The following is a 50,035-nucleotide window of genomic DNA, read 5'->3' as shown; positions in this document are numbered from 1 at the left end:
GGACCGGTGGGCGCCGCTGTGGCATCTGGCCACTGCGACCGGGATGCGTCGCGGCGAGCTGATGGGGCTGCGGTGGTGCGACGTCGACCTCGAGGCGGGCATCGTCTCGGTCGAGCGGTCCTCGACGCAGGTGGACCGTCGGCGGGTCACCACGACCCCGAAGAACCACGAACGACGCAAGATCGGCGTCGACGAGCAGACCGTCGCCATGCTTCGCGGCTGGCGTACGACGCAGGCGGCTGAGCGGCTCGCGATCGGGCCGGCCTACCTCGACGAGGAGGGCCTGGTGTTCACGTGGCCGGACGGCGCACCGGTGCTGCCGGACTTCGTCACCAAGGTTTGGGTCAAGGTGCAGCGGACGATCGGCGAGCGGCTGGCGGCCGTCGAGCTGGCGCCGCTGCCGCGGTTGACGGTTCACGAGTTGCGACACAGCCACGCGACGATCTTGCTGCGGGCCGGCGTGCCGGTGCACATTGTGGCCAAGCGGCTCGGGCACAAGGACCCGTCGGTGACGCTGAACGTGTACGCCGACGTGATCCCCGACGACGACACGTCCGCGGTTGACGTCTTCTCGAGGGCGGTGTGGGGCGCATGAGCGATGTGGATGCAGTGACCCTCAAGGCGGTCGAGGACCTGGCCGGGGGAAAGATCGCCGACTCCGCAACAGCGATCGAGCGGATGACGCAGCTGATGCGGATCGCCCCACCGCAGGTCGTGTTGATGAGCCTCACCAGCCACGCGGCGTCGTTGCTCAAGATGCTGGCTGCGCGGGAGGGCCGCACCGTTGACGAGGCAGCCAAGCGGTACCGAGAGAACGACACGCTCGCCCGCTTCGAGGTGGACCTCCAGGAGGGTGACGACGATGACCGTTAGCAGATTCGTAGCAAGTCCGGGCAGCGGCCTCGTGGTCGCATCTTGGGCCACCGGGTCTGACCTGCGGCGATTCTGTAGGGCGGGTGGGGCTCGAACCCACGACCCAGGGATTATGAGTCCCTTGCTCTGACCGACTGAGCTACCGCCCCGCCGCACATTGTGCACGTCGAGGTCGCCCTCGGTTCGGCGCGGTGACGCGTCACCGGGTTGAATGTCCTGCGATGGACACGGCATCGAGTGGCACGACGCAGACGCGGACCGAGGGATCGGACGCCTCGCCACCGAGCCGCGAGTGGGTCTGGATGCTGCGGGTGCTCGCGGTCGTCGTCGTGTTCGGGGCCATCGCGATCGCCCGATCGCGTCAGGTCGACGTACCGTTCCACGACCCGCACGGGAAGCTGTTCCAGCACAAGATCCTGAGCACGGCCATGGCCCTCCTGGTCTTCGTGCTCATCGACATCCTGGTGCGCTGGCTTCGCGGTCGCCGGGCCGGGATCTCGCTGTGGCAGGCGGCGCGCACCCGGTGGACGTCGTACCGGATCGGCATGATCGCCCTCTCGCTGGTGGCCTACCAGGTCGTCTACCTGTGCTACCGCAACCTCAAGAGCTGGGACGTCTTCCTCACGCCACAGGACGACCTGCTGCAGCGCTGGGACACGTGGCTCTTCTTCGGCCACTCCCCGGCCGTGCTGCTGCACGACCTCCTCGGACAGGACTTCGCGGCGCGGTTCCTCACCGACTGGTACGAGGCGTTCTCCACGCTCGTCACGCTCGCTCTGGTCGCCGCGATGGCGTTCACACCGACCGTGCGATCAGCGTTCGTCTTCGTCGTCTCCGCGATGTGGGCGTGGATCCTCGGCGTGGGCTCGTACTACCTGATCCCCTCCCTGGGGCCGTTCCACATCGCCCCCGACGAGTTCGCCGGTCTCACCCGGACGTCGATCCAGAAGACACAGACGGCGTACGTCGCCCAGCGGGAGCACCTGCTCGCACACCCGCAGGCGCACGACGCGTTCGCGCAGATCTCGGCGTTCGCCAGCCTGCACTGTGGGCTCACCTTCCTGGTGGTGCTGATGGCGCGCTACTACGGCCTCCGCCGGCTCTCGTGGGTCGCCTCCGTGTTCCTGGCCGGCACCTTGGTGGCCACGGTCTACCTCGGCTGGCACTTCGCGGTCGACGACATCGCCGGACTGGTGCTCGCCTGGCTCGCGGTGCAGCTCGGAAAGCTGACCGTCCTCGGTTCGTGGCGAATCCCACGAGACCCATCCCTCACGTCCTAGAATCCGGCCAGCGTCACAGGCCGCGACGGAGGGGTCCGGTGAAGAACTTCCTATTCATCCTCGTCATCATCTGGTTCATCTTCGGTGCCAGCGCGGCGAACGACCGCGGGTTCTTCGACTCCGGGGCGAACCGTGACTGCACGTTCGTCGGCAGCGGCCTGCTGACGATCATCGCGGGTCCCCTCAGCTACGCCGGGATCCACCCGAAGGCGAACTGCTGACCCGACCCGCTCGGTGGGCTTGGGCGCTCGGGGACTGTCGAGCCGGCCCATGACACGGCATGCTCGGGTGTCATGGACAAGCCACCACCGCTCGAACCGCTGCCCGAGGATTGGACGCGCGCGCTCGCCGTCGTGGCGCACCCGGACGACATGGAGTTCGGCTCCGCGGCCGCGGTCGCCCGCTGGACCGGCCAGGGCAAGGAGGTCGTGTACTGCATGGTGACCTCCGGCGAGGCCGGCATCGACTCGATGGAGCCCGAGAAGACGCGCACCGTCCGTGAGGCCGAGGAGATCGAGTCGGCGCGGATCGTCGGCGTCTCTCAGGTGGAGTTCCTGCACCAGCCCGACGGAGTGCTCGAGTACGGCGTGCCGTTGCGGCGCGAGATCTGTGCGGTCGTGCGCAAGCACCGGCCCGAGATCGTGATCACCGGCAACTTCCACCCGACCTTCGGCGGCCGGATGCTCAACCAGGCCGACCACATCGCCACCGGACGCGCGGTGCTCGACGCGGTGCGCGACGCGGGCAACCGGTGGGTCTTCAACGACCAGCTGGTCGACGGCCTCGAGCCGTGGGGCGGGGTCAAGGCGGTCTGGGTCGGCGGGTCGTGGGAGGCGCAGCACGGCGTCGACACCACCGACACCTTCGACAAGGGGGTCGCCTCGCTGGCCGCCCACGCGGCGTACATCGAGGGCCTCGGTTGGGAGAACTGGGATCCGCGGGAGTTCCTCGAGGGCTTCGGCCGGCAGACCGGGCAGCGGATGGGGGTGGCGTTCGCGACGGCGTTCGAGGTCTTCCCGATGGGCTGGGAGGACTGATGCCCTTCCTCACCTCCGACCCGGCCGTGTCGCTCGACGGGTTCATCGCCGGGCCCGGACAGGATCTCGAACACCCGCTCGGCATCGGCGGCGAGGGGCTGCACCGGTGGCACTGGGAGCAGACGGAGGAGAACGCCGCCGAGATCGAGGCGATCTGCTCCGCGGGGGCCTACATCATGGGCCGGAACATGTTCGGCCCCGACCGCGGCGAGTGGGACCTCACCTGGAAGGGCTGGTGGGGCGACGACCCGCCGTACCACGCGCCGGTCTACGTGCTCACCCACTACGAGCGCGATCCGGTCGAGATGCAGGGCGGGACCACGTTCCACTTCGTCACCGGTGGGCCGGAGGAGGCGCTGCGGCTGGCGACCGATGCGGCCGGCGACGGACACATCTCCATCGCCGGGGGTGCGTCGACGATCAACCAGTACCTCCGCGCCGGCCACATCGACGAGCTGAGGCTCCACGTGGCGCCGATCGTGCTCGGATCGGGCGAGGCCCTGTTCCGCGATCTCGGCGGGCTCTCGTTCGAGGTCGCGTCGTCGCGTTCGACTTCGCTGGTCACCCACGTGACGCTGCGGCGTACGCGCGGCTAGGGTGCGTCTCTCAATTCGGCGCCGTCGCGAGCGGGATTTCGCGCCGATCTGGCAAGGCGGAGGCGCGAAGGCGGGCTGGTTGCCCGTCGAGCCCCGACAACGCCGCCAGATCGGATGCGAAAGCCCGCGTAGCAGGCGCTTCCGAATTGGGAGACGTGCCCTAGATGCGGTCCTCGTCCTGCTCGATCTGCTCCTGCTCCCGGACCGCCGCGCAGCGAGCGTCCGCGCCCGCTGCACCTCGCCTCCGGCTGTCCAGCTCGCGCAGCTGACGACCGCGGCCGTACACGATCAGGTTGTCGTCGGCGCGGATCACGGTGTCACCGGTGGGCGCACCCAGGTAGCGACCGTCGGCCCGGGTCACGCCCAGGACCACGATGCCCTCGTCACGGAGGCCGAGATCCGCCAGCGACCGGTCGGCCACCCAGTCCCCGGGCTCGACCGCGAGCTCCTGGACGGTGTAGTCACCTGAGAGCTCCAAGAGGCCGCCGAGGTCGCGGACCTGCAGGTCGGTGTGCCGGTGCAGGACTCGACCGGTCCAGTCGGTGAGCTTGCGATCCACCCAGCGGCTCCGCGAGAGGAGCACCAACACGATCAGGCCCACGCCGAGCTCGGCGATCCGCCATCCCGCCGCCCCGGATGCGCGGCCCTGGAAGCCGAGGATCGCGGAGCTGGCCGCGCCCACGATGCCCACGTTGCCGAGCAGCATCAGGACGCCGATCACGCGCCGCCGCACCGGGTGACGGACGACTTGTTCTGACTCGCTCGTCGTGAACCCCGAACCGGTCAGAGCCGACCGGGCCTGGAACCGGGCGACGTGGTGGGCCGTGCCGGTGGCCACCAGGGCGACGGTCGCCACGCGCGTCACGATCAACGACAGGGCGACGATCAGCAGCAGCGAAGCGATGGCGACCACGAGAACGACGTACCCAGCACCCCCCACGACTTGCCGCCACGGGCCCCCTTGCTTGACCCGCTCCGGGTTCGGTGGAAGTTTTGCCGTCTGCGCCAAGCACGATCTCGGGAGGGTGCTGATGATGGATCGACGTAGGTTCCTGGCCGCATCGGCCGCCGTCACGGCGACAGCGGCAGTTCCGTCGCTTGCCGGGCCGGCGTTCGCAGCCGGGCAGGTCACCGTCACGACGTCCGGCGGTCGGACGCTGCCGGAGCTGATCCCTGACGGCGGCCCGGTTCTGCACTTCGGGAGCCCCCTGCAGGCCGGGCTCGTTCCGGAGTACGCCGACCGGATCCCGGCCGACGCGGCGGCCGGGTTGCAGCCCGGCACCGGAGTGAACGGGCACCCCGTCTACCCGGGCGAGGTGGTGATCGCCGGGCGGAACGGCGTGGTCGCCGAGTACGCCGCGGCCGGATACAACCTGCGCTACGCCGACGAGCAGGGCGACGAGCTGCCCCATGACCAGTGGATTCCGACCACGCTGGACACGATCTACGACCTGGCCTCCCTGTCGAAGCTGTTCACCTCGACGGTCGCCGTGCAGCTGATCCAAGAGGGCCGGCTGGCCCTGGATGACAAGGTCGTGAGGTACCTGCCCGCGTTCGACAACAACGGCAAGGGCGACATCACGATCCTGCAGCTGCTCACGCACACCTCCGGGCTACCGCCCGACCCGAGCCCGGCGCTGTGGACGTACCCGACCATGGCCGAGCGGGTCGACGCGGTGATGACCACGGTCCCCCAGGCCCCGGCGGGCACGCGGTACATCTACTCCGACCTCAGCATGATCACCCTGCAGTTCGTGGCGGAGGCGATCACCGGCCAGACCCTGGACATGCTGGTCCGCGACCGGATCACGTCGCCGCTCGGCATGCACGACACGATGTACAACCCGCCCGCCTCGCTGAAGCCACGGATCGCCGCCGAGGAGTACCAACAGGTGCCGGACCGCGGCCTGGTCTGGGGTGAGGTGCACGACGAGAACGCCTGGGCGTTGGGCGGGGTCGCCGGCCACGCCGGCCTCTTCTCCACCGCACGCGACATGGCCGTCTTCTGCCAGGTCTTCCTGAACGGCGGCCGGTACGGCAGCGCGCGGATCCTGTCCCGAGCCTCGGTGATCTCGATGCTCACGAACTACAACCAGGCGTTCCCCGGCGACGAGCACGGCCTGGGATGGGAGCTCTACCAGCACTGGGAGGAGGGCGCGCTGGCGACGCCGTACTCCGGCGGTCACACCGGTTTCACCGGGACGTCCATCGCAGTCGACCCCACGACGCAGTCCTTCGTGGTGCTGCTGACCAACGCGGTCCATCCCAGCCGGCACTGGGGCACGACGAACCCGGAGCGCCGCCAGGTGGCCTACGACCTGGCCCGCGCGACCGCAGTGCAGCCGGCGACCGACAGCCGCGAGTGGTACGGCGGAATGGCCGACCGGACCACCAACAGCCTGGTCCTGCCCATCACGCTTCCCGCCGCCGCCAGTCTGGCGTTCGAGCTCTGGTACGACACCGAGCCGGGATACGACTTCTTCTACCTCGAGGCCTCCAGCGACGGCGGCACGACCTGGCAGCCGGTGCCCTTCAGGATCCGGGGCGACCGCCTCGACGTGAGCACACCGGGCAGAGTGAGCGGCTATCAAGGCCGGCAGTGGCTACAGGCGACCGCCGGTCTCGACGGGTTGACCGGCCCGGTACAGCTGCGCTGGCGCTACACCACCGACTCGCTCTACCACGGCCGCGGGGTCTACGTGGACGCCATCCGGATCACCGCCGGGCCGACGCTGATCTACGACGACCGAACGGGACAGGATGCTGCGAAGCTCGTCCGCCGAGGATTCATCGAGACCCGCGACTGACAACCACACCTACTCGGAGGTACTCGCATGGTCCGCCCGATCCAGCGCCGCAGCCTGCTGCGCACCGCTCTCACCGCCGCCGGGGCGGGTGCCCTCGCCTCGGCTGCCCCACCGGCCCTCGCAGACGGTCAGGCCACGGCAGCGACCGGTCCTCGGGGCGCCGGCGGGGTGCTCACCGGTTTCGACAATCTCGCCCTCGACGGCTATCAGCTGGTGTCCGGTCAGCGGGTGGGACTGATCTCCAACCCCACCGGCATCGTCAGGGACCTGCGGCACGAGGTCGACGTCATGGCCGCCGACCACCGGGTCGACCTGGTGGCGGCCTTCGGGCCCGAGCACGGCTTCCGCGGCAGCGCGCAGGCCGGCGGCTCCGAGGGAACCTACGTCGACCCGCGGGCCGGCGTTCCGGTCTACGACACCTACGGCAAGACCCCGGCGCAGATCGCCGACTTCTTCCGCGCGGCAGACGTCGAGACAGTGATGTTCGACATCCAGGACGTCGGCGCCCGGTTCTACACCTACATCTGGACGATGTACGACTGCATGGTCGCCGCGTCGCTGGCCGGTGTCCGGTTCGTGGTGCTCGACCGGCCGAACCCGATCAGCGCGACAGCGGCGTACGGGCCGGTGATGCACCCCGAGTACGCCAGCTTCGTCGGCCGCAAGCCCATCTCCCAGCAGCACGGCATGACCGTGGGCGAGCTGGCCGGCCTGTTCAACGGCGAGTTCCTGCCCGAGGACTCCGACGCGAACGGCGCGGTCGACCTCGCCGTGTCGCCGGTCAAGCGCTGGCAGCGTTCCATGTACGGCGAGGAGACCGGACAGCCATGGGTGATGCCGTCCCCCAACATGCCTCGCATCGAGACCGCGGTCGTCTACCCGGGTACCTGCCTGTTCGAGGCCACGAACCTCTCCGAGGGCCGGGGCACGACGCGGCCGTTCGAGCTCATCGGGGCGCCGTACGTCGACTATCACTGGGCCGAGGCGCTCGACGAGCGCGGGCTGTCCGGCGTCGCCTTCCGCGAGGCCTACTTCGCGCCGACGACGTCCAAGTACGTCGGCCAGACGTGCGGGGGCGTCCAGCTGCACGTCGGCGACCGGGACGAGCTCGACGCGATCCGGACCGCGATCACCATGATCGTCACCGCCCGCGACCTCTACCCCGGCGACTTCGCCTGGCGGGAGACCACCGCGCCGTTCTGGATCGACCGGCTCACCGGCTCCGACCAGGTCCGGCGGGCGATCGACGGAGGCGCAGACCCCGACGAGGTGGTCGCCGGCTGGCAGGACGAGCTGGCTGCGTTCCGTGCGGTGCGGGAGCGGTACCTGCTCTATCCGGCCTAGATCCCGGTTGGGTGGCTCCCCCGGTTGGACTCGAACCAACAACCCTTCGTTGCCGCCTCGTGTGCGACAAGCCATAGACGGATCTGGATGACTGACGCCGATAATGGGGGTCTGACCTGGGCAAATGCTCATTTCCACTGTCTGACGTCCACGATCGCTGACGAACGTCTGCGTGAGTTTTCGGCCTGTTCTTGGACACCTTCGAGTCGTCAGGCTGGGGCCCGCGGCCCCGGGTCCCAGCTGCATCTACCGCCCAGCCCGCGTCCCCGCCTGGGCTGGACCGTGGGCTCTCCCGAGGGAACCGTCGTCAGGGTCAGGACTCGGAGTTGCTGCGTCGTTGTTCGCGGATGTAGCGGCGGAGGTCGCCGACGGTGGTGACGAGGTGGCGGCCGATCTTGAAGAACTCGGGGCCTTTGCCGGTCTGGCGCCACCAGCGCAGGGTGTTGATCGGAACTCTGAGGATGTCGGCAGCCTCGGACAGGGTCAGCAGCTCTTCTGCGTCGCGCTCGGGGAACGGGATCTGGTGGGCGATGGCACTCATGGTTTCCTCCGTGGTTGTGGCTGGTCCACCCCCATCAAGCGCGGTCCGAGGGTGGAGTGGACACCCGTCGCCGACAGTCCCTGGAGGGCCGGCGGGAACGGATGCCTCACCGGGTAGGTGCGCAGGGCTTCCCAACGAACCGGTCAAATACGCTCGATCGGGTATCAGAGTGGGTAGGGTGGGCGGATCCTCACCATCGACGACGGCGACTTCTACCTCCTGGAGGTGGCGCGGCGGGTCGTCGGCATGACCCAGGCCGAGCTGGCCCGCCGGGCCGGGACCTCGCAGGCCACGGTCTCGGCCTACGAACGCGGCTTGAAGACCCCGTCGGTGAAGGTCGCGGCCCGCCTGTTCGCGGTGCTGGGCTGTGAGCTCACTCTCCGAGCCAGGGTGACCTTCACCGAGCACCATCCGACCGGGATCGTGGCGTTCTGGGCGCCGAACCGGCTGTGGCGGGTCCCGACGCCGGACTGCTTCGCCACCCTCCGGGTCCCCGACCTGCTGGGCCACACCGAACAGGACGAATGGAACCTTAAAGATCCTGCCGACCGGCGCCGCGCCTATGAGATCCTGATCCGCCGCGGCCTGCCCCAGATGATGATCCGCTGGCTCGACGGCGGCTTCCTGGTCGACCTGTGGGACGACCTCAACCTGCCCGACCCCGTCCGCAACGCCTGGCAGCCCGCGATCCAGCATGCGACCCGAATCCACTCCAGCAACGTCTTCTCCTGGCACGGCAGCGACGAAGACCCCGAGACCGCCGACCTGGCCCGGATCACCTGGATGGAGTTCCTGCCCAAGCCACCTCCCCCACAACCGCGTCGACAACGCCGCACCCGCTTCGACCCACGCCCACCACCCGCACCGTGATGGTGACAGGGACTGGCTCATCAGAACCCGATGCCGGGGCCGCCGGCAGGTGACCGCGTCGGCGACGGCGGGTCCGGCGTCAACTGTTGCTGGTTCCGGCGCCGCCGCGCCTGCTCCCACCGCTCGAGCTCGGCCGGCGACACCGGTCTCCCCCGACGCGCGGGCACATAGGGCGCCGGCCGAGCCGGCCGAGCTGGTCGGGCCGGGGAGGCTGCAGGGGCTCCCGGGGCGTTGGGCCCGTACCGGTCGACCGCCTCGGCGGCGAGCCGCGCCGCATGGGCGGCTCCCAGGTCCGCGCGGTCGCGACCGAACACCTCGACCCACTGCCGCCGCGCCTCTTCCAGGGTGGGTGCGACCAGGTGGGCGGTGTTGCGGTCGTGGCCGCGGGTCATCCCGACGTAGGCCGACGAAGCGCCGGTATGGTCGCCGACCGATACGTGGGCCGAGGGCACGGTGGCGCCTTGGGCGCCGTAGGCGGTGGTTGCGTAGGCCAGCTCGACATGCTCCCGCACATACTCCGCGGGCAGGGTGCGTCGCCCCGCCTCCCCCACCACGGTCAGGCAACCTTGATCCGTGTCGGTGACCGTCCAGGTCTCCCGGTTGGCGACATCGGTGTCGGGGTCGTTGCGGCGGGTGGCGACCCGGTCCGCGACCCCGATCCGCTCCCCCGCCGAGGTCACCACACCCTCACCGGCATCCCTGTTGCCCCCGGGGTTCACCTCTCCGGTGAGGACTCGGACCTGGTGGGCCAGGCCGTTGATCCGCCCGACTTGTTCGCGGGTATCGGCGACCACCAGCTCCCCGAGACTCGCCCGGACCGCCAGGGCCTGCTGACGTTCGACCTCGCTGGCATGGACCACGACTTGCCCGCGTCGGACCAGTTCGTCGAACACCTCGCCGGGTTGGGTGGCGTGGCGCATCCGCAGCGACAGGTCGGCGTAGGCGGGGTCGGCGAAGCGTCGCACCTCGTCCAGGGTCAGGGTCCGGTCGGCGGCGTAGCGGGCGGCGAGGTCGAGCACTCCGCCGCGGCCGACCGCGGGCAGCTGGTGCCGGTCCCCGACCAGCCCGACGCGGGATCCGGTCTCGTCGGCCAGGATCAGCAGGGCGCGGGCGGTGTCCTGGTCGAGCATGCCCGCCTCGTCGACAACCAGGAGGTCGTCGGCCCGCAGCCGTGCGGCCAGGTCGGGCTGGCTGGGGACGCGTTCCCAGTGGCCGTCGTGGTCCCAGCGGAACCCGTGCTGGTACAGCAGCCACGCCACCGGATACGACGCGGCCCCGATCTGGGCTTCGGCGACCATGGCCGCCTTGCGTGTGGGTGTGACCACGACCATCCGGTGCCCCTGATCCAACGAGACGGCGCGGGCAGCGGCCAACATCGCCGTCTTCCCCGCCCCGGCCGCACCCTCCACGATCGTGATCCGACCGGTGCCGGTCAGGTGCGCCACCGCAGCAAGCTGGTCGACATCCAGACCCTTCAGTACCTCAGCCCGGCCGCGGAGCTCCCGCACGTGGGCCGGGAACGCCTCACCCTCGGCGCGAGCCGTGATCCCCTGGACCAGTTCGTGCTCGACCGCGAGTACCCGGGTCGAGGTCAACGCACGGACTTGCTCGGGCACATCCCCGCGACGCAGCAACCGTCGGGAGGCGGCGACCACCCGCGCGGTCAGGTCCTCGGCCAACTCACCCCGAACCCCCGGGTCGGTCACGATCCCGGCGGCCGCGATCAGCTTCTCCACCTCGCCGCGGGCATCGGCCGGGTTCCACGCCGACCGTCGGGCACCCAGCCGCGTCAGCGCGGTCTCAACCATGCCATCGCGGTCCAATGACCCCGGCCCCACAGCCACCACCCGCGCGGGGCTCTCTGGTCGGTCGGGCTCCCGGAATCCGAACTCGCGCAGCTCCTCGACCCACCGTGCCGTCAGCTCGGCGCCGTCCCTCGGGACCACCTTGTCCGGACGCGCTGTGGCCCAGGCCCGCCGGTCCCACACCTGCCGCAGCTTCGAGCCCGGCTCCTGGCCGGGATGTTCCGCCCGCCAGGCGGCCTCGTAGGAGTCGATCTGGGTCTCGATCTGTCGGGCCCGGGCACTGAACGCCCCCACGAACCCGGCCAACTCAAGAATCTCACCGGACTCCGGGTCGAGGGTGTAGCCGTGGGCGGCCAACACCGCCCGGAACCTGGGGTCGCACATGACGGCGGCGTGCCCGATCCCGTTGATCGCCTCCAGACTGTCCCGCACCCCGACCGTGTGCAGACCCCGCCACCGACCGGCCGCCCACACGCGGGCGTTGACCTGCAGGTGGAGGTGTCGGTGCGGGTCCCCTGCCCGGGATGTGTAATGCCGCACCACGGCTGCCTCGAGCTCCTCCACCGGCACCTGCACCTGCCGGCCCCGCGGCCCCACCCGGGTCGTGGCGTGCGAAGCCAGCCAAGCCACGATCTGGTGGGTGGCTCGGTCCTGGGCGGCGTCATACGCCGCCGCGATCTCCGGATCCACGGCTGCGGCCAGCGACCAGGTCTTCGGCCCGTTCACCGTCACCTCCACGAACCGGACCGCCTGGTCATCGGTCCGCAGCCGACCCTTCGGACGACCGGTCTCGAGGATGCGGCCGGCAACCCACCGCTCATAGGTCGGGCCGTCCATCGCCGGCATCTCGACGACCCCGTCTGGCATCGCGACCAGCCGTGCCGCCATCCCGGTGCCCTCGGCCAGGTAGTAGTCGTCGGCACGCGCCCGGTCTGCCTCCACATAGGCCCGCGCCGCGGCCGGGTTGCCGCGGTAGATCTTCAGCCCGCCATGCATCCCGAGAACACTCTCCTCGCGACCCTCGATAACCGTCAACAACCACAAACCCGCAGGTCAGCGGCCCCTTTCCTTACCGAACTTCGTAGCATGCGTGCCGCAGATTGAGGAGGGAGATGGGGGCCGGTTGGGGCAGGAGTTGAGGAACCGTTGACGGTTGGTAATGGGTGGAGGGGCGTGGATCTGAGAGGCAAGCTCAGCGGGCCAGAATTGGCGTCCAGCAAAGAGGTGTACGGATCCGGTGAGTGTGTCACTGCGTAACTGAGCGACGGGGCCATCGGTGATCCTTCGAGTGATTTCTCACAACCTTCTCGAAGAAGGACACCACGATAACCGTCACGCCCAGAATCGACGCTGCCCGTCTGCTCGAGGGCAGCTGGCCCAGGCGAGCCCGAATCTGTTGCACGAGCTGTTGAGCACCTTCATCAAAACGCTGATGTGGCCGAGGCCGACGCGGTGTGCGTGGCCGCCTGGGTCACCTTGTCCGAGGACCGGGTCAACAGCCGCAACGGCTATCGGGGTCGGGAGTTCGACACCCGGGCCAGTACCCCGGAGCTGGCCGTGCCCAAGCTGCGGCAGGGCTCCCCACTTCCCGGAGTAGCTGCTGGAGCGCAGGCAGCGTGCCGAGCGGGCCCTGACCTCGATGGTGGCGACCTGCTACCTGCTCGGTGTGAGCACCCAGCGGATGGACAAGCTGGTCCAGCACCTAGGCATCATCACGCTCAGCAAGTCGCAGGTCTCGCAGATGGCCAAGGACCCAGACCAGCAGATCGAAGAGTTCCGCATCCGCCGGCTGGAGGACGCCCGCCCGTTCACCTTTGTCGCCGCCGACGCCCTGGTGCTCAAGGTCCGCGAGGGCAAACGGCTGGGTTGGGGTGCACTGCCTGGTCGCCACCGGCGTCAACGCCGACGGCACCGCGGCGAGGGCGGCGCCGACCCGAATTGACATCCAGGTCGGCCCATGGGTGACCTGGACGCCACACGGGTCCCCTTTCACTCAAGAGCTTGACGGAGGGTCATCAATCTATTAGCCAGCCCCGGCTGCTCGATACTTCAGATTGATGTTGTCACGTTGGTGACCCCATTCCAACGTGAAATGCCAGCACCCGGCCTTGGGCAGATCCACGACAGATGGGCCCGGTCCGCCTGGCACATCGCGGGAAACAACCAGTCCACCGCCCGCCAGACTGGCATGAATCTTCAAGGTCGTCACGCCCTCTGGCGGCCGACGGGCTACCCAAAGAATCTTGTTATTGTGCCCTTCCCTCGGCGGCACAGTGAATGGCTGACCAAACAAGACAGCGGCGATTCGGTGCTTGGCTCCGAGAATATACGGAGCCCGGGGATCAGGACCGCTAAAGCCGGCCCGCGCCACCCACTTCGGAAGTACACGGCTTGGCGCGCTGCCCACGCAGCTGAACCTGGGCCCCGAGCCAGGCTGTTGGTCAACGCGCGACGAGTGTGACGTCTCCGCGCCGGATGAACAGGACACGAGGCTTGCACTTGCGACCAAGCTGACGATCACCCTGCCGCATGCATGAACTCGCGCGCGGCACGCAGCTGGCGTGTGCGGCATCAGCAAACCTCCATCAGTCGTGAATCACTCCAAGCGAATGCCCCTAGGCCTCCGCCACGGCGTGAGCGCTTCTCCGCGGCGGACCGGCGCCGCCGACCTAGGGCCCAGCTCGGACTTCCGCACCGAAGACCCGCGCGACCTTCATAGATAGGGTGAGGGCGGTCCTGCCTATGTTCCCTCGACTCTGAAACCGCTACTGCACCGCCGTTGGATTTGCCACATGAACGACGCCAGCGGGATCGACGTAGACCTCGACCATGTTCTGTGTGTACGCACCGTACGCCGCGGGCACCAACTCAACACCCGCGTCAATGGATACGGCCCCGGGATCAACGTGCGACGCAAAGATGCCTTGGGGTTCGCCATCGATGATTGCCACGCACACATCTACTACCGAGGTTGTATTCCCACTCTGCGTTAGAGCAACCCAACCCCTGTCAGTCGGAATCGTCATTTCTCATCTCCTCCGTACGTGTCCGCCTTGCTGACTGTTTAACGCCAAGGTCCTTGATTGGCGAGAGAGGCGGCGGGCTCTCAAGCCGACTCCTGAATAGCACCCGACGCCAGTCCCCTACATAACTATAGACGCCACTCGTTGTGGCCACCCCAGTATGTCCTGGTACGCGGGTGGCTAGTATGTGGCGCGAAACCTGGCCCATGCTGTAGATGCTCTTGGCACTCTCCCATAGTGAGACGCTGAGCACTGTCTTGTCCCGCCAATTCACCAGAACGCTCGAGCCGCGAAAGCCCGGGGCGACCTTCTTAACTTGCGGTTTGACGCGCAGATGCAGCAGCAACACAGTCAGCAAGGACCTCCAAGTGCGGCACTCGAAACGTGTGATCACGACCTCACCGCCACCCGGCACCAATTCAAGCAAGGGGGTCTGTCCAGCAACACCTACCTCACAACGAGGGGACCCATCAACAATACCAGTCCCGACGTCACCCTTACCCAAGTGAGCCATTTGTTCCTCCATCGCTCGAGGAGCTTGAACTTCTCGCCCTGGGGAAGCCAAGTGCGGCTCGCGACAGAAAGCGAGAAAAAGAATCCAACCGTTAGACCAAACGCTAGTATCCCTTGCTGATAGAGAAGGACGAATGCAGCGAGGGCCGCCCATAACAAGGAGGTCACCTTCTGCGTCGTCGCGACGAGCCCGATATCTATTCCCCAGACGAGCCCCACCCTCCCTGGTGGTAGATGGCGTATTAGAGCTTGCGGAACTTGGCGCCATGTGTGTGGAGTGTTGTTAGTCAAGTCGGCCAGCCCTAACGCCACGCACAAGATTGCTAGAAGATAAATCCTGACAATGTGTGACATGGCAGACTGAGCTACCAAGCTAATGGAATATGCAACCGCTGCGAGCATGACTCCGCCCAGAAGCGTCCCCGCGCCCAGGCCCACTAGAAATCTCGTGCCCTCAGCACGGCTGCTCCGCATCATTGGACAGGCGACCCCTGCCATAGACATTCCTCAAGGGCTGAACGCCTGCAACAATGCCCCTGCGGCTGCCACCAGCAACCAGGTTGTCATCTAACACTCCGTCAGTTCTTGCTCTGATAACTCAGTTGGGCCTACAGCGTCAGGCCGGTTCGCACTGGTATGCCGATGCGTAGTACTGTCCTTGGTTATTCTTCTTCTCGCAACACGAGCATCGAACGACGCCATTGACGCACACCCATAGATAGTGCGAAACGGATTGACACGACGACAGAGTTGTATTGGGTGGGCAGTATATGAGATTGCAACAGCCACATGTTGACGTGGTTGTGCCGAATGCGGCCGGCGTCTTGCCGAACACAGCGGCGGTGACGACGAGGCCTCCAGCCCCCACACGATGGAGGAAACTGCGCCGCCTAAGGCCGTCAGACGCGGCTCTCTCGTTCTTGCTGTATTTCGTCAAGGTGATCCTCCCTCATTCCCGATCGCAAAGTCTCGAGCGTGGATATAGTATTGAAGACGACAGCGCTTTCCAGGGTCCCGTCGCGGAGTCGGAGTGCGGACGGACTCGTCTGGATGCCAAATGAGCTCCCAATCCACTCGCCTCCAAGATCCACATAAGCGCTTAAGCGGTCCAGACCATGCCGTGCAATGAAGTCACGCCCGACCGTTTCGTTACTGCAAGGAACCACCACCGCCCAGTTCGGGGGCAGCGCCCCGTCTTCCAATTTCGACGACAATTGTGATCCGACTGATTCACATGCCGAGCAGGATGGGCTTAGAACCAGCAATGTCGCATCACCTTCATTTTGAGCCACGGGCGACAGCATGGACGGCCAATCAGTCGGCGACGCGCCGAGCTTTGCCTCTTCCAGCCTGCTGGGTAGGGACGCTGCAGTTCGGTCACCGCCAAGCGGAATCCGGGCGTTGAGTTCAGCCACCATGGCAAACAAGAGCGATACCGCCGCAGCTAGGGCCAGCAACACCAAAGCCACTAGGGCACTTGAAACCGTCATGGTGTCTCCATTCCTGTAGGAATCTTGCGCCAAGGCCACACCGCCATCACTCCCAGTCGATGTATCCATATGGTTGCGAGGAGAACGATGAGAGCTGTGAGCACTGACGACGTGGGTGTGTAATTGAATGCTCCCGCTGTTGTCCCATATAGGACGTTGAACGGCCATACGAGGAGAATTCCAACTCCGCAGATCATGGCTTGTGCTCCAAGGGTGGGCCCATGGTGCGTCCCTAGGCAGCCACAAGGTAATGTGGTACGGCGCGCGATGCCGACGAGCCCGAGCAGGGCCATACCCAGCCCAAGGCAACCTACAAGGGGTGCCGCTATCAGTCTGCCACGATCTATTGAGAGGCCGAACGCGGCCGCGCATTCGGCCAGCGCAATGCACCTGACAAGCGTGTTGTTCGGCTTAACCGACGACGATCCTGCTAACTCTTCAAGAGCCGCGGCAAGCGGGTTGGGCGCGACCAGTTTATTGGTACCTGCCACGAGAAGGAGCGATGCCGCGCACGAATTCAATATGCAGATGGTGGCAGGTGCCATCCCCCACCTCCCCGATCCGCGGTGTCCGGCCCTTCCTGCATGTGCGCAGGAGGACTCAGTACCACGAGGCGGGCTTAGACGTCAACAGAATCCGCTCTCGTGCTGAGTGCGAAGTTGCATGAGCCGCCTTCGATCTCGCAGGTGCGCCGCTACGTGCCGTCGGCGGGTGAGCCGCCCTCCGTCGCTTTGGACGACTCCGCTGCGTTGCGTTCTGGCCGGGTCGGCTCGGGGCTGGACGTGGTCGCCAGGCCCCTATCTGGGTTCGCTCAGGCGGCGGGAGTTGCGCCCGACCCCTTCAGTTGTGCGGTTGTTGCCGGGCGCGGCGGCGAGGTCGCTCACCCAAATGGCGCGCCAGTGCCTACTCGTCGATGACGCACGTCCGTGGCCCCCCGTTGGCGGATCGCTGCTTGCCGCTCGGGGTTTGGGGGGACGCGGGCATCGTCCCTTCCGTCTGGTCGGCGAGTCGCTCTGCGAGTCGCGAGCAGTACTACGCCAAGTGTCCGTGGCGCACCATACTCAATCGTCAACGAGTTGGCGGTCACGCCTTCGAAACCGGCTGGGCGCCGATCAGTGCTGCCGGAACGCGCATAGACTGGCACGGCGCGTCGACGCCATCCCCTCGCACCCCACACTCGGAGTACCACCATGCTCGACAGTCACCAGGCACGCGGTGCGTCAGTCCGACCGACACCGGAGGCAACGGTCTGATGCCTCGTCCGCCGATGCCGCCGGGCGCGTGGGGCAAGATCAAGGTGAGCAAGACCGGTTCGGCCAACCATGAGGCCGCGGCGCGCTACGTCCACTTCAGCGGACGTGTCGCAAGGATCCGCGCCCGTGGGCACAGCGCTCAGGCTGCCCGGATCGCGCTCGTCCGTAAACTCCAGGAGCTCAACGGAGCCGAGGCCAGCGAGGGCGATTTGACGCCGTTGACCACCGTGGCTGAACTCGGCACCTTCTGGCTGCGGGAGAAGCGGGTGCAGCAGATCAGTTCGAATTCGATCAAGGCATACACCAGCACGATAAGAAACCAGATCGTGCCGGTGATCGGTGAGCGTCGCTTGCGCGACTGCCGGACAAGCGTCTTGGATCGCGTCATACAGGATCGGGCGGCACTTGGCTATAGCCCCACCATGCTCCGCAAGGTTCTCCATGGAATGTTCGCCGTCGCCGTCCGTCACGACGTCATGGCATCGAACCCGGTGCGAGAGGTCGCGCGCATCTCGCGGCCGCGACGGGAGATCGAGTACCTCGACCTGGCCCAGATCCAGGAAGTGCGCGCGCTCATCGAGGCGTCCATCCGGAAGCCTCGTCCCGGCCCGCGGCCGACGACCGACCTCAGGGACGCGGTTGATCTCATTCTCGGCACCGGCTGTCGTATCGGAGAGACTGGTGCCCTGATCTACCCCGAGATCGACCTGGGTGCCGGGAACCCAACACTGACCGTCTCCGGGACCATCATCACCGAGACGGGAGTCGGTACCTTCCGGCAGCCGTGGACGAAGTCCAGTGCCGGCTATCGAACCTTGTATGTGCCGCCGTTCGCGGTCGAGATCTTGCTCCGTCGTCAAGTCGAGAACGGTGCCAACCCACATGGCGCGGTGTTTCCGACCCGCAGAGGGACCTGGCGACAGATCTCGAACTGGGAACGGATGTGGAATCAGGTGGTGGACGGTACCGCGTACGACTGGGTCACCTTCCACACTTTTCGCAAGTCCGTGGCCACCCTCATCGACCGCGAGGTCGGCATCGAGGCGGCGCAGGCGCAGCTCGGTCACGACGACAGCGACATCACCCGGGACTTCTATGTTCACAAGGCTTCGGTGGCGCCTGACCTGACCCTGTACCTCGAGAAGTTCCGGCCCTGACATAACGCGCCGCCCGTACCTGTTCCGCCTCACGAGGGGAGGGGACTCGTGGGCTCGGTCGACCCCAAGGACGGGCTGAGCAACCATGCCCGCTTGCGCGTTCAGGTTTGTGGACGGTTTGTGGACACTCTTGGCGGCTTCTTCAGATCACACACCGGACTCAGAGAGCGTTTGCCCAGGTCAGAAGCCTCCATTTGCTCCCCCGGTTGGACTCGAACCAACAACCCTTCGGTTAACAGCCGAATGCTCTGCCAGTTGAGCTACAGGGGATCGTGGAGCCCGCACAGGTTAGCAAGGTCGATCCGGGCGCTGCGAATCGCCGTACGGCGAGTGGTCGGCGACTTCTCAGAGCATCCCCACGTCGGACCGGGCGGCGGCGAGAGCGGTCTCAGCGGCGGCCCGGACGAAGGGGTCGTCGGGGTCGACGCCCTCGTCGTACTCGTAGACCCACTGCACCTCGGAGCGTCCGGAAGGGGCCCGACGGGCGACGACGCGCACGCCGCGGCGACCGGTCACCGGGACGTGCCGCGAGACCAGCACGCTCGCGGTGACCCGCTCCCGCACCAGCTGCAGCAGCCGGTCGGTGTCGCGGGCGGCGGAGTCGGGGATGTGGAAGACGTGGCGGGGTCGCTGCTCACCCCAGGTGCCGACCTCGCTGACCCGGAGCCGGGCCTCGTCACGGTCCCAGTCGGCCGCCTCCACCTGCTCCCAGGGCACCCGGCCGCCCGGGAAGTAGAGCGCGTCCCGGGTGCCGGCGACCCAGCCACCGTCCTCCAAGGGCGCCCACGCCAGCAGCCGCTCCCCCGCCTCCACCTCGACCGGCGGACGGGTGCGCCGGATCGACCTCACGACGCTCCCAGGGCCAGGTCACGCAACTGACGGCGGTGCTGCTCGAGCGCGGTGAGCTCGCCGAACATCCGGTTGTACTCGGTGGTCTGCTCCACCGGGTTGGTGCGCTGCAGCCGTGACTTCACCTCGGCGATCCGCCGCTGTGCGGTGAGCTCCTGGAGCCGGTAGACGGTGTTCGCGACGAACGCGTCGTCGGCGCCGCGCTTGGACGGCACCGGCTCGACGGCGAGCGCCGAGAGGGCCGAGGCCACCGCCGGATCGCCCGCGTGCTCGCGCAGCCGGCCCGCCCAGTCGGTGGTGGCCGCGCCCGGCCCGCCGCTCTGTTCGACCAGCTCCCAGACCGCGCGGTAGGTCGGGTGGGTGAAGTCGTTGGCGCCGAGGTCGGGGGCGGTGCGGGCCACCGCCCCGGGCTCCTGGACGACCAGCTTGAGCGTCTCGCGCTCGAGGACGAAGCGCCGGTCGCGCAGGTCGGGCAGCTGGGGCACCGGGGGACGCGGCGCTTCGTGGGGAGCGGCGGGACCACGGCCTGCACCGGCCTGGCGGCCGGCAGCCTTCTTCACCTCGACCTGGACGTCGGCCGGATCCATGCCGGTCAGCGACGCGATCTCGCGTGCGAAGGAGCTGGCCACCACAGCGGTGTCGCGGCTGCTGTGCACGAGCGCTGCGGCCTCGCGGACCGCGCCGACCCGGCCCTCGGCCCGGTCGAGGTCGTACTTCTTCACGACGTTGGCCAGCACGAAGCGGTACAGCGGCTGCCGGCGGGCGATCAGCTCCCGGACCGCTGCGTCGCCCTTCTGCAGCCGCAGGTCGCACGGGTCGAGGCCGCTCGGCTCGATGGCGACGTAGGTCTGGCTGACGAAGTTCTGGTCGCCCCCGAAGGCACGGAGCGCGGCCTTCTGACCGGCCGCGTCGCCGTCGAAGGTGAAGATCACCTCGCCCGGGAACTCCGCGTGGTCGTTGAGGAACCGCCGAAGGACCCGCGCGTGGTCGTCGCCGAACGCCGTACCGCAGGTCGCGACCGCAGTGCCGACCCCGGACAGGTGGCAGGCCATCACGTCGGTGTAGCCCTCCACGACGACCGCCTTGGACGTCCGCGCCATCTCGCGGCGGGCCAGGTCGATGCCGTAGAGCACCTGGCTCTTCTTGTAGAGGGACGTCTCGGGGGTGTTGAGGTACTTCGCCTCGATCCGGTCGTCGTCGAAGATGCGCCGGGCGCCGAAGCCGATGGTGTCGCCGCTCGAGTCGCGGATCGGCCAGAGCAGGCGGCCTCGGAAGCGGTCGTACGCCGAGCGGCCGATCGCCACCAGCCCGGCCGCGACAGACTCCTCGTCGCTGAACCGCCTCTGCCGCAGATGACGCAGCAGCGCCTCCCCGTCGCGGGGCGCGAAGCCGATGCCGAACTGCTCGGCGACCGCCTGGTCGAAGCCGCGCTCTCTCAGGAACTGGCGTGCCGTCAGTGCATCCGGCGAGCCGAGAGCGTCGGCGTAGAACGCCTGGGCGACCTTGTTCGCCTCGACCAGACGCGAGCGCTGAGGGCCACGCGGACGGTCGGCTCGGGCGTCGCCACCCTCCTCGCGCCGCAGGGTCACGCCGTACCGGTCCGCGAGCCGCTCCACCGCCTCGGCGAAGCCGAGCCCGTCGATCTTCATCAGGAAGTTGAAGACGTCTCCGCCTTCCTGGCAGCCGAAGCAGTGGAAGAACTGGCGTTGCGGGTTGACGTTGAACGACGGGGACTTCTCGTCGTGGAACGGGCACAGGCCCTTGAGCGAGCCGCCGCCGGCCGGGCGGAGCGTGACGTAGTCGGCCACGACCTCGTCGATCCTGGCCTTCTCACGCACCTCCGCGATGTCCTCGTCGCGAATCCGTCCGGCCACGGCGGGAGTCTACGGCGGAGGCCGACACGCCCGGGGCGGATACCACCCGACCTGTGGGGTACGGCTCTGACATGAGTACGTCGACCCCGGGACACGCCGGACACACCGCCCAGGACGACCCTCCTCTCGGCGCCCTGGTGCACGACCTGACCCAGCAGGTCCCCCAGCTCATCCGATCCGAGATCCGGCTTGCACAGGTCGAGCTGACCGAGAAGGGCAAGCGCGCCGGCCTGGGCATCGGGATGTTCAGCGCCGCCGGCCTCTTCGCGTTCCTCGGGCTGTGCTGCCTGGTCACGACCGCGATCCTGGCCCTGGCTCTCGCGCTCCCCGGTTGGCTCTCGGCCCTGATCATCGGCGGCGTGCTCTTCGCCGGCGCCGGGATCGCCGCGCTGCTCGGGAAGAAGGAGGTCGGCCAGGCGACCCCGCCGGCTCCCGAGCACGCGATCGCGGGCGTCAAGGAGGACATCGCCACGGTGAAGGGAGAGCACCGATGAGCAACAACACCAGCCAGATCGAGGCCGAGATCGAGGAGCAGCGCGACCGGCTGGCCGACACCGTCGACCAGCTGGCTCACAAGCTCGACGTGAAGGCCCAGGCGAAGGAACGTGCCGCGGACCTCAAGGACCGGGTGACCACCGCCGGCGGCAAGCCGCGCCCCGCGCTGCTCGTCGCCGGGGCGGGACTGGTGGTCGCCGTCGGACTGCTGGTCTGGTGGCGTCGGGGATGACCTCGGACGCGCCGACCGGTACGTCGGCAGCGGCCAAGGTCGAGTCGCCGACCGACCTGAGCCGGCGGTCGTGGATGTACGTGCTGCGCAGGACCTACCGGGAGTTCGGCGACGACCACTGCACCGATCTCGCGGCCGGGCTGACCTACTACGCCGTCCTCTCGCTGTTCCCCGCGGCGATCGCGCTGATCTCGCTGCTCGGCGTGCTCGGCCAGGGCACGACCAGCGTCGACAAGGTCATCCAGGTGCTCAAGCCCATGGTCTCGTCGAACACGCTCAACAACACCGTGCAGCCCGCGCTCGAGCACATCGCTGCCTCTCAGGGAGCCGGTCTCGGCCTCGTGCTCGGCATCCTGGGCGCCCTCTGGTCGGCATCGGGGTACGTCGGCGCCTTCGGCCGGGCCATGAACGCCGTCTACGAGATCGACGAGGGCCGGCCGTTCTGGAAGCTCCGTCCGCTCATGCTGATCGTCACGCTGGTCGCAATCCTGCTCATGGCCTGCGTGATCGTGATGCTCGTGGTCTCGGGTCCCCTGGCGGACTCGATCGGCAGCGTGATCGGGCTCGGCTCCCAGGCGGTCACGGTCTGGAACATCGCCAAGTGGCCGGTGATCGTGCTGTTCGTCGTCCTGATCGTGGCGATGCTGTACTACGCGACGCCGAACGTGCGGCAGCCGAATTTCCGCTGGATCTCCATCGGGGCCTTCGTGGCGATCATCGTCTGGATCGTGGCCTCGGTGGCTTTCGCGTTCTACGTCTCGTCGTTCGGGAGCTACAACAAGACCTACGGCTCGCTCGCGGGCGCGGTCGCCGGCCTGCTGTGGCTGTGGATCACCAACGTGGCCCTGCTGTTCGGCGCCGAGCTCGACTCGGAGCTGGAGCGGGGACGCGAGCTCCAGGCGGGCATCGCGGCCGAGCAGGAGCTCCAGCTGCCGGCGCGCGACACCCGAGGCATCCGCAAGGCTCGCAAGAAGATGCAGAAGGACCTCGCGCGCGGCCGGGCCATCCGCGAGCTTGCGACCGAGAGCGAGGAGACCAAGGAGGGATCATGATGAAGAAGCTGTTGTTGCTGGCCGGGCTCGCGATCGGCTACGTGCTGGGTGCCCGGGCCGGTCGTGAGCGGTACGACCAGATCATGAACCTGGTGAACCGGATCAAGGACGATCCGCGCGTGCAGCAGAAGGCGCACCAGGCGATGGACGTCGCCAAGGAACAGGCCCCGGTGGTGGCCGACAAGGTCACCCATGCCGCCAGCGCGGCGGCGTCCAAGGTCTCCGGCGACGGGCGCCACGAGGCCCACCACATGGCCGGACCCCAGGGCGACCTGCCCTAGGGTCGTAAGCGGGAGTGCCAGGCGAGGGCGCTGGCATCGGTGAGCGAGGCCACCTGGTCGATCACCACCCGGAGCCGTGCGGCGTCGTCGGTGGCGTCGGCCCAGTCGCTCGCGAACACCGGCTCGAGGTGGTCTGGCGCCGCCTTGGCGAGCGCCTCGACGAGCGCGGTCAGCTGCTCGCGCTGACGGGCCATCGCCCGGACCCGGTCGTCGGCCTGCATCACGTAGTGGGCGGCGATCCCCTTGAGCACCGCCATCTCGACGCGCGAGTCCTCGGGCACGACCAGGTCCGCGTCGTACCGCACCCGTGGGCCGGGGTACGCCGCGAACGTGGCGGCCCGCGCCCCCGCAGCGAAGCGCCCGATCACGTCGCTGGTCAGGTTCTTCAGGGCAGCCAGCGCCCGCCTGCTCCCGTCGTACGGCGTGGCCGGCCAGGAGCCGACCGCGCGGAGCCGCGTCAGCGCGTCGGTGAGCATGTCGGCGTCGGCGTCCGGGAGGTACCAGCCGCGCACGGCGCTCCACACCGCGTCCACGTCGAGCCGGGTCAGGTCGATCCGGCCGGCGACCACGCCGTCCTCGACGTCGTGGACGGAGTAGGCGATGTCGTCGGCGAGATCCATCACCTGGGCCTCGAAGCACTGCCGGCGCCCGGGCGCGCCGGCGCGCATCCACTCGAAGACCGGCCGGTCGTCGTCGTACACCCCGAACTTCCGGACCACGCGCGGCGACCCGTCGGCGTGCACGCCGTCGGGCACGGCGGCGTCGGCCAGTGGCCACGGGTACTTCGTGCAGGCGTCGAGCGTCGCCCGGGAGAGGTTGAGCCCGGCGGAGCGTCCGTCGGGGTCGAACGTCTTGGCCTCGAGCCGGGTCAGCAGCCGCAGGGTCTGTGCATTCCCCTCGAAGCCACCGCAGTCCGCCGCCGCCTCCGCCAGCACGCGCTCGCCGTTGTGCCCGAACGGCGGGTGGCCGAGGTCGTGGGCGAGCGCGGCGGTCTCGACCAGGTCGGGTTCGCAGCCGATCGCCCGGGCCAGGTCCCGCGCGATCTGGGCGACCTCGAGGCTGTGGGTCAGCCGGTTGCGGACGAAGTCGTCGGTCTGGGGCCCGACCACCTGGGTCTTGGCGGCCAGACGCCGGCTGGCGGCGGCGTGCACGACGCGCGCGCGGTCGCGCTCGAACGCCGTGCGCTCGGGCGCGGGCACCCGCTTCGGCGGCTCCGCCACCCAGCGCTCGCGCGCGGCCTCGTCGTACGACATCGAGCCGAGACTAGGCCACGTGCTGGTCAGTACACCGAGACGTGCACGTGGTCGTAGTGGTTGGCGGTCGCCGAGCCGCGGTCGGCGAAGAGCCGCCAGCCCTCGGAGGCCCGGACCGGCGTCCAGATGTGCTGGCGCCAGAGGATGTCGTAGACGTGCAGCTCGGCGGCGTGCTGCTGGAGGAACGCCGCGATCGCGTTGCCCAGCGTGACGTCGCTGGTCATGATGTCGAGCGCCTTGCCGGAGGCGTGCTCGCCGTGAGCGTCCCAGCCGCCGTACGACGTGATCTGCGGGAAGGCGTGGCACACCGAGCGGTAGACGTAGACCGCGGCCGGGGTGAGCCGGTACTCGACCGAGCCGTCCGGGCACGGAGCCATCGACAGGCCCGCGGCGGCCGCAGCCGCGGAGGAGCCCGCGTCGGGCTTGTCCTCGGAGAGGTAGCCCTCGGTGACCCACCGCGACCGGCCGTGGACGACGACCTCGACGCGGCCGTCGGCACTCCGCCCGGTGACGAGCACGTGCTTGCCGGCGTCGAGCAGTCCGAGCTGCTCCGCGGCCCGGGACGAGCTCGACCAGAGGTTGAGGTCGACGGTCGTCCACTTCCGCTCGTGGGCCCGCTCCACGGCGCGGGCGGTCGCCCGCTGCGCGGCGATGCCGTCCTGGAAGTTGCGCGCCGCGGTGCGATCGAAGGACCGTGAGACGGGGGCGGCGTCGTAGCGGCCCGGGTCGAGCTTCACGGGCTGCTGCTGCGGGCCCTGGACGTCGATGGACGCGGCGGGGTTGGCCCGGACGAGGCCGAACCCGACGGCCGGCAGGGTCGCCGCGACGGCGGCGCCGACGGCGAACTTCGCGGTCCGCGACCCGGTGCGGGAGACGAACCGGCGGGCATTGGTTTCCCGCTTGTGGCGTGGGTGAGCCACAGCGCTGAATTCCTTTGCAGTTCGAGTTCGGGGGGACAACGGATCCGGGCCCGACCCTCCGCCCGAGGAAGGATCACGTTCCGGACACGCCGTGGCAGTCAAGCACAGGGGCAGGTGCCTCCGAAATCCGGGGCCCGCCGCCGGGCGTGTCGCCGCCTCAGCCGCCCGTCGTCTCGTCGGCGTCCTCGGTGAGCCGCAGCGAGGTGCCGTCGGTGTCCTCGAGCCAGCCCTCCGGCAGCACCACGCGCTCGCGCGGCGAGCCCTGCCGCCCGCGCGGGGCTCCGAGCTCGGTGACCGGGAACGGCTCGTCCGGGTCGAGGTCGTCGAAAAGCACGTCGAGGGCGGCCAGCGAGTCGACCAGCGCCAGCGAGTGGCGGAGCCGGCCGCCGGCGCGGAACCCCTTGAGGTACCACGAGACGTGCTTGCGGAACTCCTTGCACCCCCGCTCCTCGCCCATGTGCCGGCTCAGCAGCTCGGCGTGCCGGCGCATCATGCTCCGGACCTCGCCGAGGGTGGGCAGCGTCCGGACCTTCTCTCCGCCGAAGGCCGCGGCCAGGTCGCGGAAGAGCCACGGGCGGCCCAGGCATCCGCGACCGACGACCACCCCAGCGGCGCCGGTCTGCTCGACCATCCGCAGCGCGTCGGAGGCCTCCCAGATGTCGCCGTTGCCGAGCACCGGGATGTCGACGTGCGCCACGAGGCGAGCGATCGCCTCCCAGTCGGCCTGCCCGCTGTAGGACTGCGCGACGGTCCGACCGTGCAGGGCCACGGCGACGATGCCGGACTCCTGGGCGATCCGGCCCGCGTCGAGATAGGTCAGGTGGTCCTCGTCGAGGCCCTTGCGGGTCTTCATGGTGACCGGCACGCCGTACGGCGCGGCGGCGGCGACGGCGGAGCTGAGGATCTCGCCGAGCAGCCCGCGCTTCCACGGCAGCGCACCCCCGCCGCCCTTGCGGGTGACCTTGGGCACCGGGCAGCCGAAGTTGAGGTCGACGTGATGCACGCCGTACTCCCCGCAGAGGATCTCCGTGGCCTTGCCGACGTACGACGGGTCGGTTCCGTAGAGCTGGACCGACCGCGTGGTCTCGAGGTCGTCGAAGACCAGCATCTTCAGGGTCGTCGAGTCACGCTCGACCAGGCCTCGGGACGTGATCATCTCGCAGACGTAGAGGCCCGCGCCCTGCTCGGCGCAGAGCCGCCGGTACGCCGCGTTCGTGATGCCCGCCATCGGGGCGAGCACCACCGGCACGGGCACGGTGAGCGGGCCGAGGGTCAGGGGCATCGGCCCATTCTCGCTCAGTGGCGCTTGGCGGCCGAAATGACGCGTCCTTTCCAGGTGATCGCGTCGAACGACTCGGTCGGTCGGAAGCTGATCGCCACGAGCTTGCCGTGCGAGGGCGCGAAGTAGACCAGGCAGACCGAGGTCCGCTTGCCGCGGGTGAACTTCGCCGGCAGCGGCCGGCTCGGGCACGGCGTGTACTGCGCCTGGAACGTCGAGGACTGCAGCAGCGTGTTCCGCTGGTCGAGGAGGTAGAGCGGCACCGGGTCACCGGCCAGATCCGACCTGCCGAGGTTGCGCACCCGGGCATGGACGAAGTACGGCGTGGACCGCTGGGTCGCGCGGTCGAGCCGCCAGTCGGAGAACGCGCTGATCGGCATCTTCTGGAGCTTGGTGACCGTCATCGAGATCACCCCGAGGGTCTTCTGGTCCGGTCTCCAGCTGACCCGGGCGGTGTCGCCGACCTTCAGCTGCGACCCCTGCGCGGTGAGCTTCACGCCCTCCACGACCGTCGCCGATGAGCTCGCGCCCTGCTCGGTGCTCGACGAACCGCCGGAGGGCGAGGTCGACGAGCCCGTTCCGCCCGCGGCCGGCGTCGAGGTGCTCGAGCCGCCGCCTCCGCACCCGGTCAGCGCCAGCGCGGCGACGGCGGCGAGCGCGGGGAGGGCGGTACGACGCATCACGCGGTCAGCATCCCAGGAGACGCTCGGCGAAGTACCCGCTGACCTGGTCGAGGCCGATCCGCTCCTGCTTCATCGAGTCGCGCTCGCGGACGGTGACCGCCTGGTCCTCCAGGGTGTCGAAGTCGACGGTCACGCAGTACGGCGTGCCGATCTCGTCCTGGCGGCGGTAGCGGCGGCCGATGGCGCCGGAGTCGTCGAAGTCGACGTTCCAGCCGCGCCCGCGGAGCTCGGCGGCGAGGTCGCGCGCCTTCGGCGACAGGTCGGCGTTCCGGCTGAGCGGAAGCACCGCGACCTTGACCGGCGCGAGCCGCGGGTCGAGCCGGAGCACGACGCGCTTGTCGACGCCACCCTTGGTGTTCGGCGCCTCGTCCTCGGTGTAGGCGTCGAGCAGGAACGCCATCAGCGCGCGGTTGGGGCCGAGCGCCGGCTCGATCACGTAGGGGATGTAGCGCTCGCCGCTGCCCTGGTCGAAGTACGACAGGTCCTGCCCGGAGAACTGCGAGTGCTGGGTGAGGTCGAAGTCGGTGCGGTTCGCGATGCCCTCGAGCTCCTCGAACTCGCGGCCCGAGAAGCCGAAGCGGTACTCGATGTCGACCGTCCGCTTCGCGTAGTGGCTGAGCTTCTCCTGGGGGTGCTCGAAGTGGCGCAGGTTGTCCGAGCTCAGGCCGAGGTCGGTGAACCATCGGGTGCGCTCGTCGATCCAGTACTGGTGCCAGTGCTCGTCCTCGCCGGGCTTGACGAAGAACTCCATCTCCATCTGCTCGAACTCGCGGGTGCGGAAGATGAAGTTGCCGGGGGTGATCTCGTTGCGGAAGCTCTTGCCCATCTGGGCGATGCCGAACGGCGGCTTCATCCGGGCGCTGGTCACGATGTTGGCGAAGTTCAGGAAGATGCCCTGCGCGGTCTCGGGGCGGAGGTAGTGCAGCCCCGACTCGTCCTCCACGACGCCGAGGTAGGTCTTCAACATCATGTTGAACTGCCGCGGCTCGGTCCAGGTGTGCCGGTTGCCGCAGTTCGGACACGGCACCAGCTCGTTGATGTCGACGGTGTCCGGGTCGGCGACGTCGTGCTTGCCGGCGTACTCCTCCTGGAGATGGTCCTCGCGGAAGCGCTTGTGGCACGACTGGCACTCGACCAGCGGGTCGGTGAACGTCGCGAGGTGGCCGCTGGCCTCCCAGGTCCGGGTCGGCAGGATGATCGCGGAGTCGAGGCCGACCATGTCGTCGCGGGCGGTGACCATGGCACGCCACCACTGCTTCTTGACGTTCTCCTTCAGCTCCACGCCGAGAGGGCCGTAGTCCCAGGCCGAGCGGGTGCCGCCGTAGATCTCGCCCGAGGGGAAGACGAAGCCGCGGCGCTTGCAGAGGGAGACGACGGTGTCGAGGGTGCTGGGAGGTGGCTTGGCCACGAAGACTGCTCCTGGTGTCGGCCGGCTGGCTGTCGGTCAGTTCGGGAGAGTTCAGCCTAACGACCTGGCATCGGGTCGGTTCAACTCGGCTCCGGGTTCGACCGTCTCGTAGGCGCTCGGCTCGTCCAGCGCGCGGCTCAGGGTCGGCACGGCGGCGAGCTTCACGTCGTACGCCGAGAGGGCGCGGCGGTAGGCGCCCGGGCCCTCCCACTCGGTGGTCAGCACCCACAGCTCCGGATCGTCGACGTTGCGTCCTATCCGCCCGGCGACGTGGCCACGCTGCACGGCGAGGACCCCGCGGGCCCGCTCCAGGTCGTCGCGGAACGCCGCCTGCTCGGCCTCGGGGACGCGGAAGCGGTTGACGACGATCACGACCGCAGGCTAGCCCTCACATGATGCGGCGCAGCAGGCTGATCCGGGCTCCCTGGTCGTTGCGGAACCCCAGCCGCCACCAGGTCATCGGGTCCATCCGGGCGTGCGAGGTGGTCACCGCCCTCCGCAGCACGGTCTGCAGCTCTGCCTTCGGAGTCCAGCCCCACACTCCGAACATCGCCCGGCCGCCGGTCGCGTCCTCGAGCAGCAGCTGCGTCCGGAACAGGAACAGCCCCCGCTCCGAGGTCAGGCCGCCGTGGTACGAGACGGACCGGGCGCGCTCCAGACGAGCGAGGTCGACCGACCCGCCCGGGCCCTTCGCCACCTGCTCCCGGCCCACGACGCTGAGCACGCCGTCGCGCACCACGAGGCTCGGCGCGAACGCCGTCAGGACCGAGATCCCGAGCACCACGAGGAGGGCCAGCAGCAGGAGCACGACCACGCCCGGGTTGAGACCGAGCAGCACCGCCACGACCAGTGCGACGGCCGGCACGAGCGGAGCCAGCATCGCGCGAGTGAAGCTCACGCGCAGCGCGACGTGGGTCTCCGGCGTACTCCCGAGCTGCTCCGACACGCCGCCATCGTCGCACCGGACGGCGTCAGCCGCCGGTGTAGTGCTGATCTGCCACCTTCAGCGCCTCGTCCAGGACCGCCAGGCCCTCACGCAGCTCGTCCTCGGACGTCGTGCACGGCGGGACGACGTGCAGTCGGTTGAAGTGGATGAACGGCCACATCCCGCGCTCCTTGCACGCGGCAGCGAGCTCCCCCATCGGCTTGGCGTCCTCACCCGCCGCGTTGAACGGCACCAGTGGCTCGTGGGTCTCGCGGTCGCGGACCAGCTCGACGGCCCAGAACATCCCGAGGCCGCGCACCTCACCGACGGACGGGTGGTTCTCGGCGATCCGGGCCAGCTCGGGGCCGATCACCTGCGTCCCCATGTCGCGGGCGTGCTCGACGATCCGCTCCTCCTTGAAGATCTCGATCGAGGCGACGGCGCTGGCGCACGCGAGCGGATGGCCGCTGTAGGTGAGACCGCCGGGGTAGACCCGTTCCTGGAAGGTCGCGTTGATCGCGTCGTTGATGAGGACGCCGCCGAGGGGGACGTAGCCGGAGTTCACGCCCTTGGCGAAGGTGATCAGGTCGGGCACGACGTCCCAGTGCTGGATCGCGAACCACTCGCCCGCACGCGCGAAGCCGGACATCACCTCGTCGGCGATCATCACGATCCCGAGCTCGTCGCAGATCTCGCGGACCCCGGCCAGGTAGCCGGCGGGGGGCACCAGGATGCCGTTGGTGCCGACGACCGTCTCGAGGATGATCGCGGCGATCGTCGTCGGCCCCTCGAGCGCGATCAGCTCGCGGAGGTGGGCCAGCGCGCGCTCGGACTCCTCCTCCTCGGTGGTCGCGTGGAAGGCCGAGCGGTAGAGGTAGGGACCGAAGTAGTGGACGACACCACCGAGACCCGGCTCGCTCGGCCAGCGGCGCGGGTCACCGGTCAGGGTGATCGACCCGGCAGTGGCGCCGTGGTAGGAGCGGTACGCCGCGAGCACCTTGTGCCGCCCGGTGTGCAGCCGGGCCATCCGGATCGCGTTCTCCGTGGCCTCCGCGCCGGCGTTGGTGAAGAACACCCGGCTCAGGTCGCCCGGGGCTACCTCGGCGATCAGGCGCGCGGCCTCCGAGCGCGCGTCGTTGGCGAACGACGGTTGGATCGTGGTCATCGACTGCGCGTAGTCGGCAATGGCCCTGACCAGCTTCGGGTGCTGGTAGCCGATGTTGACGTTGACCAGCTGGCTGGAGAAGTCGAGGTAGGAGTTCCCGGCGTAGTCGGTGAAGCGCGAGCCGGACGCACTGGCGATCGGCAGCGGGTCGATCAGCGCCTGCGCGGACCACGAGTGGAAGACATGGGCACGGTCGAGATCGCGGACCGTCTCCTCGTCGGTGGGGATGCCGGCCAGCGGGCCGTCGTACGTCGGGGTCATCTGGGTCTCCTCCGCTCAGCGGTGGGTCGGGAAGCCGAGGTCGATCGTCGAGGTGGCCGGATCGGGCCAGCGCGACGTGACGACCTTCCCACGGGTGTAGAACGCGATGCCCTCGGGGCCGTACATGTGGGCGTCTCCGAACAGCGACGCCTTCCAGCCGCCGAAGGAGTAGTAGGAGACGGGCACCGGGATCGGCACGTTCACACCGACCATCCCGACCTCGACGTCGAACTGGAACTGCCGGGCCGCCCCGCCGTCGCGGGTGAAGATCGCGGTGCCGTTGGCGAAGGGGTTGCTGTTGATCAGCGCGATGGCCTCGTCGTAGGAGTCCTGGCGAACGACGCAGAGCACCGGGCCGAAGATCTCGTCTGTGTAGACCGTCATCTCCGGACTGACCCGGTCGAGGAGCGTCGTACCCAGGAAGAAGCCGTCGCTCGGCACGTCCGCCTCGCGCCCGTCGACGACCGCCGTGGCGCCGGCCTCGACGCCCTGGCGGATGTAGTCGGCCACCTTGTCGCGGTGCTCGCGTGTGATCAGCGGACCCATCTCGGAGTCGGGGTCGGTGCCGTCGCCGATGCGGAGCTTGGGCATCCGGGCGGCGATCGCGTCGACCAGCGGGTCTGCCACGTCGCCGACGGCCACGGCGACCGAGATCGCCATGCAGCGCTCACCCGCCGCGCCGTACGCCGCCGAGACCGCCGCGTCCGCCGCCATGTCGACGTCGGCGTCGGGCAGGACCAGCATGTGGTTCTTCGCGCCGCCGAGCGCCTGGACCCGCTTGCCGTTGCGGGTGCCGGTCTCGTAGATGTAGCGCGCGATCGGGGTCGAGCCGACGAAGCTGACCGCGGCGATGTCGGGGTGCTCGAGGATCGCATCGACGGCCTCCTTGTCGCCCTGGACGACCGAGAAGACACCGTCGGGCAGGCCTGCCTTCTTCCAGAGGTCGGCGAGGAAGAGCGACGCGGACGGGTCCTTCTCGCTGGGCTTGAGGATGAACGCGTTGCCGGTGGCGATGGCGTTGGCGCACATCCACAGCGGCACCATCACCGGGAAGTTGAACGGCGTGATCCCGGCGACGACTCCGAGCGGCTGCCGGATCGAGTAGACGTCGACGCCGGTGCCGGCCTGCTCGGAGTAGCCGCCCTTCATGTGCTCGGCGACTCCGCACGCGTACTCGACGTTCTCCAACCCCCGCTGGATCTCCCCCTTGGCGTCGCTGAGGACCTTGCCGTGCTCGGAGGTGATGATCGCGGCGAGGTCGTCGATGCTCGCGGCGAGCAGCTCGCGGAACCGGAAGAGGACGCCGGTGCGCCTCGCCAGCGAGGTCGAGCGCCAGAAGGCCGCGGCCTCCGTGGCGCTGCGCACCGCCCGGTCGAGCTCGTCGCGGCCGGCGAGGTCGACCTCCCCCGTCTGCTCGCCGGTGGCGGGGTTGAAGACGGGGCCGGAGCGGCCGGAGTCGCCGGGAGTCGCCGAGCCGTCGGTCCAGTGGGTGATGCGCGTCGTCATACCCCGAAAATATCGACCTAGTGCTATCTGGAGCAATGCCTGTATTGCTATGTTACAAAACATGTGGCAGGACGTGGTCGCGGCCGTGGACGACCGCTCAGCGAAGGGCATCGCCCTCGCCCTCTCCAGCGGCATCGACCGCGGCGCCCTCCGGGCCGGCGAGCGGCTTCCCCCGATCCGCCGCGTCGCCCGCGACCTCCAGGTCGCCCCCGCCACCATCAGCGCCGCCTGGTCGCAGCTGGCACGGGCCGGCCTCATCGAGACCGACGGCCGGCGGGGGACGAGAGTCCGCGAGGGATCGGTCGGGCCGCGTCGCTACCGCCGGGCCCTGGACTCGCACGCCGGCTATCGCGTCGACCTCTCGACCGGGCTGCCCGACCCGCGGCTGCTGCCCGACCTGCACGCGGCGATGCAGCGGGTGCCGCGCGACGAGACGGTCCACTCCTACCTGGAGGAGCCCGTCGTACCGGCGCTGCGGGAGGTGCTGGAGGGATCCTGGCCGAACGCCGTCGAGTCGCTGACGATCGTCGACGGCGCGATGGACGCGCACAGCCAGTTCGTCGCAGCACACCTGCGGTTCGGCGACCGGGTGGCGGTCGAGCAGCCGTGCTTCCCCCCGCTGCTCGACCTGCTCGAGATGGCGGGCGTCGTACCGATGGGCGTGGGGTACGACGCCGAAGGGCCGGTCGTGGACGATCTCACCCGCGCGCTCGACGCCGGCGCCAAGGTGCTGTTCTTCCAGCCCTGGGGGCAGAACCCGTCGGGCCAGTCGCTCTCCGCGTCGCGGGCCGAGGCCCTGGCCGCCGCGCTGGACGGGCGCGACGTCGTCGTGGTGGAGGACGACTCGGCCGGTGGTACGCCGTCGGGCTCGCCGGTGTCCCTCGGGACCTTGCTGCCCGAGCGGACCGTGCTGGTGCGGAGCTTCTCGAAGTCCCACGGTCCCGACCTTCGGCTGGCGGCCGTCGGTGGCCCGGCTTCAGTCGTGGCCCCGATCGTCGAGCGGCGCTACCTCGGCCAGGGCTGGAGCAGCCGGCTGGTCCAGTCGATCCTGCTGGACCTGCTCACCGATCCGGGCTCGCGGACGCTGGTGGCCGACGCCAGGGCGGCGTACGCCCTCCGCACCGGCGCGCTGGCGGACGCCTTGGCGGAGCGGGGCGTCGAGGTCCCGGGAGGTGACGGGATCAACGTCTGGATCCCGGTCGCCGAGCAGGGTGCCGCACTGCTCCATCTCGCCGCCGCCGGCGTCCGCGCCGCCAGCGGCGACCCGTTCTGGATCTCCTCCCCCGCCTCCGATCGCATCCGGATCACCACCGCGACCCTCGACGACTCCGATCTGGGCGACCTGCCCGACGTCATCGCCGCCGCCGCCCGCGCCGGCTCGTGGTCCGGTCACCGCTGACCCCGAAAAGGGGGCGGCTCGGAGGTCACTGGGTTTCGACTCGCCTGGCGGGGCTTTCGCAAGCTCAGCCGCGGGCTCGCTCGACCTGCGACCGCCACGGCGTCCTCTCGTTCCTCGAGAACTCCGTGCCGTCTTGACAACGATTCTCATTCTCATTGAGAATCATTCTCATGAAACGGCAGACGGTCGCAGCGACGGTGGTCGCGCTGACGGCCGCTCTCACCACCGCGTGCCAGGGACCGCGGTCGGGTGAGCACACGGTCGTCACGTCGATCTACCCGCTGTACTTCATCGCCGAGCGGGTGGCGGGCCGCTACAACGACATCGTCGACCTCACGCCGGCCGGCGTGGAGCCGCACGAGTACGAACTCACGGTCCGGCAGGTGGCGCAGATCGACCTGGCCCGCGTCGGGTTCTACGAGTCCGGCGTGGCTCCATCGGTCGACCAGGCGATGACCAACGACTCCCCCGACCACACCCTGGACGTCGCGGACGTCGTGCACCTGACCGCCGACGATCCGCACTTCTGGCAGGACCCGGTGCTCATGGCCGACGCCACCAACGCCTTCGCGCACACCATGGCGGAGGCCGATCCCGCGCACGCTGACTACTACCGGCAGCGCGCGCTGGCCCTCACCCAGGACCTGATGGATCTGGACCACGACTTCCGCACGACCCTCCGCACTTGCCGGATCGACACGATCGTGGTCAGCCACGACGCCTTCGAGTACCTCGCCCGCCGCTACCACGTGGACGTCGTCCCGATCGCCGGTCTGGAGCCCGACGCCGAGCCGTCCTTCCAGCGGCTCCACAACCTCTCGACCCTGATCCGCGACCGCGGCGTGACCACGGTCTTCTTCGAGACCCTGGCGAGTCCCGACCTGGCCCGGTCACTGGCCGACGACCTCGGCCTCCATGCCGCCGTCCTCGACCCGATCGAGGGCCGCACCTCGGCCGACCCGCACGCCACCTACCTCACCTTGATGCGGCAGAACCTGGCCGCCCTCGCGAAAGCAGGCGAGTGCTCATGACCCAGCCACAGCCACTCGCGCTCGAGGACGTCGGGGTCGTCCTGGACGGCCGGCCGATCGTCCGCGACGTGACCTTCGACGTCGCGCCCGGCCAGGTGGTCGCCGTCCTCGGCGCCAACGGCTCCGGCAAGTCGACCCTGCTGAAGGCGCTGGTGAGCCTGAACCCGGTCAGCCACGGCTCGGTCTCTCTGTTCGGTACGCCGCGGCCCCGGTTCCGTGACTGGCACCGGGTCGGTTACGTCCCCCAGCGCTCCAACCTCGGCGCCGGAGTCCCGGCCACCGTCCGCGAGGTCGTCGCCAGCGGGCGGATCGCCCGGCGGCGCCCGTTCTGGCCGATGTCGCGGCACGAGCAGGACCTCGTGGACGCGGCGGTCGACCTGGTCGGGCTCGGCGGCCGGGCCGGCCATCCGGTCGCCACCCTGTCCGGTGGCCAGCAGCAGCGGGTCCTGGTCGCGCGAACACTCGCCGGCGAGCCGGACCTGCTCCTCCTCGACGAGCCGAACGCCGGAGTCGACCACGCCAGCCAGCTCGCGATCGCCGAGACCCTCGGCGGCCGCGCGGACGCGGGGGCGAGTGTCGTCGTGGTGCTGCACGAGCTCGGACCGTTCGCGCCCCTGATCGACCGCGTCGTCGCACTGCGCGAGGGACGGGTGACGTACGACGGCCCACCCGACCAGCTCGCGGAGGGCGCCACGCACACCCATCACCACGACCACACCGACGAAACCCGACTGCCCCCCATGCAGGCACCGTTGGAAGGGGACCGCTGATGTGGGACCTGCTCCTGGCCCCGTTCATGATCCGGGCCGTGATCGCCGCGACCGTCACCGGCCTGGCCGCACCGGGCATCGGCACCTACCTCGTGCAGCGCCGACTGTCCCTGATGGGAGACGGCATCGGCCACATCACGGTCACCGGGGTCGCCCTCGGCCTGCTGACCGGCACGAGCCCGACGTACACGGCGGTTGTCGTGGCGGTGATCGGAGCGCTCGCGATCGAGCTCATCCGGACGTCCGGCAAGACGACCGGCGACCTGGCCCTCGCCCTCCTCTTCTACGGCGGCATCTCGGGGGGCCTCGTCCTGGTGCAGCTGGCCGGCAACGGCGCCTTCGCACTCCAGGGCTACCTGTTCGGCTCGATCACGACGATCTCCCCCGACGACGTCGTCGTCGCTCTGGTGCTCGCCGGGATCGTGGTGGTGGCCGGGCTGGCTCTGATGCCGCAGCTGTTCGCCGTCTCGCACGACGAGGACTTCGCGCGCGCCAGCGGCGTGCCGGTCTGGTTCTACAACACGTTGGTCTCGGTGCTGGCCGCCGTGACCGTCAGCGTGGCGATGCGCACGGTGGGGCTGCTGCTGGTGAGCGCCCTGATGATCATCCCGGTGGCGACCTCTCAGCAGTTCGCGCGCAGCTTCCGGGCGACGATGCTGCTGGCGATGGTCGGCGGGCTCGTGGCGTCGCTCGGCGGCGTGGTGATCTCGGCGTTCCTCAACCTCCCCCCGGGCGCGACGATCGTGCTGGTCTCGCTGGCCGGGTTCGTCGCCACCTCGCCCGTCGGGGTCGTGTTGGAACGCCGGCGCCGGGCGCGGGTGCCGTACGAGGCCGAGGCGCTGCCGCTCCACGAGACGACCGAGGAGCGGCACCGGCACGTCCACGGCCCGGGCTGCGGGCACCTCGCGATCGAGCACGGCGACCACGTCGACTACGTGCACGACGGCCACCGGCACGCCGTTCACGTCACCGGAGAGGGTCAGCACTATGACGAGCACTGACAAGCCACGTGCCACCCCGCAGCGTCAGGCGATCCTGGACACGCTGAACGATGTCGATGACTTCCGGTCGGCGCAGGAGGTGCACGAGCTCCTCGCGGCCGAGGGGTCGGGCGTCGGACTCGCCACCGTCTACCGCACGCTCGCCCTGTACGCCGACCACGGGCTCGTCGACGTGCTCCGCCGCGAGGACGGCGAGGCGATCTACCGGCGCTGCTCCGACACCCACCACCATCACCTGGTCTGCCGGTCGTGCGGGGCGACGGTGGAGGTCGAGGGGCCGGCGGTGGAGAGGTGGACGTCGGCCATCGCCGCCGAGCACGGGTTCTCCGAGCTCAGCCACACGCTGGAGATCGTCGGCACCTGCGCCGACTGCCGAAAGGGCTGACGCGGGCGCAACCCAGGGCCCGTGAACGTGCGTCCCATCGCCGAACCCGGAAACACCGGGAGAGATGACGGGAGCGGTGCGATGGCCGGCATCGGCAAGTGCCTCTTGTGGTTGACCGCGTTGACGACAGCGTCCGTGACGCTGACGGGATGCAACGGTTCTGGCGTGGCCGTGGGTCGGACTGACGGTGTGGCCGAGAGAACGCTGCACCCGGCCCAGCACACGCAGCACTCGCATCACTCGGGGCGCCCGGCCGCAACGGGCCCGAACCACATCACGCCGCCCATGCTGACCGCAACTCCGTCGCCGGTCGCGGCCGTGACGCCCTCGCCTCCGGCAGGCTACGACCTCGTCGTCAGCGACGGCTCCGACGTCGTGCGCGTGGCCGGCCGAGCGGTGCGGTTCTCGACGACCGTCACCGACGCGACCGTCTCCCCGAACGGCCGGGACCTGGCCTTCGTCGACCGACTGGGAAACATCGCGATCGCACACCTGGACGGGTCGAACCTGCGGCCGCTGACCAACACCGATCCCGGCGTACGTCGTGCCCAGCCGACGTTCGAGGACGGTGGTTCGGAGGTCATCTTCAGCGAGCGCGGGCACGACGGCGTGTGGAGGCTGAAGGAGGTTGCCGCCGACGGACACGACGACCTCACCGCGGGCGCGCCGGACCCCACCGTAAAGGAGACCGCGTCCGACGGCGGCCACGACACGTCACCCAGTGCGACCTGGTTCCAGGCCTCCCACGACGACGCCGCGAACAGCGTGCTCCTCTTCGAGCACCGGAGGGCACGCGGCGTGTCCAAGGTGTTCGTCGCGGATCGCAACCAGCGCGGTTTCGGCGCATACCCGCTCCTGACCGGGCGTGCGCCGGCGGTGTCCCCGACCGGCGACCGGTTCGCCTTCATCGGCCCGCGCGGACAGATCGAGGTGCAGGCCCTGCCCGTCACCGGCCGCCGTCCGCACCCGACACAGATCACCTGGAGCGCCCACCCGACCGGCCACCTGGCCTGGACGACGGACGGGCGCCGGATCGTGTTCTCCACCCGCCGCGACGTCGAGTCCGTGAGCAGCACGGTGGATCAGCCGGGCCGCAATCCCGCTCGCATCCTGCTCAGCCACCCAGGCGTCGCGAGTCCCGCCACCCTGACCCGGCCGAACGTCGGCACCTTTGCCGGCACGGATCCCGTGGGCACCGCCCTGGCCGTCTCCCGCGCCCGCTTCGTCGACGGCACCGACATCCCCGACGACGAGAGCGCCGCGAACGGCCTCTCATGGGCCACCCACGTCACCCTGGTCGGCACCGGCGACCCGGCCGCCGCCGCGCCCGCCGCCGCCATCGCAGCGGGCGGGCCGATCCTGTTCCTGCCCGACGGTCGTCTCGATCCGCGGGTCAGGGACGAGCTGCTGCGGCTCCTGCAGCATCCGCGCGGCTTCTCGGTGCCGGTCACGGTGGACATCGTGGGAACCACGGAAGACGTCCCGGCCGAGGTCGACGCCGCCGTCCGCGGGCTCGAAGGTCTCAGGGTCCGGGTTCGCCGCTTCGCACCCGACGCCGCTGCGGCGGATGCCGCCGCCGCGGTGCGCGGGTCCAACGAGAGCTACGTCGTCGTGTCACAGGACGACCTGCCGGCGATCGCGTCGTCGGTGAGCGCACAGCACCCCGTGCTGCTCACGGACGGAGCCACGATGCCGAGCGCAACCGCCGCGAAGCTGGATCGCATCGAGCACTCCCCCGACGCACCGGCGACTGTGTACGCCGTAGGTCGGGACGCCCAGGCGGCCGTGCGGTCCTCGTGGCCCGGCAAGGCTCCGTTCCGCATCGTCGACGTGGGCGGCGCGGATCCGCTCGCCGACAGTCTGGCCTCCGTGCAGACGTTGTACGACGCCCCCGGTCGGCTCTCGGTGACCACGGACGCCGACTGGCGGGATCTGCTGATCGCCACAATGGCGGGTCCGGCCCTGGTCGTGGACCGGCAGCAGGGCCTGTCCGAGGCAGCCGGAGTGCACCTGGCTGACAGCGATGCCGTCGTGCGAGCGATCTACGTGTTCGGAGGTCCGGCCGGGCTGCCACAGGCCATCGGCACCGCCGTGTACGGCGACCGGTACGACGTACGGCGCGCGCCCACCGACATTCTCGAGTGACCGATCACTGGTAGCGCAGCGCCCGCTCCTGCGCCGCCGTCTCGTCGGACAGGAGCCACGGAGGGCAGGCCTCCACCGGCTCCACCTCCCGGTGCGGCGCGTCGCGGAGAGCCTGCACGTGCTCCTCCCCGAGCAGGTGCGGCAGGAAGTCGACCAGCCCGCGGTAGCGGAACTCCACCCGCTCGCCGACGGTGAACTCGTAGGTGTCGAAGGCCACGACGGCACCTCCGATCTCGCCGACCGCCCCGCGTGCCTCGCCGCGCGGCACGTGCAACCCGGCGCCCTCCGCATCGAGTCGCCGACGGGCGTTCGGCCGCGCCAGCCACGGACAGACGACGGCGGCGTACAGCATGCACGACCGGTGCCCGGGCGGCTCGACCGTGCCGGCGGCGTTCTCCACGTGGCCCGGCTCCGCCGCGATCACAGCGGCCTCGTCGGCTGCTACCACGCGCCACACCGGGCCCTTTCCCAGGGGAAGGCCACAGATCGAGCACCGACGCTCGACCGCGCAGACCAGGATCCGCGCCGGGCTCGTCACCGCGAAGTCCGGAACGCCGCCGCGCCACGGCGTGATGGCCAGCACCGGGTAACCCCGCGCGTCCCGCGGACGGGCCGCGATCGCGGGGGGCATCGGCACCTGCTCGGGCTGCACGGTTCTGCTCTCAGGCCTTGCCGAACCGGCGGTCTCTCCCGGCGTAGATCTCGATCGCCTTCCACAGCGCCAGCCGGTCGACGTCGGGCCAGAGGATGTCGGTGAAGACGAGCTCGGCGTACGCCGCCTGCCAGAGCATGAAGTTGGACAGCCGATTCTCCCCCGACGTGCGCCAGACCATGTCGGCCTCAGCGAGATCCGGGACGTAGACGTGGCGGGCGAAGGTCTTCTCGTCGACCTTCTCGGGGTCGAGCCGACCGGCGGCGGCCTCGCGGGCGATGGCGCGCGCGGTGTCGGCGAGCTCGGCCCGACCGCCGTAGTTCACGCACATGTTCAAGGTGAGCACGTCGTTGCCGCGGGTCAGCTCCTCGGCGACCTGGAGCTCCCTGATCACCGACCTCCACAGCCGGGGAGCCCGGCCCGACCACGTGACCCGCACCCCCATCTCGTGCATCTCGTCGCGACGCCGGCGGATCACGTCGCGGTTGAACCCCATCAGGAAGCGGACCTCCTCGGGCGAGCGGGTCCAGTTCTCGGTCGAGAAGGCGTACGCCGAGATCGCCTTCACCCCGATCTCGATCGCGCCCTCGACGACGTCGAACAACGCGGCCTCACCCATCTCGTGGCCCTTGGTGCGTGGCAGTCCCCGTGCCTTGGCCCATCGACCGTTGCCGTCCATGGTGATCGCGACGTGACGGGGCACCAGCGCCTTCGGGATGTCGGGCGGCCGGGCACCGGACGGGTGCGGGTCGGGGGGACGGACGGTTCTGGTCACCTCTCGACGTACTCCAGCGACCGCAACCCGCGCTCGAGGTGCCACTGCAGGAATGCCGCGACCATCCCGGAGGCCTCGCGCAGGTGACGCGGGTCGGACGCGGCCACGGTGTCCCACTCGCCGGCGAGCAGCGCGCCCATCACCTCGAGTGTGCCTGCCGACGGGGACGCCGACCCCGGCACCCGGCAGTCGGCGCAGAGCGCACCACCCGCCGACGGCGAGAACCACCGGTGCGGGCCCGGATCGCCGCACCGGGCGCAGTGGGTGAACGACGGGGCATAGCCGGCCACGGCCAGCGACCGGAGCAGGTAGGAGTCCAGGACCTGCGCAGGCGCCCGCTCGCCCGACGTCATCGCTCGCAACCCGCCCACGAGCAGCAGGAACTGCTGGAGCGCCGGCTGCTTCTCCTCGGTCACGATCCGGTCGGCGGTCTCGAGCATCACCGTCCCGGCCGTGTAACGGTCGTAGTGGTCGCCGAGCCGCGACGGGAACGCGTCGAGAGTGTCGGCCTGGGTGATCACGTCGAGGTTGCGCCCCTCGGCCAGCTGGAGGTCGACGTGGGTGAACGGCTCGAGCCGCGACCCCCAGCGCGAGGTCGTCTTGCGCACTCCCTTGGCCACCGCCCGCACCCGCCCGTGCTGCCGGGTCAGCAGGGTGATGATGCGATCCGCCTCACCCAGCTTGTGGGTGCGCAGGACGATCGCCTCGTCGCGGTAGAGAGGCACCGGTCCATTCTGCCGTCCTCGGCGAGGAAAACCCGTCGCCCACCCCGGACGCCGGGTGCGAACCTGACGGACATGGCCAGCCTCCGTCGCCTCGGACCCGACGACTGGGCGAGCTTCCGCGACATCCGGCTGCGAGCTCTCGCGGAGTCGCCCGACGCCTTCGCCTCCACGCTCGCCCGCGAGCAGGCGTTCGGTGAGGACGACTGGCGCACGCGCCTGACCGGCCCCGTGTACGCCGTCGCGGATCCGGAACCGGTGGCCGTCGGCGGGCTCTTCGACGCAGACGGGGTGTTTCACGTGTGGGGCATGTGGACCGACCCTGCCCACCGCGGCCGTGGGCACGCGCGGCGGATCCTCGACGCGCTGATCCCGGCGGACGCCGACGCCGTGCTCGACGTGAACGTCAACAACGAAGGCGCCCGCGCGGCGTACGAACGCTACGGCTTCGTCGGCACCGGCCGGCTCGAGCCGCTGCGGGAGGGCTCGGAGCAGAGGGTCGAGTTGATGGTGCTCCGCCGCTGACGGGCGGTCACGCGTGCGGGTCGGCGCGCCCGAGTCCGGCCTCCCGGGCGCGGACGATCGCCGCGGAGCGGTCCTCGACCTGAAGCTTGAGCAGGATCGCGGAGAGATGGTTGCGCACGGTTTTCTCCGAGAGGCTGAGCCTGCTCGCCACCACCGAGTTCCGGTGGCCGGCGGCGACCATGTCGAGCACCTCCCGCTCGCGACGGGTGAGCTCGGGGAAGGCACCGTTGTGCAGGTTCTGGCTGGTCTCGAGGAAGAACCCCACGATCCGGCGCGCGACCGACGGCCCGAACACGGTGCCGCCGGCGGCGAGGGTCTGGATCGTGGTCACCAGCTCGGTACCGTCGGCCCCCTTCAGCAGGTAGCCGCGGGCGCCGGCCCGCATGGCGCCGTACACGCTCTCGTCGTCGTCGTGCATGGTCAGCACGAGCACCGGCAGGTCGGGGTGCGCGGCGAGCAGCCGCCGGGTCACCTCGATGCCGGAGAGGTCGGGCATCCGCAGGTCGGTGAGGACGACGTCGGGCCTGAGGCTCTCGACGAGTGCGAGCAGCTCCTGCCCGGAGGACGCCTGCGCCACGAGATCGATCTCGGCGACGTCGGCGAGCACGGCGGCCACGCCGTAGCGGTACATCGGATGGTCGTCGGCGAGCACGACCCGCACCGGCTGTGTCGCGTGGGTCATGCCGTCACCACCGAGGGGAGCACGGCGCGGACCAAGGTGCCGCCGCCGGGGACCGACGCGATGCTGAGGGTGCCCCCGACCGCCTCGGCGCGCTCGCGCATCGAGGAGAGCCCCACCCCGCCGGGCCGCGGCGCCGCTGCGCCGCAGCCATCGTCCCTGACCACGACGACGAGCCGGTCCGGGTCGTCCTCGACGCAGACCTCGATCCGGCTCGCCCCGGCGTGCCGGACCGCGTTGGAGAGCGCCTCCCGGGCGATCCGCTGCGCCGCCACGACCACGGACGGAGGTGCCGTCACCGGGGCCTCGCCGTGGCGCAGGTGTACGACGACCCCGGAGGCCGCGACCGCCTCGACCTGGCCGCGCAGCGACCCGAGCAGGTCGACGTCGGCCGGGCCGAGGTCGTCGATGATCCCGCGCACCTCGGTCACCAGTGAGTCGACCTCACGGTGCACCACCTCGAGGATCTCGGGCACCCGCTCGGAGCTGGTGCCGACGGCGCCGATCGCGGCCTCGAGGCCGAGCGAGATCCCGGAGAGCGACGGCCCGACGCCGTCGTGGAGGTCGGCGCGCAGCCGGGTCCGCTCCGCCTCGCGGACGGCGAGCACCCGGGCCCGGGACTCGCCGAGCTCGCGGGCCGTGCGAGCCGCGTGGACGGCAGCCGCAACGGGACCCGAGAGGGCGGTCACCAGCCGGCGGTCGGCGCGGCCCAGCCGGTCCCGCTCGGTCCGCCCGGAGACCACGAGCTCACCGACGTGGGCGCCGGCGTACTCCAGCGGGACACGGTGCTCGGGGTGCCCGTTCATCCCCATCCCGACCTCGGTGACGAAGCCGTCCGCGTCGTACACCGCCACCCGCGGGCTGCGCAGGGCCTCGGCGATGCCGGCGAGCATCGGCCGCAGCCCGTCGGGGTTGGTGCTGCCGGCGGTCCGCATGCCCTCCCCCACTCGTCGGAAGGCGCGGATCGGGTCGCCGCGGTCGCCGTACACCAGGCGTCCGAAGAACTGCTGGAGCAACCGGTGCGCCGGCACCACCAGCAATCCGACGGCCGCGACCGCGAACAGCGTCGGAACCGGGCCGCTCGGCGTGACCGTGGTGATCAAGGCGACGACGCCGAAGTAGGCGCCGACCGAGAGCGCCGTGAGAGTGCCGTACACCAGGCCGCTGCGGACGACGAGCTTGATGTCGAACAGCTGGTGCCGGACGATCCCGATCGCGAGGGCCACCGCGGTCAGCACGTTGGTCACGAACTCCACCCACGGCGCGTTCAGCGGCGCGAGCACGAGCTCGGGGACGACCGCGACCGCCAGCCACGCCAGCTGCTCGCGCTCCGGGCTGTCGGCGCGCCACAGTCGGCGGGCGGTGTGGCCCCAGGTCAGCAGCGCGACCACTCCACCGAGCGCCGCAGATACGATCACCAGGACCACGAGCGGGACCTCGAAGTGTCCGTGACTGATCGGGTTGTGCCCCAGGTCGTGACCGACGACGACCGAGTCGTACGGCGCGTCGAGCAGCCCCATCGACACGATCAGGCCACCGCTCGAGAGCAGGGACGCGACGGCCAGCCGGTGCGCGAATCGCGAGACGGTCCGGCCGCTGGGGTAGAGCAGCAAAAGGAGCGAGGAGCCCAACAGGAAGGCCGGCGCCCACGCCCACGCCGCCCACCAGGCGAAGAAGGCCCGGCCGGGGAGGTCGAGGTGGTACGACGCCAGGGCCCACCCGGAGCCGAACATCGTGACGCTGTTGCCGAGAGCCAGTGCCAGCACGAGCCAGCCGAGGCGGTTGTCGGACCTGAGCCGCAGCAGGACTATCGCCAGGACCGAGATCCACACCCCGTTGCCGGCGTTGTTGAGGGTGTTGTCGTGCAGCAGCCCGGCCAGCGACCGTTCGCCCGGCCCCCATGCCAGCCAGAAGCCCACGACCGACAGCAGTCCGCTCAATACGGCGAGGGCGATCCCCGCGCGGGCGGCCTGGCGGTGCTGCATGGGCACATTGTGGGCGGCGCCGCCGCTCCGCGCACCGGTTCCGGGGCCACCACCGACCGGGAGATCGTCCCGGGCGGATCGGGACCCTCGTCCCTGCCGGACCACGCCGGATGCGGCGACAGTCTCCTGGTCCGCGGCCACCGGTCGCCGTACCCAGCACAGACACGGAGGGAAAACCATGCGTCAGCAACTCACCACACACCCGATCCGCAGCCTCGGCGTGCTGCTCGTCCTCGCCTTCGGCTTCTTCATGCTCAGCGCGTCCGGTCAGTCCGGCACGTTCTGGGAGAACGGTCCCGGCTGGCTCGGCACCATCGGTTGGTTCGCGTTCCTGCTCACCGCACTCGCGTTCCTGGTCGCGGCCGGGTACGTCGCCGTGCACAGCGCACGTCGCCGTCGGACCGCCTGACACCGACGACTCGGGAACCTCGACCCTGCCGCCCGCGTCCGACCCGGCGTGAGACGACGTTGGATCGCGGCCGCAGCCCTGGTGGCCACCGGCTGCTCCTCGGGCCCCGTCCAGTGCGGTGCCTGCGCGGGGCCGGGCTATGTGCTCAGCGGCGTCCCCGACGTCCTGCGGCACGCGGTGGTCACCGTCTGCACCGGCGACCACCCGTGCCGGACGATCCGGGATCGCGAGCCACTTCGCACCCAGGGGCAGCAATTCCTCGAGCTGCCGAGCGGCACGCGCTGGGACGACTACGACGGCGTGCCCGTGCGGGTCTCGGTGCGGGCGAGCCAGGGCCGCTGGGAGGGCACCGGGACGTTCGACTACACGCCGTCGGACGGGTCCCCGTGCGACTGCGGCAGCCTCGTGGCCGAGGTTCCCCTGACGGCGCGCTAGCCCACCCGGTTGACGGCGCTGATCACCGCTTTCAGCGATGCGGTGACGATGTTGGCGTCGAGCCCGACGCCCCACACGACATCGGTCTCGCCGCCCGCGCCGGTGATCGCGCACTCGACGTACGCCGCGGCGATGGCGTCTCCGCCGGCGCTCAGCGCGTGCTCGTGGTAGTCGAGGACCCTGACGTCGAACGAGCCGGCCGGGCGCTCCACGCCGTTGATCGCATCGACGAACGCGGCGATCGGACCGTTGCCCTCGCCGGTGAGCGTGAGCAGGTGGCCGTCGACGTACACGTTGACGTCGAGCCGGTCCTTCTCGCCGGCCGCCGACGAGGTGTGCACCGAGTTGAGCTTCAGCGGCGCCTCGCGAGCGAGGTACTCCTCGGTGAACGCCCGCCAGATCTGGGCCGGGCTGATCTCGCCGCCGTCGGCGTCGGTGCGCTCCTGGATCACCCGCGAGAACTCGATCTGTGCCCGCCGCGGGAGGTCGAGGTTGTGCTCGGCCTTGAGCACGTAGGCGACGCCGCCCTTCCCGGACTGGCTGTTGACCCGGATCACGGCCTCGTAGGTGCGGCCGACGTCCTTCGGGTCGATCGGCAGGTACGGCGCCTCCCACGGAAGCTGCCCCACCGGGACACCCTGCTCCTTGGCCTGGCGCTCGAGGTCCTCCAGGCCCTTCTTGATCGCGTCCTGGTGGGAGCCGGAGAACGCCGTGTAGACCAGGTCGCCAGCGTACGGGTGCCGCGGGTGGACCGGCAGCTGGGTGCACCACTCGACGGTGCGCCGGATCTCGTCGATGCCGCCCCCCACGGCGAAGTCGATCTTCGGGTCGATGCCCTGGCTGAACAGGTTCATGCCCAGGGTCACCAGGCAGACGTTGCCGGTGCGCTCCCCGTGCCCGAAGAGACAGCCCTCGACCCGGTCGGCGCCGGCCATCATCGCGAGCTCGGTCGCGGCGACGGCCGTACCGCGGTCGTTGTGGGGGTGTAGCGAGATGGTGGTGCTCTCGCGGCGGGTCAGCTGGCGGGAGAACCACTCGATCTGGTCGGCGTACACGTTCGGCGTCGCCATCTCCACGGTCGCGGGCAGGTTGAGGATGATCTCGCGGCCGTCGTCGGGCTGCCAGACGTCGCTGACCGCCTCGCAGACCTCGACGCTGAACGGGAGCTCGGTGCCCGTGAAGATCTCGGGGCTGTACTCGTAGCCGATGACCGTCCGGCCCAGCACGTTCTCGGAGTGCTTCATCACCATCTCGGTGCCGCGCACCGCGATGTCCTTGATCTCGTCCTTGCTCGCCCGGAACACGACGCGGCGGAAGAGCGGCGCGAGGGCGTTGTAGAGGTGGATGTTCGCGTGGTGCACGCCGACCAGGGAGTGGACGGTGCGCTCGATCAGGTCCTCCCGCGCCTGGGTCAGGACGGAGATCGTCACATCCTCCGGCACGCGGTCCTGCTCGATGAGCTGGCGGACGAACGCGAAGTCGGTCTCGCTGGCACTGGGGAACCCGACCTCGATCTCCTTGTAGCCCATCTGCACCAGCAGCTCGAACATCCGTAGCTTGCGGGCAGGGCTCATCGGGTCGATCAGCGCTTGGTTGCCGTCCCGGAGGTCGGTGGAGAGCCAGCGCGGCGCCTCGGTGATCTGCCGGCTGGGCCAGGTGCGGTCGGGGAGGTCGATCGGCTCGAACGCGCGGTAGCGCCCGAACGGCATGGGGCTCGGTTGCTGGGTGTTGGGGAAACCTTCGAACTGAAGAGTCATGATCCGGTCCTGCTCGCAGATGGGCGGCGGCCGGCGCGCACGCGATCACTCCGCAGCGAGGAGGCCCGGCCTGTTCAGACCTCGCTGCGGCAGCGAAGGAGGAGCGAGCTGCGCGTCATGACGACATCACCGTAACAGCACGGCGTACGACGAGTCAGGTGCGTCCAGTAACCGTGCGAGGATCGCCGAGTGGTTCCAGACTCGAGCCGACTGACGAATCCGCCGGGAATCCGCCTGGGGGTCGCCCCCACGATCCGCGTTGCCAACAAGGCCATCATCATCCGCGACGACCGGCTCCTCGTGACCGTCAACTCCGGGGACTTCCCGACGTTCTACCTGTGCCCCGGAGGCGGACAGGACCACGGAGAAGACGCGCACGAGGCGTTACGACGCGAGTGTCATGAGGAGATCGGCTGCGATGTGGTGGTCGGCGACCTCGCCTTCCTGCGCGACTACATCGGGGCCGATCACGAGTTCGCCGATCACGACGGTTCGCACCACCAGCGCGAGGCCTACTTCTTCTGCTCCCTCGCCCGAGGCGCCGAGCCCCATTTCAACGGCGAAGGTGATGTCTGGCAGACCGGCATCACGTGGATCCCCCTGGAGGGGTTGTCCGATGAGCCCTTGTGGCCGAGGGCGTTGGCCGGCTGGCTGGCATCGCCGATCGGCGTTCGTCCCAGATACCTGGGCAACGTGAATTGACGGACCGTTCGGCTACTCGCGTCGCGGTCGTTGCCTTATCCAGCGGGTTTCGACACCGGGTTTGGGTGGGGCCTGAATTCGGGCCTCGTGTCGTCGGGATCGGGCCCGACTTTCCACGGGGTGTCGTGGATGACCCGAGGATGATGACCGCACAACGGGACGAGGTTCGCGGGCTTCGTGTTGCCGCCGGATATCCAGTGAAGGATGTGGTGGGCGTGACACATCACCGGTGGCCGGCTGCCTCCCGCACCAACGCCACCGCGTCGGCCAGCAACACCGCCGGGCTGCTGTGACGGGAAGAGAGATCCGAGATCGACATGAGACCAGCGAATCAGGGCCCACCGACACTCACCCCCCTTGTCCACAGGGTTATCGCCCTGTCTCCGAAAGAAGTTCGAGAAAATCGTTTCCCATGCATGCCGAAACCACCGAATGGAGGTGCCCGGGGAAAACGGGAGCCGGCAACGGCGGCCGGGACAGAGGGACCTCCACTCCCAAAGCCAAAGACCGCAACCACCCACCCACCGCAACGGATCTCGTGACGGGCGCAGCGCGACCTCCTCGACCAGCTGGGAGGTCGCCGACACGACCCGGTTCGCCAACACCCTCGCGCCCGGGCCGTCGTACGTCGAGACTGGGCGGATGCCGACGTTCACGCCCCTCCACCGCGACCTGACCTTCCTCTCCCCGCTCTCGGAAGCTCGGGCCGCGCGCCTGGTCGGCTTCCTCACCGAGGACGAGCCGTCGACCGTGCTCGACGTCGGCTGCGGCTGGGGGGAGCTCCTCCTGCGCGTGCTCGAGGCAGCCCCGGCCGCTCGGGGGTTCGGCGTCGATCTCGACGAGGACGCGATCGCCGGCGCCCACCGGCACGCGGTGGACCGCGGGCTCAGCGACCGCGCCACGTTCGAGGCGACTGATGCCCGCGAGGTCACCGGCACCTACGGAGCCGTCACCTGCATCGGTTCGTCGCAGATCTGGGGGCCGAGCGTCGAGGAGGCACAGCCACTCGACTACGCCGCCGCCCTGACGGCCCTGCGCTCGCTCCTCCCCCGCGGCGGGCGCCTGGTGTACGGCGAGGGCATCTGGTCCGCGACGCCGACGCCGGCCGCGACCGCGCCCCTGTCCGGGCGCGACGACGAGTTCATCCGCCTCGGCGCGCTGGTCGACCTGGCGAAGAGCCACGGGTTCGCGGTGACGGCAGCACACGAGGCCGACCAGGACGAGTGGGACGTCTTCGAGTCCGGCTTCGCAGCGGGCTACGCTCGCTGGCTGGTCGAGCACGACGCCGACGACCCGGATGCCGACGAGGTCCGGACGCTGGCGGCGCGCCAGCACACGGCCTACTTCGAGGGATATCGCGGGATCCTGGGTCTGGCCTACCTCCAGCTGGTGGCCGTGTGACGGTCGAGATCACCCGGGTCGACGTCGCCGACCTCGACCTCGCGACAGCCACCGCCCTCGCCCGGATCGACAACGCCGCGCTCGACGGCGTACCCCTGCGGCACCACACGGCGGAGACGTTCCTGCTCGACTGCCGCGACCGGAACGGCGAAGGCCCGGACGCCGGTCTCTGGCTCGCCCACCACGGCCCGAGTCTGGTCGGGTACGCCGCCCTCACCCTGAACCTGTTCGAGAACCTCGACGGCGCGAAGATCCTCGGCGCCGTCCATCCCGACCACCAGCGGCAGGGCGTCGGCCGGCAGCTGATGACCACCGCCGAGGCCGCCACCGACCGTCCCCGTCTCCGCGCGCCGGCCTGGGCGGGGACCCCCGGCCAACAGGCGGTGCCCCACTTCGGATACACGCGACATGGCTCCCACGAGGTACGCCGACTCGGCGTGCGCACGCCCCAGCGGCCGGACCTGGTTGCCGCCGCCGAGGAGGCGACCCG

The 50,035-nt window shown here is 69.7% G+C and carries 49 protein-coding genes, 2 tRNA genes and 1 pseudogene; 27 read left to right on the top strand and 25 right to left on the bottom strand.

Annotated elements, in window-relative coordinates:
- Together VGK78_RS06650 and VGK78_RS06645 are read left to right on the top strand one after the other, a co-directional pair.
- The coding region (locus VGK78_RS06650) for a site-specific integrase (RefSeq protein ID WP_331526752.1) at positions 1–595 on the top strand (595 nt) is incomplete at its 5' end.
- Positions 592–873, top strand: coding sequence for a hypothetical protein (locus tag VGK78_RS06645; RefSeq protein WP_331526751.1), 282 nt, complete (start codon positions 592–594; stop codon positions 871–873). The genes VGK78_RS06650 and VGK78_RS06645, both read left to right, overlap by 4 nt.
- A 75-nt stretch (positions 874–948) precedes the next feature.
- Here VGK78_RS06645 and VGK78_RS06640 read toward each other — a convergent pair.
- Positions 949–1,022: transfer RNA gene (locus VGK78_RS06640), tRNA-Ile, on the bottom strand.
- Between the two features lie 72 nt (positions 1,023–1,094).
- Between VGK78_RS06640 and VGK78_RS06635 the strand changes: the two genes are divergently transcribed.
- The 4 genes from VGK78_RS06635 to VGK78_RS06620 all read left to right on the top strand — a co-directional run bounded on the left by VGK78_RS06635 (position 1,095) and on the right by VGK78_RS06620 (position 3,786).
- Complete coding sequence (locus VGK78_RS06635) at positions 1,095–2,153, top strand: phosphatase PAP2 family protein (protein WP_331526750.1); 1,059 nt, start codon at positions 1,095–1,097, stop codon at positions 2,151–2,153.
- Between the two features lie 38 nt (positions 2,154–2,191).
- On the top strand, positions 2,192–2,374 hold the full coding sequence (locus VGK78_RS06630; RefSeq protein ID WP_331526749.1) for a hypothetical protein: 183 nt from the start codon (positions 2,192–2,194) through the stop codon (positions 2,372–2,374).
- Between the two features lie 72 nt (positions 2,375–2,446).
- The gene (locus tag VGK78_RS06625) at positions 2,447–3,190 is read left to right on the top strand and encodes a PIG-L deacetylase family protein (protein WP_331526748.1); all 744 of its coding nucleotides are present in this window, start codon (positions 2,447–2,449) and stop codon (positions 3,188–3,190) included.
- A complete protein-coding gene (locus tag VGK78_RS06620) occupies positions 3,190–3,786 on the top strand; it encodes a dihydrofolate reductase family protein (RefSeq protein ID WP_331526747.1) in 597 nt (198 codons plus the stop codon). Before VGK78_RS06625 ends, VGK78_RS06620 begins: the two co-directional genes overlap by 1 nt.
- Positions 3,787–3,946: 160 nt before the next feature.
- On the opposite strand, the gene VGK78_RS06615 is transcribed toward VGK78_RS06620, so the two are convergent.
- On the bottom strand, positions 3,947–4,699 hold the full coding sequence (locus VGK78_RS06615) for a TrkA C-terminal domain-containing protein (protein WP_331526746.1): 753 nt from the start codon (positions 4,697–4,699) through the stop codon (positions 3,947–3,949).
- Between the two features lie 121 nt (positions 4,700–4,820).
- On the opposite strand from VGK78_RS06615, the gene VGK78_RS06610 reads away from it, so the two are divergent.
- Positions 4,821–6,593 (top strand): serine hydrolase, encoded by a 1,773-nt coding sequence (locus VGK78_RS06610; protein WP_331526744.1) that lies wholly within the window; start codon positions 4,821–4,823, stop codon positions 6,591–6,593.
- Between the two features lie 27 nt (positions 6,594–6,620).
- Entirely contained in the window at positions 6,621–7,937 is a 1,317-nt protein-coding gene (locus VGK78_RS06605; RefSeq protein ID WP_331526742.1) for a DUF1343 domain-containing protein, read from the top strand.
- Positions 7,938–8,250: 313 nt separating this feature from the next.
- Here VGK78_RS06605 and VGK78_RS06600 read toward each other — a convergent pair whose 3' ends face one another.
- The gene (locus VGK78_RS06600) at positions 8,251–8,478 is read right to left on the bottom strand and encodes a helix-turn-helix domain-containing protein (RefSeq protein ID WP_331526741.1); all 228 of its coding nucleotides are present in this window, start codon (positions 8,476–8,478) and stop codon (positions 8,251–8,253) included.
- 225 nt (positions 8,479–8,703) lie between these two features.
- Between VGK78_RS06600 and VGK78_RS06595 the strand changes: the two genes are divergently transcribed.
- Positions 8,704–9,348 (top strand): helix-turn-helix domain-containing protein, encoded by a 645-nt coding sequence (locus VGK78_RS06595; protein WP_331526740.1) that lies wholly within the window; start codon positions 8,704–8,706, stop codon positions 9,346–9,348.
- A 20-nt stretch (positions 9,349–9,368) separates the two neighbouring features.
- Here the strand turns inward: VGK78_RS06595 and mobF are convergent, their stop codons facing one another.
- A complete protein-coding gene (mobF, locus tag VGK78_RS06590; protein WP_331526739.1) occupies positions 9,369–12,149 on the bottom strand; it encodes a MobF family relaxase in 2,781 nt (926 codons plus the stop codon).
- Positions 12,150–12,478: 329 nt separating this feature from the next.
- On the opposite strand from mobF, the pseudogene VGK78_RS06585 reads away from it, so the two are divergent.
- A pseudogene (locus VGK78_RS06585) lies at positions 12,479–13,063 on the top strand (transposase); the annotation flags it as partial.
- 855 nt (positions 13,064–13,918) lie between these two features.
- Here the strand turns inward: VGK78_RS06585 and VGK78_RS06580 are convergent.
- From VGK78_RS06580 to VGK78_RS20330, 3 genes are all read right to left on the bottom strand, one after another.
- Positions 13,919–14,104 carry a hypothetical protein gene (locus VGK78_RS06580; RefSeq protein WP_331526738.1) on the bottom strand — a complete coding sequence of 62 codons (186 nt, stop codon included), beginning with the start codon at positions 14,102–14,104 and terminating at the stop codon, positions 13,919–13,921.
- 1,484 nt (positions 14,105–15,588) lie between these two features.
- Entirely contained in the window at positions 15,589–16,179 is a 591-nt protein-coding gene (locus VGK78_RS06575; protein WP_331526737.1) for a hypothetical protein, read from the bottom strand.
- Complete coding sequence (locus tag VGK78_RS20330; protein ID WP_414690640.1) at positions 16,176–16,724, bottom strand: MauE/DoxX family redox-associated membrane protein; 549 nt, start codon at positions 16,722–16,724, stop codon at positions 16,176–16,178. The genes VGK78_RS06575 and VGK78_RS20330 overlap by 4 nt, the downstream gene beginning before the upstream one ends.
- 722 nt (positions 16,725–17,446) lie before the next feature.
- Here VGK78_RS20330 and VGK78_RS06570 point away from each other — a divergent pair.
- A complete protein-coding gene (locus VGK78_RS06570; protein WP_331526736.1) occupies positions 17,447–18,589 on the top strand; it encodes a tyrosine-type recombinase/integrase in 1,143 nt (380 codons plus the stop codon).
- A 197-nt stretch (positions 18,590–18,786) separates the two neighbouring features.
- Here VGK78_RS06570 and VGK78_RS06565 read toward each other — a convergent pair.
- The 3 genes from VGK78_RS06565 to dnaG form a co-directional block, all read right to left on the bottom strand.
- Positions 18,787–18,859: transfer RNA gene (locus VGK78_RS06565), tRNA-Asn, on the bottom strand.
- A 75-nt stretch (positions 18,860–18,934) separates the two neighbouring features.
- Positions 18,935–19,438, bottom strand: a complete 504-nt coding sequence (locus VGK78_RS06560; RefSeq protein WP_331526735.1) for a hypothetical protein — start codon at positions 19,436–19,438, stop codon at positions 18,935–18,937.
- Entirely contained in the window at positions 19,435–21,312 is a 1,878-nt protein-coding gene (gene dnaG, locus VGK78_RS06555; protein WP_331526734.1) for a DNA primase, read from the bottom strand. The genes VGK78_RS06560 and dnaG overlap by 4 nt, the downstream gene beginning before the upstream one ends.
- Positions 21,313–21,383: 71 nt before the next feature.
- Between dnaG and VGK78_RS06550 the strand changes: the two genes are divergently transcribed.
- From VGK78_RS06550 to VGK78_RS06535, 4 genes are read left to right on the top strand one after another with little or no spacing between them, the layout of a single operon-like run.
- Complete coding sequence (locus tag VGK78_RS06550; protein WP_331526733.1) at positions 21,384–21,806, top strand: phage holin family protein; 423 nt, start codon at positions 21,384–21,386, stop codon at positions 21,804–21,806.
- On the top strand, positions 21,803–22,039 hold the full coding sequence (locus tag VGK78_RS06545) for a DUF3618 domain-containing protein (protein WP_331526732.1): 237 nt from the start codon (positions 21,803–21,805) through the stop codon (positions 22,037–22,039). Before VGK78_RS06550 ends, VGK78_RS06545 begins: the two co-directional genes overlap by 4 nt.
- Positions 22,036–23,091, top strand: coding sequence for a YihY/virulence factor BrkB family protein (locus VGK78_RS06540; protein WP_331526731.1), 1,056 nt, complete (start codon positions 22,036–22,038; stop codon positions 23,089–23,091). Before VGK78_RS06545 ends, VGK78_RS06540 begins: the two co-directional genes overlap by 4 nt.
- Positions 23,088–23,372, top strand: a complete 285-nt coding sequence (locus VGK78_RS06535; RefSeq protein ID WP_331526730.1) for a hypothetical protein — start codon at positions 23,088–23,090, stop codon at positions 23,370–23,372. Before VGK78_RS06540 ends, VGK78_RS06535 begins: the two co-directional genes overlap by 4 nt.
- On the opposite strand, the gene VGK78_RS06530 is transcribed toward VGK78_RS06535, so the two are convergent.
- From VGK78_RS06530 to VGK78_RS06490, 9 genes are all read right to left on the bottom strand, one after another.
- Positions 23,369–24,625, bottom strand: a complete 1,257-nt coding sequence (locus VGK78_RS06530; protein WP_331526728.1) for a deoxyguanosinetriphosphate triphosphohydrolase — start codon at positions 24,623–24,625, stop codon at positions 23,369–23,371. The two genes, VGK78_RS06535 and VGK78_RS06530, sit on opposite strands and share 4 nt — an antisense overlap.
- Before the next feature lie 26 nt (positions 24,626–24,651).
- Entirely contained in the window at positions 24,652–25,545 is an 894-nt protein-coding gene (locus VGK78_RS06525) for a mucin-2 protein (RefSeq protein WP_331526727.1), read from the bottom strand.
- Between the two features lie 157 nt (positions 25,546–25,702).
- On the bottom strand, positions 25,703–26,827 hold the full coding sequence (dusB, locus tag VGK78_RS06520) for a tRNA dihydrouridine synthase DusB (RefSeq protein WP_331526726.1): 1,125 nt from the start codon (positions 26,825–26,827) through the stop codon (positions 25,703–25,705).
- A 14-nt stretch (positions 26,828–26,841) separates the two neighbouring features.
- Positions 26,842–27,507 carry a hypothetical protein gene (locus VGK78_RS06515; protein WP_331526725.1) on the bottom strand — a complete coding sequence of 222 codons (666 nt, stop codon included), beginning with the start codon at positions 27,505–27,507 and terminating at the stop codon, positions 26,842–26,844.
- Positions 27,508–27,511: 4 nt separating this feature from the next.
- A complete protein-coding gene (locus VGK78_RS06510; protein WP_331526724.1) occupies positions 27,512–28,915 on the bottom strand; it encodes a glycine--tRNA ligase in 1,404 nt (467 codons plus the stop codon).
- A gap of 51 nt (positions 28,916–28,966) precedes the next feature.
- Positions 28,967–29,287: an antibiotic biosynthesis monooxygenase family protein gene (locus VGK78_RS06505; protein WP_331526723.1), complete on the bottom strand. Its 321-nt coding sequence runs from the start codon at positions 29,285–29,287 to the stop codon at positions 28,967–28,969.
- Positions 29,288–29,303: 16 nt separating this feature from the next.
- Positions 29,304–29,861: a hypothetical protein gene (locus VGK78_RS06500; protein ID WP_331526722.1), complete on the bottom strand. Its 558-nt coding sequence runs from the start codon at positions 29,859–29,861 to the stop codon at positions 29,304–29,306.
- A gap of 25 nt (positions 29,862–29,886) precedes the next feature.
- On the bottom strand, positions 29,887–31,266 hold the full coding sequence (locus tag VGK78_RS06495; protein ID WP_331526720.1) for an aspartate aminotransferase family protein: 1,380 nt from the start codon (positions 31,264–31,266) through the stop codon (positions 29,887–29,889).
- Positions 31,267–31,281: 15 nt separating this feature from the next.
- The gene (locus VGK78_RS06490) at positions 31,282–32,772 is read right to left on the bottom strand and encodes a CoA-acylating methylmalonate-semialdehyde dehydrogenase (RefSeq protein ID WP_331526719.1); all 1,491 of its coding nucleotides are present in this window, start codon (positions 32,770–32,772) and stop codon (positions 31,282–31,284) included.
- A 61-nt stretch (positions 32,773–32,833) separates the two neighbouring features.
- On the opposite strand from VGK78_RS06490, the gene VGK78_RS06485 reads away from it, so the two are divergent.
- From VGK78_RS06485 to VGK78_RS06460, 6 genes are all read left to right on the top strand, one after another.
- Entirely contained in the window at positions 32,834–34,171 is a 1,338-nt protein-coding gene (locus tag VGK78_RS06485) for an aminotransferase class I/II-fold pyridoxal phosphate-dependent enzyme (RefSeq protein WP_331526717.1), read from the top strand.
- A gap of 170 nt (positions 34,172–34,341) precedes the next feature.
- A complete protein-coding gene (locus tag VGK78_RS06480) occupies positions 34,342–35,202 on the top strand; it encodes a metal ABC transporter substrate-binding protein (protein ID WP_331526716.1) in 861 nt (286 codons plus the stop codon).
- The gene (locus VGK78_RS06475) at positions 35,199–35,972 is read left to right on the top strand and encodes an ABC transporter ATP-binding protein (RefSeq protein WP_331526715.1); all 774 of its coding nucleotides are present in this window, start codon (positions 35,199–35,201) and stop codon (positions 35,970–35,972) included. Before VGK78_RS06480 ends, VGK78_RS06475 begins: the two co-directional genes overlap by 4 nt.
- Positions 35,972–36,973 carry a metal ABC transporter permease gene (locus VGK78_RS06470; RefSeq protein WP_331526714.1) on the top strand — a complete coding sequence of 334 codons (1,002 nt, stop codon included), beginning with the start codon at positions 35,972–35,974 and terminating at the stop codon, positions 36,971–36,973. Before VGK78_RS06475 ends, VGK78_RS06470 begins: the two co-directional genes overlap by 1 nt.
- Complete coding sequence (locus tag VGK78_RS06465; protein ID WP_331526713.1) at positions 36,960–37,358, top strand: transcriptional repressor; 399 nt, start codon at positions 36,960–36,962, stop codon at positions 37,356–37,358. The genes VGK78_RS06470 and VGK78_RS06465 overlap by 14 nt, the downstream gene beginning before the upstream one ends.
- A 285-nt stretch (positions 37,359–37,643) precedes the next feature.
- On the top strand, positions 37,644–39,503 hold the full coding sequence (locus tag VGK78_RS06460) for a hypothetical protein (RefSeq protein ID WP_331526712.1): 1,860 nt from the start codon (positions 37,644–37,646) through the stop codon (positions 39,501–39,503).
- A 4-nt stretch (positions 39,504–39,507) separates the two neighbouring features.
- Here the strand turns inward: VGK78_RS06460 and VGK78_RS06455 are convergent, their stop codons facing one another.
- The 3 genes from VGK78_RS06455 to recO are packed head-to-tail and all read right to left on the bottom strand — an operon-like array spanning position 39,508 to position 41,655.
- Complete coding sequence (locus VGK78_RS06455; protein WP_331526711.1) at positions 39,508–40,134, bottom strand: hypothetical protein; 627 nt, start codon at positions 40,132–40,134, stop codon at positions 39,508–39,510.
- 31 nt (positions 40,135–40,165) lie between these two features.
- A complete protein-coding gene (locus VGK78_RS06450) occupies positions 40,166–40,930 on the bottom strand; it encodes an isoprenyl transferase (RefSeq protein WP_331526710.1) in 765 nt (254 codons plus the stop codon).
- Positions 40,927–41,655, bottom strand: a complete 729-nt coding sequence (gene recO / locus VGK78_RS06445) for a DNA repair protein RecO (RefSeq protein ID WP_331526709.1) — start codon at positions 41,653–41,655, stop codon at positions 40,927–40,929. Before recO ends, VGK78_RS06450 begins: the two co-directional genes overlap by 4 nt.
- 72 nt (positions 41,656–41,727) lie before the next feature.
- On the opposite strand from recO, the gene VGK78_RS06440 reads away from it, so the two are divergent.
- Positions 41,728–42,177, top strand: coding sequence for a GNAT family N-acetyltransferase (locus VGK78_RS06440; protein WP_331526707.1), 450 nt, complete (start codon positions 41,728–41,730; stop codon positions 42,175–42,177).
- Between the two features lie 7 nt (positions 42,178–42,184).
- Here the strand turns inward: VGK78_RS06440 and VGK78_RS06435 are convergent, their stop codons facing one another.
- Entirely contained in the window at positions 42,185–42,859 is a 675-nt protein-coding gene (locus VGK78_RS06435; protein ID WP_331526706.1) for a response regulator transcription factor, read from the bottom strand.
- The gene (locus VGK78_RS06430) at positions 42,856–44,841 is read right to left on the bottom strand and encodes a sensor histidine kinase (protein ID WP_331526705.1); all 1,986 of its coding nucleotides are present in this window, start codon (positions 44,839–44,841) and stop codon (positions 42,856–42,858) included. The genes VGK78_RS06435 and VGK78_RS06430 overlap by 4 nt, the downstream gene beginning before the upstream one ends.
- Positions 44,842–45,019: 178 nt before the next feature.
- Between VGK78_RS06430 and VGK78_RS06425 the strand changes: the two genes are divergently transcribed.
- Together VGK78_RS06425 and VGK78_RS06420 are read left to right on the top strand one after the other, a co-directional pair.
- Positions 45,020–45,250 carry a hypothetical protein gene (locus tag VGK78_RS06425; RefSeq protein WP_331526704.1) on the top strand — a complete coding sequence of 77 codons (231 nt, stop codon included), beginning with the start codon at positions 45,020–45,022 and terminating at the stop codon, positions 45,248–45,250.
- A gap of 48 nt (positions 45,251–45,298) precedes the next feature.
- Positions 45,299–45,685: a hypothetical protein gene (locus VGK78_RS06420; protein WP_331526703.1), complete on the top strand. Its 387-nt coding sequence runs from the start codon at positions 45,299–45,301 to the stop codon at positions 45,683–45,685.
- Here VGK78_RS06420 and leuA read toward each other — a convergent pair.
- Positions 45,682–47,442, bottom strand: coding sequence for a 2-isopropylmalate synthase (leuA, locus tag VGK78_RS06415; RefSeq protein WP_331526702.1), 1,761 nt, complete (start codon positions 47,440–47,442; stop codon positions 45,682–45,684). The two genes, VGK78_RS06420 and leuA, sit on opposite strands and share 4 nt — an antisense overlap.
- Before the next feature lie 189 nt (positions 47,443–47,631).
- Here leuA and VGK78_RS06410 point away from each other — a divergent pair, with 189 nt between their 5' ends.
- The 3 genes from VGK78_RS06410 to VGK78_RS06400 all read left to right on the top strand — a co-directional run.
- On the top strand, positions 47,632–48,144 hold the full coding sequence (locus tag VGK78_RS06410) for an NUDIX domain-containing protein (RefSeq protein WP_331526700.1): 513 nt from the start codon (positions 47,632–47,634) through the stop codon (positions 48,142–48,144).
- A 642-nt stretch (positions 48,145–48,786) separates the two neighbouring features.
- A complete protein-coding gene (locus VGK78_RS06405) occupies positions 48,787–49,545 on the top strand; it encodes an SAM-dependent methyltransferase (protein WP_331526698.1) in 759 nt (252 codons plus the stop codon).
- Positions 49,542–50,035, top strand: a 494-nt coding sequence (locus tag VGK78_RS06400) for a GNAT family N-acetyltransferase (RefSeq protein ID WP_331526697.1), incomplete at its 3' end; no start/stop codon positions are given. The genes VGK78_RS06405 and VGK78_RS06400, both read left to right, overlap by 4 nt.

Origin of the sequence: Nocardioides sp. (genome assembly GCF_036503465.1) — a bacterium.
In the GTDB taxonomy this organism is placed as follows: Bacteria; Actinomycetota; Actinomycetes; order Propionibacteriales; family Nocardioidaceae; genus Nocardioides.
The sequence above is the reverse complement of the archived record's forward strand: the minus strand, read 5'-3'. Positions and strand labels throughout refer to the sequence as shown.

What these genes read in the sequence shown, in the direction of transcription:
- VGK78_RS06490 (WP_331526719.1), bottom strand. Translation starts at nt 32,772, where the DNA reads ATGACGACGCGCATCACCCACTGGACCGACGGCTCGGCGACTCCCGGC.
- VGK78_RS06575 (WP_331526737.1), bottom strand. Translation starts at nt 16,179, where the DNA reads ATGACGGTTTCAAGTGCCCTAGTGGCTTTGGTGTTGCTGGCCCTAGCT.
- VGK78_RS06425 (WP_331526704.1), top strand. Translation starts at nt 45,020, where the DNA reads ATGCGTCAGCAACTCACCACACACCCGATCCGCAGCCTCGGCGTGCTG.
- VGK78_RS06405 (WP_331526698.1), top strand. Translation starts at nt 48,787, where the DNA reads ATGCCGACGTTCACGCCCCTCCACCGCGACCTGACCTTCCTCTCCCCG.
- VGK78_RS06475 (WP_331526715.1), top strand. Translation starts at nt 35,199, where the DNA reads ATGACCCAGCCACAGCCACTCGCGCTCGAGGACGTCGGGGTCGTCCTG.
- mobF (WP_331526739.1), bottom strand. Translation starts at nt 12,149, where the DNA reads ATGCATGGCGGGCTGAAGATCTACCGCGGCAACCCGGCCGCGGCGCGG.
- VGK78_RS20330 (WP_414690640.1), bottom strand. Translation starts at nt 16,724, where the DNA reads ATGGCACCTGCCACCATCTGCATATTGAATTCGTGCGCGGCATCGCTC.
- VGK78_RS06495 (WP_331526720.1), bottom strand. Translation starts at nt 31,266, where the DNA reads ATGACCCCGACGTACGACGGCCCGCTGGCCGGCATCCCCACCGACGAG.
- VGK78_RS06480 (WP_331526716.1), top strand. Translation starts at nt 34,342, where the DNA reads ATGAAACGGCAGACGGTCGCAGCGACGGTGGTCGCGCTGACGGCCGCT.
- VGK78_RS06610 (WP_331526744.1), top strand. Translation starts at nt 4,821, where the DNA reads ATGGATCGACGTAGGTTCCTGGCCGCATCGGCCGCCGTCACGGCGACA.
- VGK78_RS06485 (WP_331526717.1), top strand. Translation starts at nt 32,834, where the DNA reads ATGTGGCAGGACGTGGTCGCGGCCGTGGACGACCGCTCAGCGAAGGGC.
- VGK78_RS06550 (WP_331526733.1), top strand. Translation starts at nt 21,384, where the DNA reads ATGAGTACGTCGACCCCGGGACACGCCGGACACACCGCCCAGGACGAC.
- dusB (WP_331526726.1), bottom strand. Translation starts at nt 26,827, where the DNA reads ATGCCCCTGACCCTCGGCCCGCTCACCGTGCCCGTGCCGGTGGTGCTC.
- VGK78_RS06645 (WP_331526751.1), top strand. Translation starts at nt 592, where the DNA reads ATGAGCGATGTGGATGCAGTGACCCTCAAGGCGGTCGAGGACCTGGCC.
- VGK78_RS06470 (WP_331526714.1), top strand. Translation starts at nt 35,972, where the DNA reads ATGTGGGACCTGCTCCTGGCCCCGTTCATGATCCGGGCCGTGATCGCC.
- VGK78_RS06530 (WP_331526728.1), bottom strand. Translation starts at nt 24,625, where the DNA reads ATGTCGTACGACGAGGCCGCGCGCGAGCGCTGGGTGGCGGAGCCGCCG.
- VGK78_RS06635 (WP_331526750.1), top strand. Translation starts at nt 1,095, where the DNA reads ATGGACACGGCATCGAGTGGCACGACGCAGACGCGGACCGAGGGATCG.
- VGK78_RS06455 (WP_331526711.1), bottom strand. Translation starts at nt 40,134, where the DNA reads ATGCCCCCCGCGATCGCGGCCCGTCCGCGGGACGCGCGGGGTTACCCG.
- VGK78_RS06465 (WP_331526713.1), top strand. Translation starts at nt 36,960, where the DNA reads ATGACGAGCACTGACAAGCCACGTGCCACCCCGCAGCGTCAGGCGATC.
- VGK78_RS06570 (WP_331526736.1), top strand. Translation starts at nt 17,447, where the DNA reads ATGCCGCCGGGCGCGTGGGGCAAGATCAAGGTGAGCAAGACCGGTTCG.
- VGK78_RS06535 (WP_331526730.1), top strand. Translation starts at nt 23,088, where the DNA reads ATGATGAAGAAGCTGTTGTTGCTGGCCGGGCTCGCGATCGGCTACGTG.
- VGK78_RS06600 (WP_331526741.1), bottom strand. Translation starts at nt 8,478, where the DNA reads ATGAGTGCCATCGCCCACCAGATCCCGTTCCCCGAGCGCGACGCAGAA.
- VGK78_RS06620 (WP_331526747.1), top strand. Translation starts at nt 3,190, where the DNA reads ATGCCCTTCCTCACCTCCGACCCGGCCGTGTCGCTCGACGGGTTCATC.
- VGK78_RS06605 (WP_331526742.1), top strand. Translation starts at nt 6,621, where the DNA reads ATGGTCCGCCCGATCCAGCGCCGCAGCCTGCTGCGCACCGCTCTCACC.
- VGK78_RS06435 (WP_331526706.1), bottom strand. Translation starts at nt 42,859, where the DNA reads ATGACCCACGCGACACAGCCGGTGCGGGTCGTGCTCGCCGACGACCAT.
- leuA (WP_331526702.1), bottom strand. Translation starts at nt 47,442, where the DNA reads ATGACTCTTCAGTTCGAAGGTTTCCCCAACACCCAGCAACCGAGCCCC.
- VGK78_RS06625 (WP_331526748.1), top strand. Translation starts at nt 2,447, where the DNA reads ATGGACAAGCCACCACCGCTCGAACCGCTGCCCGAGGATTGGACGCGC.
- VGK78_RS06430 (WP_331526705.1), bottom strand. Translation starts at nt 44,841, where the DNA reads ATGCAGCACCGCCAGGCCGCCCGCGCGGGGATCGCCCTCGCCGTATTG.
- VGK78_RS06545 (WP_331526732.1), top strand. Translation starts at nt 21,803, where the DNA reads ATGAGCAACAACACCAGCCAGATCGAGGCCGAGATCGAGGAGCAGCGC.
- VGK78_RS06440 (WP_331526707.1), top strand. Translation starts at nt 41,728, where the DNA reads ATGGCCAGCCTCCGTCGCCTCGGACCCGACGACTGGGCGAGCTTCCGC.
- VGK78_RS06540 (WP_331526731.1), top strand. Translation starts at nt 22,036, where the DNA reads ATGACCTCGGACGCGCCGACCGGTACGTCGGCAGCGGCCAAGGTCGAG.
- VGK78_RS06460 (WP_331526712.1), top strand. Translation starts at nt 37,644, where the DNA reads ATGCTGACCGCAACTCCGTCGCCGGTCGCGGCCGTGACGCCCTCGCCT.